The sequence below is a fragment of the Vibrio sp. YT-15 genome, assembly GCF_033337445.1.
Lineage (GTDB): Bacteria > Pseudomonadota > Gammaproteobacteria > Enterobacterales > Vibrionaceae > Vibrio > Vibrio alginolyticus.
Genome location: NZ_JAWOQR010000004.1, coordinates 288358 through 345748, shown reverse-complemented (window position 1 = coordinate 345748; position 57391 = coordinate 288358). Strand labels below are relative to the sequence as shown.

Annotated in this window: 57 protein-coding genes (2 of these 57 running past the window's edge); 34 read left to right on the top strand and 23 right to left on the bottom strand. The window is 45.8% G+C overall.

Annotated elements, in window-relative coordinates:
* From R7D93_RS10735 to R7D93_RS10725, 3 genes are all read right to left on the bottom strand, one after another.
* On the bottom strand, positions 1-657 hold the 5' portion of the coding sequence (locus tag R7D93_RS10735) for a helix-turn-helix transcriptional regulator (RefSeq protein WP_005497912.1). Its footprint begins 30 nt before the window's first position; only the first 657 of its 687 coding nucleotides appear in the window; it begins with the start codon at positions 655-657; its stop codon lies off the left edge, out of view.
* Positions 658-704: 47 nt separating this feature from the next.
* Positions 705-1019, bottom strand: coding sequence for a hypothetical protein (locus R7D93_RS10730; RefSeq protein ID WP_005497913.1), 315 nt, complete (start codon positions 1017-1019; stop codon positions 705-707).
* 115 nt (positions 1020-1134) lie between these two features.
* Entirely contained in the window at positions 1135-2058 is a 924-nt protein-coding gene (locus R7D93_RS10725) for a LysR family transcriptional regulator (RefSeq protein WP_140269193.1), read from the bottom strand.
* 138 nt (positions 2059-2196) lie between these two features.
* Here R7D93_RS10725 and yjjG point away from each other — a divergent pair, with 138 nt between their 5' ends.
* Together yjjG and R7D93_RS10715 are read left to right on the top strand one after the other, a co-directional pair.
* Positions 2197-2871 carry a pyrimidine 5'-nucleotidase gene (gene yjjG, locus R7D93_RS10720; RefSeq protein WP_005374109.1) on the top strand — a complete coding sequence of 225 codons (675 nt, stop codon included), beginning with the start codon at positions 2197-2199 and terminating at the stop codon, positions 2869-2871.
* Positions 2872-2922: 51 nt separating this feature from the next.
* Positions 2923-3462 carry an NUDIX domain-containing protein gene (locus tag R7D93_RS10715; protein ID WP_172563700.1) on the top strand — a complete coding sequence of 180 codons (540 nt, stop codon included), beginning with the start codon at positions 2923-2925 and terminating at the stop codon, positions 3460-3462.
* A gap of 79 nt (positions 3463-3541) precedes the next feature.
* Here the strand turns inward: R7D93_RS10715 and R7D93_RS10710 are convergent, their stop codons facing one another.
* The 4 genes from R7D93_RS10710 to R7D93_RS10695 all read right to left on the bottom strand — a co-directional run bounded on the left by R7D93_RS10710 (position 3542) and on the right by R7D93_RS10695 (position 6769).
* Complete coding sequence (locus R7D93_RS10710) at positions 3542-3976, bottom strand: hypothetical protein (RefSeq protein WP_005480927.1); 435 nt, start codon at positions 3974-3976, stop codon at positions 3542-3544.
* A 20-nt stretch (positions 3977-3996) separates the two neighbouring features.
* Complete coding sequence (locus R7D93_RS10705; RefSeq protein ID WP_225496519.1) at positions 3997-4548, bottom strand: YtfJ family protein; 552 nt, start codon at positions 4546-4548, stop codon at positions 3997-3999.
* Positions 4549-4627: 79 nt separating this feature from the next.
* Positions 4628-5347, bottom strand: coding sequence for a carbonic anhydrase (locus R7D93_RS10700; RefSeq protein ID WP_132936966.1), 720 nt, complete (start codon positions 5345-5347; stop codon positions 4628-4630).
* A 78-nt stretch (positions 5348-5425) separates the two neighbouring features.
* Entirely contained in the window at positions 5426-6769 is a 1344-nt protein-coding gene (locus tag R7D93_RS10695; RefSeq protein WP_168936791.1) for an OmpP1/FadL family transporter, read from the bottom strand.
* A gap of 771 nt (positions 6770-7540) precedes the next feature.
* On the opposite strand from R7D93_RS10695, the gene R7D93_RS10690 reads away from it, so the two are divergent.
* Genes R7D93_RS10690 through R7D93_RS10680 form a run of 3 tightly spaced genes read left to right on the top strand, consistent with a single transcriptional unit; the run spans position 7541 to position 12073 of the window.
* Positions 7541-8716, top strand: a complete 1176-nt coding sequence (locus tag R7D93_RS10690; RefSeq protein WP_172563701.1) for an efflux RND transporter periplasmic adaptor subunit — start codon at positions 7541-7543, stop codon at positions 8714-8716.
* Position 8717: 1 nt separating this feature from the next.
* Positions 8718-10682 (top strand): MacB family efflux pump subunit, encoded by a 1965-nt coding sequence (locus tag R7D93_RS10685; protein ID WP_225496517.1) that lies wholly within the window; start codon positions 8718-8720, stop codon positions 10680-10682.
* A 14-nt stretch (positions 10683-10696) separates the two neighbouring features.
* Positions 10697-12073 carry an efflux transporter outer membrane subunit gene (locus R7D93_RS10680; protein ID WP_172563703.1) on the top strand — a complete coding sequence of 459 codons (1377 nt, stop codon included), beginning with the start codon at positions 10697-10699 and terminating at the stop codon, positions 12071-12073.
* A gap of 96 nt (positions 12074-12169) precedes the next feature.
* Here the strand turns inward: R7D93_RS10680 and R7D93_RS10675 are convergent, their stop codons facing one another.
* Positions 12170-12712, bottom strand: coding sequence for a carboxymuconolactone decarboxylase family protein (locus tag R7D93_RS10675; RefSeq protein WP_005374097.1), 543 nt, complete (start codon positions 12710-12712; stop codon positions 12170-12172).
* A gap of 111 nt (positions 12713-12823) precedes the next feature.
* Between R7D93_RS10675 and R7D93_RS10670 the strand changes: the two genes are divergently transcribed.
* Positions 12824-13423 carry a TetR/AcrR family transcriptional regulator gene (locus R7D93_RS10670; protein ID WP_172563704.1) on the top strand — a complete coding sequence of 200 codons (600 nt, stop codon included), beginning with the start codon at positions 12824-12826 and terminating at the stop codon, positions 13421-13423.
* A gap of 155 nt (positions 13424-13578) precedes the next feature.
* Here R7D93_RS10670 and R7D93_RS10665 read toward each other — a convergent pair whose 3' ends face one another.
* Entirely contained in the window at positions 13579-14835 is a 1257-nt protein-coding gene (locus R7D93_RS10665) for a type 2 secretion system lipase (RefSeq protein ID WP_017819748.1), read from the bottom strand.
* 466 nt (positions 14836-15301) lie between these two features.
* On the opposite strand from R7D93_RS10665, the gene R7D93_RS10660 reads away from it, so the two are divergent.
* Positions 15302-17332 (top strand): S8 family serine peptidase, encoded by a 2031-nt coding sequence (locus R7D93_RS10660; RefSeq protein WP_053307150.1) that lies wholly within the window; start codon positions 15302-15304, stop codon positions 17330-17332.
* Between the two features lie 9 nt (positions 17333-17341).
* Complete coding sequence (locus tag R7D93_RS10655; protein ID WP_172563705.1) at positions 17342-17704, top strand: ATPase; 363 nt, start codon at positions 17342-17344, stop codon at positions 17702-17704.
* Positions 17705-17789: 85 nt separating this feature from the next.
* On the opposite strand, the gene phnX is transcribed toward R7D93_RS10655, so the two are convergent.
* From phnX to phnW, 3 genes are all read right to left on the bottom strand, one after another.
* Positions 17790-18605: a phosphonoacetaldehyde hydrolase gene (gene phnX / locus R7D93_RS10650; protein ID WP_213867544.1), complete on the bottom strand. Its 816-nt coding sequence runs from the start codon at positions 18603-18605 to the stop codon at positions 17790-17792.
* Positions 18606-18695: 90 nt separating this feature from the next.
* Complete coding sequence (locus R7D93_RS10645) at positions 18696-20075, bottom strand: aspartate aminotransferase family protein (protein ID WP_213867545.1); 1380 nt, start codon at positions 20073-20075, stop codon at positions 18696-18698.
* 26 nt (positions 20076-20101) lie between these two features.
* On the bottom strand, positions 20102-21205 hold the full coding sequence (gene phnW, locus R7D93_RS10640) for a 2-aminoethylphosphonate--pyruvate transaminase (RefSeq protein ID WP_213866862.1): 1104 nt from the start codon (positions 21203-21205) through the stop codon (positions 20102-20104).
* Between the two features lie 266 nt (positions 21206-21471).
* Here phnW and R7D93_RS10635 point away from each other — a divergent pair, with 266 nt between their 5' ends.
* From R7D93_RS10635 to R7D93_RS10615, 5 genes are all read left to right on the top strand, one after another.
* Positions 21472-22482 (top strand): putative 2-aminoethylphosphonate ABC transporter substrate-binding protein, encoded by a 1011-nt coding sequence (locus R7D93_RS10635; RefSeq protein ID WP_172560930.1) that lies wholly within the window; start codon positions 21472-21474, stop codon positions 22480-22482.
* 324 nt (positions 22483-22806) lie between these two features.
* Positions 22807-23913: a putative 2-aminoethylphosphonate ABC transporter ATP-binding protein gene (locus R7D93_RS10630; RefSeq protein WP_054728638.1), complete on the top strand. Its 1107-nt coding sequence runs from the start codon at positions 22807-22809 to the stop codon at positions 23911-23913.
* Positions 23914-23921: 8 nt separating this feature from the next.
* A complete protein-coding gene (locus tag R7D93_RS10625; protein WP_213867546.1) occupies positions 23922-25646 on the top strand; it encodes a putative 2-aminoethylphosphonate ABC transporter permease subunit in 1725 nt (574 codons plus the stop codon).
* A gap of 9 nt (positions 25647-25655) precedes the next feature.
* Complete coding sequence (phnR, locus tag R7D93_RS10620; RefSeq protein ID WP_005442366.1) at positions 25656-26360, top strand: phosphonate utilization transcriptional regulator PhnR; 705 nt, start codon at positions 25656-25658, stop codon at positions 26358-26360.
* A gap of 66 nt (positions 26361-26426) precedes the next feature.
* Positions 26427-27332, top strand: coding sequence for an EamA family transporter (locus R7D93_RS10615; protein WP_225496515.1), 906 nt, complete (start codon positions 26427-26429; stop codon positions 27330-27332).
* A 68-nt stretch (positions 27333-27400) separates the two neighbouring features.
* Here the strand turns inward: R7D93_RS10615 and R7D93_RS10610 are convergent, their stop codons facing one another.
* A complete protein-coding gene (locus tag R7D93_RS10610) occupies positions 27401-27952 on the bottom strand; it encodes an outer membrane beta-barrel protein (RefSeq protein WP_005374044.1) in 552 nt (183 codons plus the stop codon).
* 12 nt (positions 27953-27964) lie between these two features.
* Entirely contained in the window at positions 27965-28891 is a 927-nt protein-coding gene (locus tag R7D93_RS10605) for a VirK/YbjX family protein (protein ID WP_005384371.1), read from the bottom strand.
* Between the two features lie 412 nt (positions 28892-29303).
* On the opposite strand from R7D93_RS10605, the gene R7D93_RS10600 reads away from it, so the two are divergent.
* From R7D93_RS10600 to R7D93_RS10580, 5 genes are all read left to right on the top strand, one after another.
* The gene (locus R7D93_RS10600; protein WP_064369428.1) at positions 29304-29663 is read left to right on the top strand and encodes a DUF3316 domain-containing protein; all 360 of its coding nucleotides are present in this window, start codon (positions 29304-29306) and stop codon (positions 29661-29663) included.
* A gap of 219 nt (positions 29664-29882) precedes the next feature.
* Entirely contained in the window at positions 29883-31283 is a 1401-nt protein-coding gene (locus R7D93_RS10595) for an FAD-dependent oxidoreductase (RefSeq protein ID WP_065275124.1), read from the top strand.
* A 113-nt stretch (positions 31284-31396) separates the two neighbouring features.
* Positions 31397-32521, top strand: coding sequence for a M14-type cytosolic carboxypeptidase (locus tag R7D93_RS10590; protein ID WP_017819760.1), 1125 nt, complete (start codon positions 31397-31399; stop codon positions 32519-32521).
* 455 nt (positions 32522-32976) lie between these two features.
* Positions 32977-33957: an OmpA family protein gene (locus tag R7D93_RS10585; RefSeq protein ID WP_005374035.1), complete on the top strand. Its 981-nt coding sequence runs from the start codon at positions 32977-32979 to the stop codon at positions 33955-33957.
* A gap of 200 nt (positions 33958-34157) precedes the next feature.
* Positions 34158-35027 (top strand): LysR substrate-binding domain-containing protein, encoded by an 870-nt coding sequence (locus R7D93_RS10580; protein WP_137282837.1) that lies wholly within the window; start codon positions 34158-34160, stop codon positions 35025-35027.
* A 68-nt stretch (positions 35028-35095) separates the two neighbouring features.
* On the opposite strand, the gene R7D93_RS10575 is transcribed toward R7D93_RS10580, so the two are convergent.
* Positions 35096-35971, bottom strand: a complete 876-nt coding sequence (locus R7D93_RS10575; RefSeq protein WP_005384388.1) for a LysR family transcriptional regulator — start codon at positions 35969-35971, stop codon at positions 35096-35098.
* Between the two features lie 248 nt (positions 35972-36219).
* Here R7D93_RS10575 and R7D93_RS10570 point away from each other — a divergent pair, with 248 nt between their 5' ends.
* The gene (locus R7D93_RS10570) at positions 36220-36456 is read left to right on the top strand and encodes a hypothetical protein (protein ID WP_005374030.1); all 237 of its coding nucleotides are present in this window, start codon (positions 36220-36222) and stop codon (positions 36454-36456) included.
* Positions 36457-36577: 121 nt separating this feature from the next.
* Here the strand turns inward: R7D93_RS10570 and R7D93_RS10565 are convergent, their stop codons facing one another.
* Positions 36578-37948: an L-serine ammonia-lyase gene (locus tag R7D93_RS10565; RefSeq protein ID WP_005374028.1), complete on the bottom strand. Its 1371-nt coding sequence runs from the start codon at positions 37946-37948 to the stop codon at positions 36578-36580.
* A gap of 131 nt (positions 37949-38079) precedes the next feature.
* On the opposite strand from R7D93_RS10565, the gene R7D93_RS10560 reads away from it, so the two are divergent.
* Positions 38080-38922, top strand: coding sequence for a YdcF family protein (locus R7D93_RS10560; protein WP_171345919.1), 843 nt, complete (start codon positions 38080-38082; stop codon positions 38920-38922).
* On the opposite strand, the gene R7D93_RS10555 is transcribed toward R7D93_RS10560, so the two are convergent.
* Complete coding sequence (locus R7D93_RS10555; protein ID WP_005374025.1) at positions 38912-39568, bottom strand: hypothetical protein; 657 nt, start codon at positions 39566-39568, stop codon at positions 38912-38914. The two genes, R7D93_RS10560 and R7D93_RS10555, sit on opposite strands and share 11 nt — an antisense overlap.
* A gap of 249 nt (positions 39569-39817) precedes the next feature.
* Positions 39818-40084: a DUF333 domain-containing protein gene (locus R7D93_RS10550; RefSeq protein WP_225473820.1), complete on the bottom strand. Its 267-nt coding sequence runs from the start codon at positions 40082-40084 to the stop codon at positions 39818-39820.
* Between the two features lie 277 nt (positions 40085-40361).
* Here R7D93_RS10550 and R7D93_RS10545 point away from each other — a divergent pair, with 277 nt between their 5' ends.
* Positions 40362-40880 carry an NUDIX hydrolase gene (locus R7D93_RS10545; RefSeq protein WP_005374021.1) on the top strand — a complete coding sequence of 173 codons (519 nt, stop codon included), beginning with the start codon at positions 40362-40364 and terminating at the stop codon, positions 40878-40880.
* Between the two features lie 435 nt (positions 40881-41315).
* On the opposite strand, the gene R7D93_RS10540 is transcribed toward R7D93_RS10545, so the two are convergent.
* The 4 genes from R7D93_RS10540 to flgA form a co-directional block, all read right to left on the bottom strand.
* Positions 41316-42062: a lytic transglycosylase domain-containing protein gene (locus R7D93_RS10540; RefSeq protein ID WP_042523341.1), complete on the bottom strand. Its 747-nt coding sequence runs from the start codon at positions 42060-42062 to the stop codon at positions 41316-41318.
* Entirely contained in the window at positions 42043-42480 is a 438-nt protein-coding gene (gene flgN / locus R7D93_RS10535) for a flagellar export chaperone FlgN (protein ID WP_005374018.1), read from the bottom strand. The genes R7D93_RS10540 and flgN overlap by 20 nt, the downstream gene beginning before the upstream one ends.
* 20 nt (positions 42481-42500) lie before the next feature.
* The gene (gene flgM / locus R7D93_RS10530) at positions 42501-42782 is read right to left on the bottom strand and encodes a flagellar biosynthesis anti-sigma factor FlgM (RefSeq protein ID WP_005374016.1); all 282 of its coding nucleotides are present in this window, start codon (positions 42780-42782) and stop codon (positions 42501-42503) included.
* A 136-nt stretch (positions 42783-42918) separates the two neighbouring features.
* The gene (gene flgA, locus R7D93_RS10525; RefSeq protein ID WP_005384406.1) at positions 42919-43716 is read right to left on the bottom strand and encodes a flagellar basal body P-ring formation chaperone FlgA; all 798 of its coding nucleotides are present in this window, start codon (positions 43714-43716) and stop codon (positions 42919-42921) included.
* A gap of 77 nt (positions 43717-43793) precedes the next feature.
* Here flgA and flgB point away from each other — a divergent pair, with 77 nt between their 5' ends.
* The 12 genes from flgB to R7D93_RS10465 are packed head-to-tail and all read left to right on the top strand — an operon-like array spanning position 43794 to position 53784.
* A complete protein-coding gene (gene flgB / locus R7D93_RS10520; RefSeq protein ID WP_225496513.1) occupies positions 43794-44156 on the top strand; it encodes a flagellar basal body rod protein FlgB in 363 nt (120 codons plus the stop codon).
* Between the two features lie 2 nt (positions 44157-44158).
* Positions 44159-44593 (top strand): flagellar basal body rod protein FlgC, encoded by a 435-nt coding sequence (gene flgC / locus R7D93_RS10515; protein WP_005374012.1) that lies wholly within the window; start codon positions 44159-44161, stop codon positions 44591-44593.
* Complete coding sequence (gene flgD / locus R7D93_RS10510) at positions 44593-45276, top strand: flagellar hook assembly protein FlgD (protein ID WP_005384410.1); 684 nt, start codon at positions 44593-44595, stop codon at positions 45274-45276. The genes flgC and flgD overlap by 1 nt, the downstream gene beginning before the upstream one ends.
* 27 nt (positions 45277-45303) lie before the next feature.
* Positions 45304-46500 (top strand): flagellar hook protein FlgE, encoded by a 1197-nt coding sequence (gene flgE, locus R7D93_RS10505; protein ID WP_017635110.1) that lies wholly within the window; start codon positions 45304-45306, stop codon positions 46498-46500.
* A 12-nt stretch (positions 46501-46512) separates the two neighbouring features.
* Positions 46513-47244 (top strand): flagellar basal-body rod protein FlgF, encoded by a 732-nt coding sequence (flgF, locus tag R7D93_RS10500; RefSeq protein ID WP_005374009.1) that lies wholly within the window; start codon positions 46513-46515, stop codon positions 47242-47244.
* Between the two features lie 24 nt (positions 47245-47268).
* The gene (gene flgG, locus R7D93_RS10495; protein ID WP_005374008.1) at positions 47269-48054 is read left to right on the top strand and encodes a flagellar basal-body rod protein FlgG; all 786 of its coding nucleotides are present in this window, start codon (positions 47269-47271) and stop codon (positions 48052-48054) included.
* Between the two features lie 32 nt (positions 48055-48086).
* On the top strand, positions 48087-48758 hold the full coding sequence (gene flgH / locus R7D93_RS10490; RefSeq protein ID WP_017635111.1) for a flagellar basal body L-ring protein FlgH: 672 nt from the start codon (positions 48087-48089) through the stop codon (positions 48756-48758).
* On the top strand, positions 48743-49879 hold the full coding sequence (locus R7D93_RS10485; protein WP_086026720.1) for a flagellar basal body P-ring protein FlgI: 1137 nt from the start codon (positions 48743-48745) through the stop codon (positions 49877-49879). Before flgH ends, R7D93_RS10485 begins: the two co-directional genes overlap by 16 nt.
* Before the next feature lie 10 nt (positions 49880-49889).
* Positions 49890-50438, top strand: coding sequence for a rod-binding protein (locus R7D93_RS10480; RefSeq protein WP_005384422.1), 549 nt, complete (start codon positions 49890-49892; stop codon positions 50436-50438).
* Positions 50439-51812 (top strand): flagellar hook-associated protein FlgK, encoded by a 1374-nt coding sequence (gene flgK, locus R7D93_RS10475; protein ID WP_005374000.1) that lies wholly within the window; start codon positions 50439-50441, stop codon positions 51810-51812. It abuts the gene before it with no gap.
* 13 nt (positions 51813-51825) lie between these two features.
* Positions 51826-52725 (top strand): flagellar hook-associated protein FlgL, encoded by a 900-nt coding sequence (flgL, locus tag R7D93_RS10470; RefSeq protein ID WP_005373998.1) that lies wholly within the window; start codon positions 51826-51828, stop codon positions 52723-52725.
* 18 nt (positions 52726-52743) lie between these two features.
* Positions 52744-53784, top strand: a complete 1041-nt coding sequence (locus R7D93_RS10465) for a flagellin (protein WP_005373996.1) — start codon at positions 52744-52746, stop codon at positions 53782-53784.
* 88 nt (positions 53785-53872) lie between these two features.
* Here R7D93_RS10465 and R7D93_RS10460 read toward each other — a convergent pair whose 3' ends face one another.
* Positions 53873-56536: a DUF2339 domain-containing protein gene (locus R7D93_RS10460; RefSeq protein ID WP_395233742.1), complete on the bottom strand. Its 2664-nt coding sequence runs from the start codon at positions 56534-56536 to the stop codon at positions 53873-53875.
* Positions 56537-56937: 401 nt separating this feature from the next.
* On the opposite strand from R7D93_RS10460, the gene R7D93_RS10455 reads away from it, so the two are divergent.
* A protein-coding gene (locus R7D93_RS10455) for a cation:proton antiporter (protein ID WP_130546454.1) crosses the window boundary here: on the top strand, positions 56938-57391 show its beginning. 1346 nt of this gene lie beyond the right edge of the window; 454 of the gene's 1800 nt are visible here — the first part of the coding sequence; the start codon lies at positions 56938-56940; its stop codon lies beyond the right edge, outside the window.

Sequence of the window (57391 nt, the reverse complement as noted above, 5' to 3'; positions counted from 1 at the left end):
ATGTTTGAGAGATTTGGTTTCCGCACTCTGAAACTCTTCATCATGCATACGCAGTGCTTGGATACGGTCGAGGCGGAACTGGCGGTAGTCATCGCGCAATTCGCACCAGGCGACCAGCGTCCAGACTTTGCCCCAAAAGAACTGGCCTAATGGTTGGATTTTTCTTTCGGTCACTTGTCCGCTTTCATCTTGGTAATCCAAACTGACCTTAAACTGATGATCAATCGCGTGGCGCAGAAGCTGCCCTCGTTTGGCAGTCTCGGATTGGGTGTGATAATCGGGCACAATCAGCGGACAATCTTCCACTTGTTGTTTGAGCTTATCGGGCAATACCGAAAGTATTTTGGTGGACGCAGAGTGAGACGCTTCGGCAAGTTCGGCATCCGACCAGGCTCGAACCATCCGCATACCCAGTTCAAGCGCCATCATCTCTTTTTCTGAGAACATCAAAGGCGGCAGATGAGAGCCAGCTTGCAACAGGTAGCCGACACCTGCTTCACCTTGAATCGGAACACCAGAACTGAGCAACGACTGAATATCGCGATAAATCGTACGTTCGCTAACTTCCATTCTTTCTGCGAGCTCTTTCGCTGTCACGGCGTAACGCTTTGCGCGCAGAAGCGTCAGTAGCTCAAACAGTCGTTCTGATTTGCTCATGATGTTCCTTATCTAGACCTACTGGTTGTTAGTGGTAGTGTGGCTGATTACTTCTCTAGCTCACTGCACATTTTTAAGTTGTGATGTTTAAGCTCGAAGCTTTCGCAGTCAATCATTGATAACAGAGGCTGAAATTCAACGGCTTGCTTAATCTGTTTTCCCGCCTGTTTCGCATCGTCCATTGAACGCCAGTAAATGATGTCTGTCCACACATCGTCCGTCGCTTCGTGACTGAGTGAGCGATACAAAAAGCCCGGCAGATTCTTCACAAACGTTTGTGACTGTTTGGCAGCAGCGATCACGTCTTGCTCTGTTGTGCCTGCGGTTAGACGAAATTGCACAGTTTCGATAACGGTTTCCATATTGTGATTCCTTATTGGTTTTGGCGGATTGCCTGTTGAGTTCCAAATAAGGTTACGCGGATGGAATGTCAGAACATGTCAGTAGTGAAATCTCACTCACTTATCATCAATATTGTTATTTTTCTGGGCTGTTGTAACGATCCCAGTAAGGTAAATCTGTGCCGAGTTTTTCGCTGATAAAATCGATAAAGGCTCTTACTTTCAACGGCATGTGCTTGCGCTCAGGAAAAACCGCATAAATGGCGTGTTCTGGTAGAGAATACTCTTCCATCACCGGTTTTAGATTTCCTGCAGCAAAGTCTCTTCCTGCAATAAACGTCGGCAGTTGAGCAATGCCCGAACCTCTTAACAGCAACTGGCGAATGGCTTCGCTGTTATTGACGATAAAGTTTCCTTTTGGAAGCACTTTGTATTCGCTGTCATTGTTGATGAACATCCATTCGACGCCGCCACGGAAATAGGAGTAGCGCAGGCAGTTGTGACTGACTAAATCACTTGGTTTTTGTGGTGTTCCAAACTCCGCTAAGTAATCTGGCGAGGCACAAAGCACACTTTTACAAGGGGCGAGACGTTTTGCGATTAGATTGGAAGAGGTGAGTTCACCAATACGGATCCCCAAATCAAAACCGTCTTTAACCAAATCGACCATTTTGTCTTCGAGGTTTAAATTCACTTCAATTTTCGGGTAACGAGCGAGAAACTCGCTGATCAAAGGCGCGATATGCAGCACACCGAAAGACATCGGCACGGTAATTTTGAGCCGACCTTGTGGAGAGCCTTGCAGTTCCGATACCGCGTCCACGCCTTGCTGGGCCAGATTGAGCGCTTGAGAAGCGTACTCAAAATAGCGTTCTCCCGCTTCGGTCAGGCTCAGCTTACGCGTGGTTCGGTTAAGGAGACGAATGCCCAAATCGTCTTCTAGTTGGTTGATGCGTTTGCTGATCGCCGATTTCGTCAGATTCAGCTGTTTGGCCGCAAGGGAAAAGCTGCCGCATTCGACAACAGCAACAAAAACGGGCAGGGAGGCAATCGCGTTCACATCAATCTCCTATTATCGTGAAGCATTTATTGTTGAGCACAAGGATACAATTAATTTCCAATTATAGAGATTATCTTCAAGAAGAAAACAATCTAGACTATGCACCAGTATTACGACCTTGATTTTGGGAAGAAGAAAATGAAGTACGATTGGATCCTGTTTGACGCTGACGAAACCTTATTCCACTTTGATGCTTTCAAAGGTTTGCAGCTTATGTTTTCTCGCAAAGGCGTAGATTTTACTGAACAAGATTTTGCTCATTACCAAACCGTAAACAAACCGCTTTGGGTGGATTACCAAGACGGCAAAGTAACGGCAGATGAGCTAAAACATAAGCGTTTTACCGAGTGGGCTGAGAAGTTGAATACTACAACAGCAGATCTCAACAGCGCATTTTTAGAAGCGATGGCCGATATTTGCAGCTTGTTGCCAGGTGCAAAAGAGCTGATGGAAGCGCTGCAAGGCAAAGCTAAAATGGGCATCATCACCAACGGTTTTACAGAGTTGCAAGCAATTCGCCTTGAGCGCACAGGGATGACTGAGTACTTCGATAAAGTGGTGATCTCTGAACAAGTGGGCGTAGCAAAACCGGACTTAGGTATTTTTGAATACGCGATGCAGCAAATGGGCAACCCATGCAAAACGCGCGTACTGATGGTGGGTGACAACCTGCATTCCGATATTCTGGGTGGTAATAATTTTGGTATTGAAACTTGCTGGTTAAATACCACAGGCGCAAGCGTCGATGAGCGTATCGCACCAAATTACACCGTTGAGTCTTTGAGTGAACTAAAGAACATTTTGGTGGCGTAACCGAATCGGGTATTATTCCGCAGTAACCCTCAGAAAAATCAAGGAATAACCATGTCAGACATCAAACAGTTAGACAGCAAAGTCGTTTACCAGAATAAGTGGATGACGGTGCGTGAGGACAAAATTTTACGTCCGAGCGGCGCAGAGGGCATCTATGGTGTGGTCGACAAACCTGATTGTGCTGCGATTCTGGCTATCGATAACGGGATGATTCACTTGGTTCAGCAGTACCGTTACACCGTAGGTCAACGTTGTTGGGAGATCCCACAAGGGGCGTGGGAATCAAACCCAAATGCGGATCATCTTGAGCTTGCCAAAGGCGAGCTGCGTGAAGAAACGGGCATGCAGGCGAGCGCCATGGCGTATGTCGGCGCGCAGTTTATCGCATACGGCTTTTTGAATCAGACATGTCACGTCTATTTCGCCACTGATTTAACGGACGTGGGCAATCAACTCGACAGTGAAGAAGAGGATTTGATCGCTCGTGCTTTTTCGGTTGAGGAGTTCGAACAGATGATGATCGACGGTACGATCAAAGATTGTGTCACCATCGCTGCTTATGGTTTGGCGAAGCTGAAGAAATTCATTTAGTTATTCATTACGATTTTTTAATGAAAACAGCGGCCTAGTGCCGCTGTTTTTAGTTTGGGTGAGCTCGTTGAGCCATCGCTTACTCGTCGATTTTCTTACCTAAGATTTCCACTTGCGCTTTTTTTGTCACCCCCGCGACTTGCAGCGCAGTGCTGCCAACCGATTCATAGTTCAACTCGATTTTGTCTAACTTCGCGTTATCTTTTGTTGGTAGGCTTAAGCTTCTTGATGACATGCCTTTAGTCAGAACCCCTAAACTGTCGAACGTCTTTTCCTGACCATCTTTCATGATTACTTTAACGCTTTTCAGATCGACCGTACCTTGCGTACATTTGATTTTTATGTGGCTGAAACGAGCGTTAGCAAATGGTGACAGTGGATTGACTGTGTCGGTTTCCGATTTAAAACTGACGGTCTTATCTGCAATCTTATCCCAATCGTTGTCTCCTGCAACCGATTGGAAAGAGGCTACAGCCGCTAAAAGACAGAGTGCGATGGTGTTGAACAGTTTCATAGCTTTTCCTTATCTTAGGTTTAGATATTCTGTTTAATCAGTTCGATGACGTGTGTGACTTCGTCTTGAGTTAAAGCCCCTTCTTTCACGAATAAAATTTCGCCTTGTTTATTTTGTACGATAATCGCAGAACTTTCTTGCTGTAGATCCCAAGTTGTTGCTAATACGCCATTTTTGTCTAACACCATGGAAGACCAAGAGAATGTCTTTTTGCTGTCCTCTGCCGACGATTTTACAAATTTACCGGTCCCCCAAATGGCGTCTTCTTGGTTGATCACGGTTGTGGTCTGATATTGACCTTCAGGAAAGTGAGCGGCAGTGATTGCTGACATCAGCGGCGCGTTCATCTCTTTGGCTTTACTACGACCTGCAATGGCTTGTATCACACGGACTTTGCCTAACATCTGCTGAGTTGCCCAAGGTTGATAAGCCACATCGTCTCCTTGCAGCGTCATTTCGCCATAGGTATCAATGCTGACGGAAGGGGTGGTTTGACCGACAGAAAGGTTATGAGAGAAGGCGAATGTCGGGGCGAGTGCGAGTAAGAGTGACAGAACAGATGGAGTTTTCATTGGGGGTTCCTGTAACGAAGTGAGGTTAGAGCGAATCAAAATAAGGGGCAAATACGATGCCCCTTATCGGATGTGGCGTTTAGTTAGAAAGTACAACGCGCGCATTTAGCGGTTGCAGCGGACGATTGTTTTGTCCCATGACTTCCATCAGTTTCTCGGCTTGATCTTTGGATAAGGTTTGAGTGTCTTTAAGCACAAACCAGCGCACACCTTCTGAACATGGTGGTGTGGTTAAAGAGCCGTTAAATCGATAGTAGTTTGCAGTTTTTGGCAGTAAGTCGTTAATCTCAAACGTATCTTTAAAGAACGTGGTTTGATTCTCTTGTGGGATTGCGTTGATCAGTTTAGACAGCCCTGCGTTTTGATCGCCAGCATCAAACATCACCGAAATTACCGCCAACTCGCCGTCTGCGTTGGCGTGTACAAAGTGCGCTTCAAGTGGATATTGGCGGCCTTTGATTTGGTTTTCTGAAGGTGTGTGGAAATGGAACTGTTGCAGCTCGAACGTCTCGCCATCGATGGTGAAGCTATTACGTCCATTCACTTGCGCTTGCAGCGTATGACCATTGTTGGTTAAACCAATGACCTGACCAGTGTACGAAAGGTTCAGTGCTTCCAGTTTTGCATCGGCTGGGTTGTCGATGTTGATTGGGCTTTGGTTTTTCGTGGTTGCGCAGTCTTTGGCGATTTCTCCCCAGTGTTCTGGCCCGTGTTTGTCATTGCCATAGCCCCATTCCGAAGCCTGAGCCGCGCTTAGAGTGAGAAGTGAGAGTGAAAAAGCAAGTAGTGTTTTGTTCATAATAATGTCTCTGTTCGGTCGCTTTGATAAGCGTTGTTACAAGGCAATGACCTAGAGGTTTGATCACTGCCTGACAAATTAGAAACGGTGGCTGAGTTGGGCACCAATTAGGAACGCATTTGAATGGGTCACGCCCGTTACCATCGGTGCAGGAACACCTTCATACGCGTACTCTTCTACGTTGACATCTTCACCAATCAAGTACGTCATGCCGATGTCAACCGTGGTATCTGATGACCATTGGTAAGAGGCACCCGCAGATAACCAGTGACGGTTCGAATCTGGGATAGAAAGCGAAGTCAGCTCATCGACAGGTGTTTTGTCGAACATGTAACCCGTGCGAAGTGTCCAACGTTCATTGGCGTACCAAGTCGCACCGATGGAGTAGTGCGCGGAGTCTTGCCACTGAAAATCTTTTAGCAACTGATCATCAGCTTTCAAGCTGTCAAATGCTGACCAACCAATCCACTGCACAGAATAGTGCAGGGCAAATTTAGGTAAGACGCGGTGATAACCGGAAAACTCCGCAATATCCGGTAGCGGCATAGCAAGTGAGTCGTACGATTCGCCAGCAAAGTGGATGTCACCCTTGGCATCGATATTAGGGCTGTGCTTGTAGCTCAAACCCAAGCGATGACGTTCGTTAAACTCGTACATCATGCCAATGTTCGCGCCAAGCCCAATGCCGCCAGCTTCCACATCAAGTGCGTTGCCTTTTAAGGCTCCGCAACGTTGTTCTAGTTCGTTTCCCAGTATGTTCCCACCAACGCAAACACCCACGTCCATATCGCGGTACAGTTCACCAGAGCCGTAAATCACATCAATACCACCACCGATACTAAAACGGTCGTTCACCTTGTATGCCAAGCTTGCGCCAAGGTTGACACTCGCTACGCTGGTGACACCGCCAAAAACAGGTGCGCCATAGTTTGGTTTAAACTCCATGTCGGTTCCGAAGTTGGAGTATGCCGATAAGCCAAGATACCAGTCGTCGTTGATAGGGTGAATAAAGTAAAAATTGGGTACAACGGCTGGTTGACCAACGCCATCGACGTCATCAATGTCGGTCACGGTTTGAGAGAAGGACGGGGTAATTTCAACTTGAGGGGACGGAGGAAAACCGCCCATACCAACATTGACATCCGCATTAATGTTAGCTCGATGATATTGCGCATTTTTAACGGTAACGTCAGGTTTGACGTAAGTGACACCGAACGATAAGGCATTTTGTTTAAACAGCGTCATCGCTGCGGCGTTACGGCTGACTACAGACGCATTATCACCAATGACGGCATCACCAGCAAAAGCACGACCAAGACCCGTCGCCGAATGTTCGTTAATTTGAAAACCACCGGCATACGCCGTCGATGAGGCTAACCCGATTAATAAATAAATCGGTGAAAGAGTTAATTGTCGCTGCATGTTTTTTCTCATGAATTAATTAGAGGTTGTATTGCAACGAAAAGCAGTAAAATAAACAAATCTGACCAGTATATTTAGGAGTGAAACTAACAGTATGTTGACAATAAATAAATTTAACTTAATAAATATTTATTGATGAATTTATTAATGGTTCATGTCGTGAATGTGGTGATTATTTTACGTGTAAATTAAACTCAGAGCCTCTATTTTTATTTTTGCGGTATTACTTCTCTATTTTTATTGTGCTGACTGTTCCCTAACAAACAGAGGCAAATCCAGCGATAAAGTGTTCGTGATGGAAACTCTGAGTCATTTGTATTTCCATTGCATCCCAACGTTGGTAGTTCGAATCAGCAAGAGAACTATCGTTTTAAACCCACATGACACACTCCTCTCGGTCTTACCTGTGTTATGTGGGTATTTTTTATTTAACTTGCCACTTAACTCCTCTTTAAATTCAATCATCAAAATGACCATAATGAAATTTAAATGGGTGGCATGTTGAATAATTTTGGATTTTACTGGTTTGTTGGTATTTAAAAGTTTTGTTTATAATACTTATAACTTGAATTTCTATATTAAAAATGATCTTTGTTATATTTATTGAATGATAAAGTTTTGAAGTGACTATAATATCTCGGATTTTTCACGTTAGTGAAGTTATTCCTTCAGTATCTTGACGTTAATTTACCTATCTTTACGTCTCGTACCCTGTACGGCTAAGACAAATAGCAGTATAAAATCAAAACGATTATTTACTTCACTCCTGCTATGAAACTCAATAAAAAATGGCTCGTTTTGTGTGGCCTACTCGCTATTGGTGCTGGTGGTTATCATTATCTGCAACGTCCAGAACCCATTTCTCCTTACGCGACAGAAGTCGTTCGCAAAGGCAATATCGAAAAGGCGGTATTAGCCAACGGCATGTTGCAAGCGTCCAAATTGGTGAATGTAGGTGCGCAAGTATCTGGGCAAATTCAACGCCTCGCTGTGAACTTAGGGGATGAGATCAAACAGGGGGACTTGATTGCACAGATTGACAGCCTGACTCAGCAAAACAGCCTCAAAGAAGCCCAAGCGTCTCTTAATAGTCTCAACGCTCAGTACCAGGCTAAGCAAGCGCAGATTAAACAAGCAAACTATGAATACGTGCGCCAAAAAGGCATGTTGGCAGCGAAAGCGAGCTCACGAGCTGATTACGAGAATGCCGAAGCGACGCTCGCCATCTACAAAGCCGAGTTAGCGCAACTGGATGCCGAAATCGAGAAAGCCAAAATCAACGTCGACAATGCGCAGTTAGATCTCGGTTACACCACCATCAACGCACCGATGGATGGCACGGTGGTTTACACCGCGGTGGAAGAAGGACAAACCGTAAACGCCAATCAAACCACGCCAACTATTATCGAGTTAGCCAAGTTAGATACGATGACGGTGAAAGCCGAAATTTCGGAAGCCGATGTGATTTTTGTTCACCCAGGCCAAACGGCGCTGTTCACCATTTTAGGCAAACCGAATCAGCAGTTTAAAGGCACATTGCGCGCCATTGAGCCGGGGCCAACCATCATGGATGGCGATGACAGCGATTTGAGCATTTCAGATAGCGACGCCATTTACTACAACGCTGTATTTGATGTGAAGAACCCGCAAGGTATTTTGCGTATCGGCATGACTGCGCAAGTTTCGATTGTCCTTGAGCAATCGGAAAATACCTTGATTGTCCCTTCACAAGTGCTGCAAAAATCTGGCGGCAAAGGCAATTATACCGTTCCAGTGCTTGAACAGGGCCAAGTGGTGGAAAAGCCCGTGACAGTGGGTATTAACAACAAAGTGAACGCAGAAATTCTCTCAGGTTTGAAGGAGGGCGACCAAGTTGTTCTTGGCAATGCTATGGACGGAGAATCATCAAGCCGAGGTGATCGTCGTCGATCTCTAATGAGGTTCTAAGATGAGTGACGTGCTTTTAAAAGTTGAGGATTTAACTCGACGTTTTGTCTCTGGCGACGAGTCGCTTACCGTGTTGAACCACATTAATTTAGAGATAAAACGCGGTGAAATGGTCGCGATCGTGGGTGCATCGGGCTCAGGTAAATCGACGCTGATGAATGTGCTCGGCTGCTTGGATAAACCGTCCAGCGGTCGATACTTCATTAATGGGCAAGATGTCTCGACGTTGGAATCCGACCAACTGGCGGAACTGCGCCGTGAGTATTTTGGCTTTATATTCCAGCGTTACCATCTGCTGGGGGATTTAACCGCGGTGGCAAACGTGGAAGTACCGGCGGTTTACGCGGGAGTTCCTCATCGTCAAAGAACGGAGCGAGCGCAGTCGTTATTGGCTCGCTTAGGGTTGGAAGATCGTTTGACTCACAAGCCCAGCCAACTGAGTGGTGGCCAGCAACAGCGCGTGAGTGTTGCTCGTGCACTGATGAACGGCGGTGAGGTGATTCTCGCTGATGAGCCCACTGGCGCATTAGACAGTCACAGTGGGCAAGAGATGATGGCACTGCTTAAAGAGTTGCATCAACTTGGGCATACGGTCATCTTAGTGACTCATGATATGAATGTGGCGAACTTTGCGGATCGCATCATTGAAATCAAAGATGGTGAAATCATTGCAGATACGTCAAATGCACAAGTTGTAATCAATGAGCAAGCAGCAAAGACACCGAGCGCATCTTTTCATCGCCCAGCGCAAGCCGCCAGTAAGTGGTGGAAGTGGGACAGTTTTATTGACGCGCTAAAAATGGCGCTGCTGGCGATGTCTAGCCACAGAATGCGCACGTTTTTGACCATGCTCGGCATCATTATTGGTATAGCCTCGGTGGTTTCCGTGGTGGCCCTAGGTAATGGTTCACAACAGCAAATTTTGTCGAATATTTCATCCATGGGAACAAACACCATTGATGTCAGGCCGGGCAAAGGGTTTGGTGACCGCCGCTCCGGACGAGTGAAAACGCTAACCGCCGACGATGCTAAATCGTTGGAGAGTCTACCTTTTGTCGACAGTGTCACGCCGTCTTTATCCAACAGCTTAACCGTGCGTTACGCCAATCAGGATGCAACCGCGTCTGTGGAAGGGGTTGGGGAAGATTATTTCCGTGTGCGCGGTTATGAGATCGCCAAAGGTCAGTTTTGGGATGAAGAGAGCGTGAACTCACTCGCACAAGAAGCAGTGATTGATGACAACACTAGAAAGGAAATGTTTGCGGATAGAAATCCGATTGGTGAAGTGATTTTTCTAGGTTCATTGCCAGTGCGTATTGTGGGTGTCACGCAGAAAAAAGAAGACGCGTTTGGCAACAGCGACGCGCTGAAAATTTGGGTGCCATACACCACCATGTCGGGACGCATGATGGGACAACGCTACCTCAACGGCATTACTGTACGGATTGATGAGAACGCCCCAAGTGCGGCGGTAGAGCAGAGCATCATCAACTTGTTAAAAATGCGCCACGGTACAGAAGATTTCTTCACGATTAACACTGACACCATTCGTCAGAGCATCGAGAAAACCACCGCCACCATGACGTTACTGATCTCAGCGATTGCGGTGATCTCCCTAATTGTCGGGGGAATTGGCGTAATGAACATCATGTTGGTGTCGGTGACAGAGCGCACGAAAGAGATCGGTGTGCGAATGGCTGTGGGTGCGCGGCAAGCGGATATTTTGCGTCAGTTTTTGATTGAAGCGGTACTAGTGTGTTTGTGTGGTGGCATTGCTGGTATTGGCTTGGCGTTTTTGATTGGTTTTGCATTCAGTACATCTGGTAGCGGCTTCCAAATGGTTTACTCAATGAACTCGATCATCTGGGCGTTTATTTGCTCAACGTTGATTGGCATCGCTTTCGGCTTTTTACCCGCTCGCAATGCCGCCAAACTCGATCCGATAGAAGCGCTAGCGAGAGACTAAAAATGAGTAACACAATGAAATTCAAGACTCGATTGGTCGCGGCTGCCTTAAGCGCAGTGTGGTTGTCAGGTTGTGGGTCGCTTATGCGTAGCGACTATCAAGCTCCTGAGGTGCAAGTGCCTGCAAATTGGCAACAGATGCATGTTGCGGGTGATGTCAGTATGGATCCTTGGTGGTTGGCGTTTAACGACCCAACTCTTAATCAATACATTACTCAGGTGTTGGCTCAAAATAACGATTTGACGCTGGCAACGCTAACGCTAAAGAAAGCGCGTTTACAGCTGGGTTTAGCGCAAGATGACCTTTTCCCTACGTTGAGTTCTTCCACATCAGGACAAGTTCAAAAATCTCTTGATAGCGGGGAATCGGCAGATAGTTACAGCACTAACTTATCCGTCAATTACGAGTTGGATTTATGGGGAAAAATCTCGGCAGACGTTGACCAAGCCAAGTGGTCGGCGATGGCAAGTCAACAAGATCGCGAGGCGACCGCACAAAGTTTGGTAGCAACGACGGCATCGCTATATTGGCAAATCGGCTATCTGCAACAGCGCTTAAACCTCAGCCAGCGTAATGTGGTAGACGCAGCTCAAACGCTACAATTGATTGAAAAACAGTACCAACTTGGCGCTGTGGATCAGTTAGATGTGCTTGAAGCCAAACGTACGTTGGCAAGCTTACAAGCGCAGCAAAGTGAGTTTGAACAGAGTTTACTTGAGGCAAACAACGCCTTTGCGATTTTGTTCAATCAACCGCCGAAGAGCATCAGTGCAAACATCCAAATGCTGCCTGAAGGCGATATGCCATCGTTGAGTGTTGGTGCTCCGTCTGATTTATTGATCCGCAGACCCGACATTAAAGCCGCGATTTATGACGTCAAAGCCGCGCTAGCAAATAAAGACGCAGCAGATTTGGACTACTTGCCTAAGCTGACGCTCACTGGGGCTTTGGGGGGATCGTCACAAGCGCTCAAAGACCTGCTTTCCAACCCGATCGGCAGTTTAGGTGCGGATATGACGCTACCGTTTTTGCAGTGGAATGAGATGAAAAACAGCCAAGCCATTGCCGATTTAGACTATCAATCGGCCATTGTGAGCTATCGCCAAGTGTTGTACGCCGCATTCCAAGATGTCGAAAATGCCTTGTCAGCACGCGAAAAATTGAAGTATCAGGCGGCGCGTTTACAAGAGCAATATGATGCCGCAAGTGCCGCTGAGTCCATTTATGCTGCGCGGTATCAGTATGGCTCGACGTCGATCATGGACTATTTGAATGCACAAGAAGACACCAGAAACGCGCAAGCTTCTTTGTTGGAAAACCGCTACAACCAGTTTCTCACTCAGGTTACGCTTTACCAGTCTTTAGGGGGAACCGACGTTGCGCCGTTGTAATTAGGGGTCAGCACACACTAGCGAAGCGCCATGCAACAAAGCTTTTTTTGAAGGTATTACTGGTCCCATGAATGGGACCAGTAATAAAAGCTTAAGTTACTTGGCGAACTTCTTGAAAGGTGCATCAACCGGGGTGTCAGCTAGGTGATTGGTGTAGTTACTCATCACTTTTTGCGCTAGACCAAGAACAATTTCAAGCAGTTGCTGCTGTCCGTAACCCGCCGCAAAGAATTTCTCTATCTGAGACTCTTCAACTACACCACGTTGGCGCACCATTTGAAGCGTTGTCTCTCGTAGTGTTTCAAGTTTTTCGTCTGCCAATGGTGTTTGGTTGACGAGAGCATCGACAATCTCCTGATCCACTTTCATTGACGCCGCGATCGCACTATGAGCAGGAACGCAGTAGTGACAACCATGTTCAACGTTGATGGTTTGCCATACGACGGTCAATTCTTCTGCGTTAAATGATGTTTGTTGAAAGAGCTCATGCACAACTTGATAACCCTCAAGCAAGGTTGGCGCTTCAGCCATAACAGCATGAAGATTTGGTAGCATGCCAAACGCTTTGACTGAATTTTCAATCAGGTGCTTTGATCCTTCGGGTGCGTTTTCTGCGGTATACAGTTTAAATTCTGCCATGTTTAAATCTCCTGTAATTGGATATGAGCGGATTAGGCAAGAACAGGATAGTTGATTTTGAGCGGTCGCTCAATATAAAATTGAGCATATGTTCAAAATTGATAATTGCTCATGGCGAATACAAAGAAATTCCAACGTGATGAAGTGGTGAAAGCCGCCTCGGATCTATTCTGGAAGAAAGGTTTTCATGCAACATCTACACGTGATTTACAAGATAGCGTTAATCTGCGTCCTGGAAGTATTTATGCGACGTTTGGGTCAAAAGAGGGGCTATATTGTGAAGCGCTAAAAATGTACGTTGCGAACTTACAAGCCCTGTTTGAGTTGCATTTAGCTCAGAACACAAAGGTTCTAGATGCAATAGAAGCTTTCGCGATTGATGTGGTTATCAATCAGCGAGACTCCAATCCCAGTGAAGTGTGCATGTTAGTCAAATCAGCAAGTGAATTTGCTGAGGATTTTAATGCGCTGCGCAATCAAACAAACAGCTTAGCAAGCCAATTTGAATCTTTTCTTGCAAAGCTGTTTGAGCGAGCAATCGAGAATGGCGAAATTGAAGCTCAGGATACATTGCTTCTTGCTCAGTTGTTCCAGGTTCAGTTTACGGGTATACGAGCCTACTCATACCGCAGTGATTATGTGACCTTAAAGACGTTGATCTCTATTATGGTGGACAGCTTCCGCGGTAACGTACCAAAAACAGAAAGCTGAATGAGGCTGCTCAAAGTCAACGTCTCTAAATCAACGGCTTGAACTAAGCGAGCTCAAATAAAACCGTTATCGGGGTTCGATATCGATAAAAAATGACCACGAAGCATCGTGGTCATTTTTATGCAGATTAATTTGCAATGAACAACAACGGCTTATTAAAAGCGAAACTCTTCTAAGTTATTGCTGCTTTCTAACATCTTTTCAGCCACATAACGATGCGTTGCTGTGGTTGGGTGAGTCACATCCCAGAACACGAACTTATCTGCGCCAGATGCTGCACATTCAGAACGTAATGAGTGAGTGTACATGTAGTCAACAGAGGATGAACGGTTGATGTCTAAGCAAGGGTCGCTTGCATTTACGAAACCGTGTTCTTCTGGTGCCGAGGTTAACTTCTCAAACAGTGCGTGTGTATCAAACAATGCGATGTTGTAGCCTTGGGCTTTGTAGTACATCGCTTGTGCTTTGATGAACTCGTTCATCTTCAATACTTTCGCACGAATCGTTTCAATTTCTTCCTGTGTTGAGTATTTGAACTGTGGTGCTTTGGTTGCATCTGGCAGTGTCATCAACATGAAGTTCTTCGCGCCAGCGTCTGTTAAACGAATCAGAGCTTCAGCGTAATCCGCTTTTACTTCCGGCACGCTACGGTTGTAGTTCATGAAATCATTTAAACCAAACTCTAACGTAAACAATGTGTTAGCAGGGTTGTAGTTCTTCGCCAGCTTTGTGTAGGTTAAGTAAGAAGAAACTTGTTCGCCGACACCAGTTAGCGCGATGTATTGGTTTTCACCTGCTGCGCCACCAACTGCCCAGTTGTATAGCGGTAAGTTTTTGGCTTTAGCAACGTATTCCGTCCAAACAAAACCGTTTGAGAAGTGACCCAAGAACCAGCTATTCGGGTTAGGGAAGCGCCATTGGGACGCGTTAAAGATGTTGCCTGTATCAGACAAGCTATCGCCCAAAGCCACTACCTTGTTGATTTGATCTGGTTGCATTGCAGCATCATTGCTCCAGATCGTGTGGTTATAAGAATAACGATTGTCGGCAGCAAAAAATGTAATGTCTGCGTTCTCGTTCGCTAGATCTAGTGTTTCTTCACAACGCTGGCGAATTACGTTTTGTGAGGTATTGGTGTAGAACATGTTTTTAAATGAAACAGAGCTCCACCAATAACCATCGATAGTGAAGTCACTACCATCTTGGTTTTTTGCCCATTTCCAATCGGTAGCCGCATCGTCCTTAGAGTGGCTCGTACGATACCAGCATCGAACGTACGTATAAGTTTGATTTTCTTGCGCGCTAACCACTTCAGCCGCAGAAACCATTGCTGGTGATAAAGTTGGCTCCTCTGCAATGGCGGAGGCAAGCGGAAGTAATGCAGTTAATAGTGTGATTGTTTTTTTCATCATTCACTCTTCTTGTAATGGTTATTGTTCCGAATGCGTGAATACGCTCGGCTATAACAGTATTTAGATGAGAATTTTTCTCACTAAACCTTCTAATTCTGAGTAAATGCTCAAGACAGTCAACAACTAAATATTCAATATTTCAGTTTTGGCACCACGGTCAAAAAATCCATTCAGCATAGCAATCGATTAAATGGGTGATATTTAGAATAATTACTCACTAACATTAATTTAACATTCACTTTTTGTTAATTAAGTAATTGCTTTATAAGGTTTTGTTGATGATTTTTAATGTTAACTTAAAGTGTTTATTGAATGATCTTTTGTACAAATTTGTATATTCATGAAACAAATTGTTTGGCATTTTTGCTCTGTAAACTATAGCTGAAGCTCTCATGCAAACATCATGATGATGACTTTTCATGAGAATATAGTGAATAAAAATTAGCTCAAATAAGGAATAGGGCAAATGCACTACACAACAAGTAAAAAACAAGGCTTATTTTCGTTGTCTGCCGTAGCAATAGCACTGACCACTTCGATGTCAGCGTTTGCGGCTCCACCAATGGGATTTGATGAATCTAAGTTACCGACGAAGTACATCGTCAAATTCAAAGAAGATGCAGTCAGCCGTTCTTCAATGGGTGGTAACTCATTCTGGGGGCCACGAATCGCGCAGGAGTCTGTTCTAGAACAGGTGAAGGCACGTAAGGTGGAAAAACTGGGTAATCGCGCCATTTACAGCGTTGAATTGGATGGCGATGACTTAGAGCCGCTTCGCAACCGTAGTGATGTGGAATACGTGGAAGTCGATCCACCTCGCTATTTGCTCAGCGAAACGACCCCATGGGGATATGAAGCGGTTAATGCTCAACTGCTAGCTGACTTCAATGCGGGTAATCGCACTGTATGTATTATCGATTCAGGGTACGACATTTCGCACAACGACCTAAGCGGTAACCGCGTTGCTGGTACTAACGATAGTGGTACGGGATCATGGAGTGATCCGGGTAACAACAATGCCCACGGTACTCACGTCGCGGGTACGATTGCTGCGATTGCCAACACCGAAGGTGTAAAGGGTGTGATGCCAAACCAGAATGTTAATTTGCACATCGTGAAAGTATTTAATGAATCGGGTTGGGGTTACTCATCTGGGCTTGTTAAAGCAATCCAGACCTGTGCCGATAATGGTGCTAACGTTGTGAACATGAGCCTTGGTGGTAGTCAATCAAGCCGAACTGAGCAAAATGCACTGCAAAATATTTACGATCAAGGCGTTCTATTGATCGCCGCTGCGGGTAATGATGGCAATACAGCGCACAGCTATCCAGCTTCTTATGACTCAGTGATGTCTGTTGCGGCTGTTGATAATCAAAATGATCATGCGGCGTTCTCACAATCTACTAATCAAGTTGAGATCTCAGGCCCGGGTGTGGCGATCTTATCAACGGTTACGGTAGGTGAAGGTAAACTTTCTGATATTACCTTGAATGGTGTAAGCCAGTTTGATCGTGGGATTGTTCCTCACAATCGTTTGATCAATAACGGTTCTTCGTATGTTCCGGATCCAATCGCGGGTTCAGTAACGGCAACGCTAGATAGCTGTGATGTATCTGGCGGTAACGTTAACTGTGGTGATATGTCGGGCAAAATTTGTTTGACTGAGCGTATTGGCAACCAGTCTTCAGGTAACTACCCAGAGGTGGATGCGGTTCAGGCTTGTTACAATGCGGGTGCGCGAGCTGCAATCGTATACAGCAACTCTGAACTACCTGGTTTACAAAACCCATTCTTGGTAGACACAAACAACGCTTATCGTATGGTTTCGGTAACGGTTGATCGTGCATTTGGTCAAGAGCTATTGGGGTATGTTGGTCAGGAAATTACTGTTGCAACAACCTCTGGTGAAGATTACGAGTACTACAATGGTACATCAATGGCGACACCGCACGTAACGGGCGTAGCTGGCTTGGTGTGGAGTTACCACCCAACCTGTACAGCAGCGCAAGTACGTAATGCCCTAGTGAAAACTGCAACAGATATTGATGTTGCTGGTCGAGACAACCGTACTGGCCACGGCCTAGTTAATGCTGAAGCGGCGAAGCTGTTCTTGGACGCTGGCTGTAATGGACCTGATGGTGGTAGCTCTTCGGATTCTAGCTTCTCAAATACCAGCCCTGTCGCGATTCCAGATAATAAATCTTCTGGCGCAATCAGTGCAGTAGAAGTCGATCGCTCTGGTGATTCAGGCACAGTAAGTATTGACGTTGATATTAGCCACACTTACATCGGTGATCTACGAGTGACTTTAACGTCACCGACTGGTGGAGAAGTTGTACTTCACAATAATACCGGCGGCAGCGCTAACGATATAAAAAATACGTTCCAAGCGGATTTTTCTGGTTTTGAATCGCAAGGTACATGGGAACTAAAAGCGGTGGACAGTGCCAGAAGAGACACAGGCACCATCAACAGTTGGACTCTGACCTTTCAATAAGGAGTGGCTATGAAGAAGTTGACCTTACTTTCTTTGTCTGCGGTAGGCGCTACCGCACTATTGGCAATCGGACTGAGCTCAAGCAGCTTGGCAAACAATCAAGGATTTCCTCTCGTGGATGAACGCCAAGATCAAGCCGAGCAGCAACCTGCACGTTACTTTGTTAAGTATCATGAAGGGAAAGAGAGCGAAGTGAGAGCGCTTCTTCGTCAGCACAACATTGAAGTGGTCGACGCTCTGGTGAAACAACACGTCTTGGTTGTCGTGGGTGGACAGGCGGAAGTCGATAAACTCGCGGAACATGATGCGGTCGAATACACCGAGCAAGAGCCGACAAGAAAGCTGCTATCTAACGGAACTACGTTTCAATAAACCAAACCTCCTTAAGATAGTGCCAAAAAGAAAAACGCCCCTCACGTAAGGGGCGTTTGTTTCATTTATTTGTGGAAGATGAAGACTAAGGACGCTCACCTGCTGCTAGGCGACGTTCGATATCAGCAACCACTTCTGGGAAGTCAGCGATCGTATCGATAAGGTAGTGCGGCGAGCTCTTGAGCAATTTTACACGCGCTTTTTCACGAGCGGCATTAAGTGTTGCTTCGTCCGCAGCTTGGTATTCTTCAAACGTTAGACCTGCTTCGTTACCAGAAAGTAATAGACCAACGGTCCACATACCAGCGTTATGACCTTCATCGATGCCCGGTGCGGCGTCATCCACTTTGATGCACGCATTAACGTCGGTAACATTCAGCTCAATCACGTTCTTCAGTGCCATAAATGGTGCAGGGCGACCACCTTGTGGCAGGTCATCCGTTGCTACTACGTAATCTGGTTTGTAGCCGTAATCCGCTGCAACAGGAATCAGTACATCCATCACTTCGCGAGGGTAACCAGAACAAGAACCGATCTTGATGCCTTTGTCTTTCAGACCGTTCACAACTTCAATCGCATTTAAGATAGGCTCTGCATGGTCAGCCACTTTTGCTTTTTGCAGAGGCATAAATGCTGCATAGATAGAGTCGATGTCTTCGCTGGTCATTGAGCGACCGAACTTCTCATTCCAACGTTTATCAACTGCAGGGATACGACCCACAGCTTGGATGTGATCCCACTTACCGAGCCCCATTGGTTCGCGCGCTTCCTCAAGATCGATATCGAAATCAAAGCCTTGTTTGAATGCTTCCACAAAGATGCTGGTTGGCGCAAAAGAGCCGAAATCGACGATAGTGCCAGCCCAGTCAAAGATCACTGCTTGAATTGGTGAGTTGCTCATGTTCAATCCTTTTTCTTGCTTGCCAGAGCGCTTGCCTACACGTTGGTACCGCGCTCTGAATCAATTGGTTTTTGTTGAGGTCTATTGACCCTAAAAGTAGTTAAAGTCTTTGCACACTTTGGCGATCGCTTCTTCGAAGATCGCCAACGCTTCTGTCAGTTGTTCGCGAGTGATGATCAGCGGTGGGCTGAGTTGAATCACGTTACCTTGCGATACCTTGAAACTCACTCCGTTGTTGAGGCATTGGTACAACACAGCTTCCGCTTCGTCATACGCGCGTGCTTTGCTTTCGTGGTCAGTGACCAGTTCAATGCCCCACAACATGCCGATGCCACGCACATCACCAATCAATGGGTGCTTGGCTTTCATCTCTAGCAGTTTTTCACGCATGAACTGGCTGTCAGCTTTGGCTTTATCTAGCAAGCCCTCTTGCTCAATGGCTTCCATGGTTGCCAGCGCGGCAGCACAACCGATAGGGCTTTTCTCATGAGTGTAATGACCCATTGAGATTTGCTCGGCGGTGTTGTATTTGTCTTTGGTTACCATGGCTGCGATAGGCACTAACCCTCCGCCCAAACCTTTACCGATGCAGAGCATATCTGGCTCGATGTCGTAGGCTTGGTAGGTAAACCATTCACCGCTGCGACCCATGCCATTCGGGATGTCGTCGATGATCAACATGACATTGTGTTTGTCACAGATTTCGCGAATGCGTTTCCAGTAGGCTTTGCTCGGTACTTGTACGTCGGTATTACGAACTGCTTCTGCGATAAACGCGCCCACGCCGCCTTCTTTCTCAATCACGTATTCGAGGTAATCGGCGTAATGCACATCGCTGCCGTCCGCGACTGGGAAAGCACCACGGTAAGATACGGCTGGTGGGATGCGCTCAACACCTGCCATTAATGGCCCCATGCCTTGTCGGAAACACGCTTCGCCACCTACTGAGATGGCATCCAATGATGCGCCGTGGAAGGAATCCCACAGAGACACCACCTTGTAGTTGCCCGTGATGTGGCGCGCTAGTTTAAGTGCCATGCCAACCGCAGATGTGCCACCCGGAGCAAACAACACGCGGTTCAATTCGCCGCCACAGATTTGGGTGAGTTTTTCGGCACATTCAATCGCGGTCTCGTTGGTAAAACGACGTGGTGAAAACGGCAGTTTGGCAATTTGCTCTTGCACACGTTTAATCACATGCGGATGACCATAGCCTAGCTGGTGGACGTTATTGCCATGAAAGTCCATGTACTTTTTGCCGGTAGTATCTTGGATATAGATGCCTTCCGCTGCTTCCAAGGTATCTAAGCAAGGTGTCGACATGGCTTGATGAAGAAAGACTTCCGAATCACGCTTCAATAATGTTTGCGTGCGTTCGTCATCCATCGATGCATTCCAAGCTTGGCGCGCTGGTGTCGTGTTGATATCGCCTTCACTACGGAAATGGGTCGGTTTGATATTCTGAGTCATAACGCTCTCTCAATCAGAAGGTCGCTTTACGCAACTTGCCAGTACATTGCTTTTTCAATTGCACCGATTAAGCGCTCGATATCTGCTGGGTAAACTTCGCCAATGTTGCCGATACGGAAGCAATCTGCGTTCGACACCTTACCCGGATAAATCACGAAGCCCTGCTCTTTCAAACGTGTGTAGAACGCTTTGAATTGGTAATCACTGTGCGTCGGAGAGTAGAAAGAAGTGATGATTGGCGAGTGAAGGTCATCACTCAGTAGTGGCTCAAAACCCAGAGAGCGCATACCTGCAACCAGTGTTTTCTGGTTAGTTTGGTAACGGTTATGACGAGCCTCAATGCCGCCTTCTTGTTCCAGTTCTAACAATGCTTGGTAGAAAGCGCGAACCGTGTGCGTTGGAGACGTGAAACGCCATTTGCCGTGGTTCACTTCCATGCACTGCCACTGATCGTAAAGATCAAGGCTTAAAGAACGTGCCTGACCTTGGCACTTTTCGAGCTCAGTTTGTTTTGCAATCACAAAGCCAAAACCCGGTACGCCTTGAATACATTTGTTTGCAGAGCTGATCATAAAATCGATGCCTAGCTCAGCGATATCGATAGGAATGCCACCAAAGCTCGACATGGCATCGAGAATCACCACTTTACCGTGTGCTTTCGCTGCAGAAGCAAATGCCTCAATTGGGTTAAGCATGCCAGTGGTTGTCTCACAGTGAACAATTGCCACGTGTGTGATAGCAGGATCCGATGCCAATGCAGTTTCCACCTCGTTCAAGTGTGGCTGTGATGTTTCGCCTGGGGAAACTACATGGCATGGAATATTCAGGTAATCAGCGATCTGAGCGATACGCGCACCGTAAGCACCGTTGTCGACAACCAACAATTTTCCATCTTTGCCAATGGCACTGCCAATCGTTGCTTCTACTGATGCGGTGCCGCTACCTTGCATTAGTACGCTGGTGTAGCCGTCTTGTTGAGTCGCCAGTTTTACAAGCTTAGTGCGGATCACTTCTACAATGTCTTTATTGTATTCATCATCCCAAGTACACCAGTCTTTAAGCATGGCTTCACGTACCGTTTCAGAAGTAGATAGAGGACCTGGAGTCAGTAGTAGGTATTCGTTTTTCATCTCGATTTCCATTAGAATAGGCTAATTGGTCTACACCAAATTTCAAGTTCACTCTAACTAGGAAGAAAAGGACAGTAAATAGGCGAATCTTCAATTTCATAAAACTTTAATATCCAGAAAATGGCGGATCGATTGAACGATTATTCATCGCAAATTTTCGTAAAACTGCCATTTAATGGTCATGAATCCGTCACAAAGGCTCAGTAGGGTGTATATCGTCAACTGGTACAGACCAAATGAAAACTTAGCCAAATTAACTGGAGAAAATGATGAAAAACCGTTTGATGAAAGGATCGCTGGCTGCACTTGTCTCTCTGCTAGCTACGAATGCAATGGCAGCACAGGAAGTCACGGTTTACACCGCTTTCGAAACTGACATTCTTGCGAAATACAAGTCTGCGTTTGAGAAAGATAACCCAGATATCAAGATTAAGTGGGTTCGCGATTCCACCGGTATCATGACGGCGAAATTGCTGGCAGAAAAGAACAACCCTCAAGCGGAAGTGGTTTGGGGTCTTGCTGGCTCGTCAATGGCATTGCTTAAAGGTGAAGGTCTTCTTAAGCCTTACACACCAAAAGGTTTGGAAGAGCTGCACGCGAACCTAAACGACCCTCAATCAAACCAAGCTTGGTTTGGTAACGATGCGTTCTTTAACGCAGTTTGTTTCAACGAAGCGGTAGCGAAACAACTTAACCTACCGAAACCAACGTCATGGGAAGACCTAACGAAGCCGGTTTACAAAGGTCACATTGCAATGCCGAACCCAGCGTCTTCAGGCACTGGCTACATGCAGGTTTCTGCTTGGCTACAAAACATGGGTGAAGATCAGGCATGGAACTACATGCGTGACCTAGATAAGAACATTGCACACTACACGCACTCTGGCTCTAAACCATGTGTTCAAGCGGGTATGGGTGAAGTGGCTATCGGTATTTCGATGGCAAGCCGCGGCGCGAAGCTGAAAACACAAGGCGCACCACTAGCGGTTATCACACCAAAAGGCATCGGCTGGGAATCAGAAGCCGTTGGTCTAGTAAAAGAGTCTGATGCAGCGAAACGTGTTGTCGACTGGTCAATCTCTAAAGCAGCAAACGAGCTTTACGTAGAAATGTATCCAGTGGTTGCACATAAAGACGTGAAAGCGACCGTTTCTAACTTCCCTAACGTTCAAGAGAACATGGCGAAGATGGACTTCGCGCAAATGGGCAGCAAGCGTGCAGAGATCTTAGCGGCTTGGTCTGAGAAGTTTGACGCGAAATCAGAGCCAAAGTCTTAATTGAATTTGCTTTGATTTGAATGTTGAAATCCACCTCGGTTGAGGTGGGTTTTTTGTTTTCTCTGTTATTTCAGAGTTTGCTGAAAGTAGATTCCTAGTCTCACCTAGGTTCGCTGGAATGACGGACTTAAGAAAGTAGGAGCTTCTATCTACACTCACAACGTCATTCTCGAGAGCGACGAAGGAGTGAGTCGGGAATCTCGAATTACCACTTGAACAAACCTCATCGCCCTTCATCTATTTGTCATCTTCTGGCTATATATTTGTCATTGGAACGTAACACTCCAAAACTAAAATTGGTATATACCATTTGGAGCATGTGTTATGTCAACTAACCAACATTACCTAAATATCGAAAATGTAGTGAAGCAATTCGGACAGTTCACTGCGTTAAAGAAAATCTCGCTAGCGATTGAAAAGGGCGAGTTCGTTTGTTTTCTTGGTCCTTCTGGCTGCGGTAAAACCACTCTGCTACGTGCCATTGCAGGTTTAGACTTGCCAACGTCTGGTGCGATTTTTCAAAACGGTCAAGAGACCACATTTCTACCACCAGAAAAGCGTGATTTCGGCATTGTGTTTCAGTCTTACGCGCTGTTTCCGAACCTAACTGTGCAAGAGAACATTGCGGTGGGTTTGAAGAACCAAGGTATGTCGACCAAAGAAGCGTTAGAGAAGGTGGATTACTGGTTAGAAACCATTGGTCTTCCAACCTCTAGCGAGAAATTCCCTAACCAACTTTCTGGTGGTCAGCAGCAGCGTGTTGCTTTGGCTCGTGCATTGGCGTTGTCACCGGGTCTACTGTTACTTGATGAGCCGCTGTCAGCGCTAGATGCAAAAGTACGTGTTCACTTACGTGACGAGATTTGTAAGCTGCAACGTAAGCTGGGCATCACCACCATCATGGTTACGCACGATCAGGACGAAGCATTGTCGATGGCGGATCGCATTGTGGTGATGAACCATGGCGTGATTGAGCAAGTCGGTACACCTCAAGAGATCTACCAACAACCAGCAACGCGCTTTGTTGCTGAGTTTGTCGGCAGCATGAACTTTATTGAAACCTCAGCCGCAACAGACTCCCAAGTGCGCATTGCTGAAACCTTGATGCCAGCGCCAAGCTTGACTAATCGTAAGATCCAACGTGGTGACCGCTTCGACCTTGCGGTGCGTCCTGAAAGCATCAAGTTCGTTGAAAACTACAATAACTCTTTACCTGTGCGAGTTACGGCAACCGAGTTTCTGGGGGCGTTTTTCCGCATTGATTGCGTATTGCAAAACGACAGCTCAACGAAAACCATCGTAGTGGATGTGCCTGTGGAAACGGTTCAAAAACTCAATATCAAGGCGGGCGATGTACGTTACATCCAGTTTGCTGAAGAAGGGCTGCATGGTTACGCCGTGCCCTCGGTTGATAAAGCGCTAGCAGCGTAGGTGTAAACATGGATGCGAAGACAATGACGATGAATAGCCTGACCACACAAGACAAAGCAAAATCCTTACTCGGACGTGTCAGCCGCGATAACCTTGTGTTGTTCGGTTTGCTCGCAGGCTTGTCGACCATGATGGTGCTGTTCATCTTAATGCCGCTTTGGGCAATGTTGACCAAGAGTGTGCAAAATGCCAATGGCGAATTTGTCGGATTGGCAAACTTTGCGACGTACTTTTCTTCTTCAAGCTTGTGGGTGTCGGTGGGAAACACCTTCACTTTGGGCGTGATTGTGACCTCGGTAGTGGGTGTGCTTGCGTTTGGTTATGCCTACGCGCTGACTCGTTCATGTATGCCGTTTAAAGGTTTGTTTCAAATCCTAGGTACTGCGCCAATTCTTGCGCCTTCGTTGTTGCCGGCGATCAGTTTGATCTTCCTTTTCGGTAATCAAGGTATTGCCAAAGAGATGCTGTTAGGAAACTCGATTTATGGCGTGATTGGTATCTCGATGGGTTTGATTTTCTGGACATTCCCTCATGCATTGATGATTTTGACCACTTCGCTGCGTACTTCAGATGCCCGTTTGTATGAAGCAGCTCGTGCACTTAAAACCTCTCCCATCAAAACTTTCTTTATGGTGACGTTACCTGCGGCGAAATACGGTTTGATCAGCACGCTCATTGTCGTCTTTACGCTAGTTATCACGGACTTTGGTGTGCCGAAAGTGATTGGTGGTAGCTACAACGTTCTGGCGACTGACATCTTCAAGCAAGTCGTGGGACAGCAAAACTTTGCCATGGGTGCGGTGACTAGCATTATGTTGTTATTCCCTGCGGTAATGGCGTTTGGCGCAGACCGCTGGGTACAGAAAAAACAAAAGAGCTTATTCGACACTCGCTCGGTGCCTTATCAGCCAGAACCTAATAAAGCGCGCGACAGCATCTGTTTGGTTTACTGCAGCATCATTTCTATCGCAGTGCTGGCTGTGCTTGGCATGGCGGTGTATGGCTCGTTAGTTACGTTCTGGCCTTGGAACAAAGCGCTGACGCTAAACAACTACAATTTTGCTGAAATGAGCACCTACGGTTGGAGCCCATTCTTCAACTCGCTAACACTTGCAGGTTGGACGGCGGTTATTGGTACAGCCATTATCTTTGTCGGTGCTTACTGCATTGAGAAAGGGCGTGCGTTTGGTCCAATTCGTCAGGTGATGCAAATGCTTAGCGTGGTGCCAATGGCGGTTCCGGGTATGGTGCTTGGCTTGGGTTACATCTTTTACTTCAATGATGCGAATAATCCTCTGAATGTGCTTTATGGCACCATGGCGTTCTTGGTGATTAACACGGTAGTGCATTACTACACAGTGGGTCACATGACCGCCCTGACAGCGCTAAAGCAGTTGCCATCGGAGATTGAAGCCACGGCAGCATCGGTGAAGCTTCCTCAATACAAGTTGTTCTTTAAAGTGACATTACCTGTGTGTTTACCTGCGATTTTGGACATTGCGACTTACTTGTTTGTTAATGCATTGACCACCACTTCTGCGGTAGTATTCCTTTACTCAACCGATACGATTCCGGCTTCGGTCTCGATTCTGAATATGGACGATGCAGGTCAAACTGGCGCTGCAGCAGCGATGGCTGTGATGATCATGATGGCTGCCGCAATTGCGAAGATTGTTCAGATGACTTTGGGTAAAATGTTAGAGAATCGCACACAAGCTTGGCGCAAAAGATAAGGACACTTCGTGCAATACGTAAAAATTAAAGATTCGATTGTTGAACAGATTGAAGCGGGCATGCTATCGCCGCGTCAAAAACTGCCAGCAGAGCGTAAGTTGGCGGAGTCGTTCGATACTACACGCGTTACTTTGCGTGAAGCTTTATCACTGCTAGAAGCGGAAGGTCGAATCTATCGCGAAGATCGCCGAGGTTGGTTTATCTCACCTGAGCCATTGCGTTACGATCCAACCCAAACGCTGAACTTCCCGAACATGGCGAAAGCGCAAAATCGCGTGCCAAAAACGGAGTTGGTCGCAGCAAAAGGGACGTTGGCGAACAAACAAGCCGCGCGCTTGCTGGACTTGCAACCTTTCTCGGATGTGTATCGAGTCGACCGTGTGCGATACCTTGAAGACAGACCTGTGGTATTCGTAACAAACTACATTCGTCCAGAGCTGTTTCCGAACCTGCTGGATTACGATTTATCAAACTCACTGACGGACATTTACCGCGATCATTATGGCGTGACGTATCAAAAGATTCGCTACCGCATTTCAACCAGCACTTTGTTGGGGGAAATGGCTCAAGCATTGCGCGCGACAGCCGGTACGCCAGCGATGGTAGTGGAGCGCATCAACTACAATCAGCACGGTGAATTGATTGATTGCGATATCGAGTATTGGCGACACGATGCCATCAGCATTGAATCTCTGGCGGAACTCAATCGTTAAGTGGATTTTCTCATCATCTAAGGCTCCATCTCGGGGCCTTTATTTTATTCAGACAGGAACATTGAAATGGATTTGTTGGCGATTGGTCTCGTCGTTTTTTCTGCTGTTCTCCATGCGGGTTGGAATATCCTTGGTAAAAGCAACTCAGGCTCTGGACTCGCGTTTACTATGGCGGCCAGCTTCTCTGCCTGTGCCATTCTTACCCCTTATTTGATTTGGTATGTGGCGACCATTGGCTGGACATCATTACCGAGCGAGTTTTGGGGATTGCTGTTCATTAGCGGCATTTCACAAATGGTCTATCTAGTCGGTTTGATTGTCGCTTATAAGCACGCAGACGTGGGGGTGGTTTATCCAATTGCTCGGGCGTTGCCTGTGATGATGGTCGGCGCAATCAGTGTGGCATTGGGGCATGAATTATCCAGTCAGCAGTGGCTTGGATTCTTACTAATTACTCTTGGTTGTATGCTGGTACCACTGACGAACTTTCGTCAAATGACGTTGAGTTCTTATTTGAATGTCGGTGTGTTCTGGGCATTAATTGCCGCAATAGGCACAACGGGTTACTCCGTGGTTGATAAAGAAGCGCTGAGTTTACTCACAGGACAAGCATCAGAGATCTTGAATGATCAGTACAGTGCAATCTTCTATTTGGGCGTGCAGTTTTGGGCAATTGGTATTCCTGCCCTTGTGTGGTGCTTGGTTACAGGCAAACCAGATGAGATTAAGACTGCGTGGCAGATCCGCAAAACAGCCAGCATGGCAGGGGTAATGATGGCATCCACCTACAGCTTGGTGCTGTTTGCGATGACCATGACCGACAACGTGAGTTTGGTGGTGGCACTAAGGCAAATCAGCAATGTGTTTGGATTGTTTATGGGGATTTGGTTTCTGTCTGAGAAATGGTATCTCACCCGAGGGCTTGGCGTTACTTCTATCGTGGCGGGGATCATTCTCGCGCTTGCGTATTGACCTATATTCACGAAAAAAGGCAGCGAATGAGCCTCTCGCTGCCTTTTGTATTAACTTGTAAGCCTTGTTTAAAAACGCAGTTGCGCACCAAACATCACGCCGCTAGAGTCAAAATCGCTGTTTTTTGAGTACACATATTCTGCATTCAAACCAAAGTGTTTATAGCTCCAGCCGATACCGCCAGCCGCTTCACCTCCGACACTTGAGTGTTCGATGTTCTTGCTCTGACCGTTCACTTTATAAGTGTATTCGAGAGTGTAGAGAGTGACACCTGCCTTGCCGTACAGTTCGAAACCTGAACCCAGAGGATAGCTAGCATAGCCACTCAAGCGAGGTCCGGAGAAGCTCGTATCGGTGACTTCTGAAATCGGACTCACGAGTATCGAGCCGATGCCGTCAAACGCGCCTTTATAACCTGCTTCGATACCAAAGTTATGTGTTGGCATGTAGCGGTAATATATTTCACCTAAGAACATGTCGCCTGATTCTTTGCTTGTCGGAGCATCGTAGTTCACATCGCCATAGCCAATGTTTGTACCTATGATGTGCTCACTGGTTTCTGCATTGGCTGACAAAGAAAAAGCCGACAGCACTAAAGCAGTAATGAATGAATAACGCATGAACGTTTCTCCTTAGCTTTTAGCTTGCTCGCCTTTTAATATTTGTTCGAAAGTGATCTTGGTGTTGTCTAGCCATTCATAACGGCGACGATACATCGAACGCTTAGAGCGCGACATGCCTTCGATATCTCGACGGGGTGCATTTACATCAATTGAGTAAAAATGACGATTGTATTCGGTGCCGCCCAATTCTTGCCAGAGTGCATCGTAATCCGTTTTGATTCGCCCTTTGCTGTAGCGCTTAGCTGCGTAAGTATGGGACTGCGTTTTCACTGCTAGAATCGTATTTACTTCCCAAATTTGTGCGAGCAAAGTGAGCAAGCTCACCATCAAGCTTTTTGGTCTCTGCCCGTAAAGCTTACGAGTTAGCTTTTTAATTTTCGCGTTGTTTTCTTCACTGCTTCGCGGTCCTTGTAAGCCGCCAATCATAATGCTGCGTCCAGATTCGATGTGACCTAGCGTAAAAGAGAGCGTGTAGAAGTTGCCATCTTCAGCGCTGTGCAGCACTAGGCTCATGTCTCCTTCTTTTTGATAACGTGCTTCGTATACTAATCTCACCGAGTACAGTATTTCGTCAATTTCAAAAGAGGCTAATGTTAGGCCTTTCGAGTCTGTGTAGATTTCTTCGATTGTTTGTTTAGAAAACAGTTCTGAAATCGTTTTATAGTGATCAACCACCAAGTTGGAGCGATCAAAGGCGGAGTTATTCTTGATGATGTACGGGCGAAACGGTTTTTCTAGGAATCGGTGTGTACGCGTACAAAGCAACTCTAACAATGACGATTCAATATTGTCTGAAAGGTGCTTAAATGCACGTTTGTAATAAAGCGCACGTAAGATGAACTTAGCTCTGTAGGTCCAAATTGGCTTGTAGACATCAGCATAATCATCTGAGTAAATCGATTTGCTATGGTAAAAAATGGATTTGTTCGCGGTCATTTTCACTCCAGATTAACTTGTGCTCAATAGCGACAATTAAGAACCGACGGACGAGCAGCGAAGAACCCGAAAAGGAGGAATGCAAAGCACGACTGAAAAGAGGTGGTTTTTGCTGTGTCCGACGTTTTTGTAAGGTTTTGAACACTGTTCTTTTGCTGGAATTCTAAGAGAAAATTGACCTTAGGTATTGTATGGTTTGGTAAGGAAATGTCAGGTTGAAACCCATTGTTCAAAAGGAAGAAAATGCGAATGTCGGCTGAATATGACGTTGAGTTGCTAAGTTAATGTGAAATAAGTTGAACGAAAATTGAACATTATTTGAAATTGTTTTGACGTGTTTTAGGTCTTTATACGTACCTTATAAGTATCGAGCCAATTTTGGCCCGATGTAAAGGTAAGTAAGGAGAGGTTTATGAAACGCTTAACAACTTTAGCAAGTACGATTGCTCTGATTGCTGCACCTTCTATGGCTCTTGCTGGTGGTTATCATTGGACAAACGATACCGAAACTATCCATGGCGACGTAATGGATAGCAAACAAGCGGCTTATGAAATGGGCCGAGACATGATCCAAAGCTACCAAAATAAATCATCTGGACAACTCCGTGATGAGTTTACGAGCCTTACAACGTATGTTGATCGCCAATCGTTTTCTATCACTGACTCAAAAGTCATGGTAAATGAGTTCTTGCAAAGTGACGGGCAAGTTGTTTACCAGCCTATTCTCAATGTTCAATACGAGTACCGCATGCGTGATACCGGTAAATACTAACCAGTAAGACGGACTTGAATTGTTTACCACTAATATTTTTTGCTGTTTGTTTTGGGGAGCCACGAGCTCCCCATTTTGTTTTTGTCGAAAGCGAAAATTTTCACACTCTCAGTGCAACATTTTCTATCGCTCAGCGTTAGATTTTCTTGCTCGTTGATTGTCATCATCGTTTGTAAAGTGTTTGCGGAAATGGATGTAACGCACTAACGAGGATACCCGATGACACATCATTCATATTGGTTCAAGCAGGCAATTGAAGCTGAGCAACCAGAAACGCCACAACCGTTACAGCAGAACATTAATAGTGACGTTGCGATTGTTGGTGGCGGATACACCGGACTTTGGACCGCGATTATGATTAAGCAGCAATCTCCGGAAAAAAAGGTAGTCGTGATTGAAAAAGGCCTTTGTGGCAGTGGTGCATCGGGCGCAAACGGCGGTTGTATGTTGACTTGGTCTACCAAGTTCCCGACATTGAAACGGTTATTCGGTGAAGAACATGCTGCTTGGTTAGTAAAAGAGTCGGAACAAGCAGTGCTCGAGATTGACGACTTTTGTCAGCAGCACAACATCGATGCGCAATTATCGTTAAAAGGGGTTTATTACACTGCAACCAATCAGGCTCAAACTGGGGGAATGCAGCCAGTTGTGGACGAGTTAAAGCGATTAGAAGTGAACAGTTGGCGTCGTTGCTCGGTGGAGGAACTGCGTGCCAATGCGGGTTCACCTCGACATATAGAAGGCTTTCACTCTCCAGTTGCAGCCAGCGTTCAACCTGCATTATTAGTGAGGGGGTTACGCCGTGTTGCTATTGATCTGGGTGTAGAAGTTTATGAGAACACGCCGATGACGCGTCTAGATTATGGAAAACCTGCCATTGTCTGTACACCTAAAGGAAACATTCAAGCGCAGCAGGTGGTATTGGCATTAAATGCATGGATGGTGGAGCAGTTTAAACAGTTCAAAAACAGTATCGTGGTGGTTTCTTCCGACATGGTGATCACCAAGCCGCTTGGTGATTCACTACCTCTATCTGGTTGGCAGGCAGGTTTTAGCGTGTTGGATTCACGTATCTTCGTCCACTATTACCGAGATACGCCAGATGGCCGTTTGATGTTGGGGAAAGGCGGCAATCAGTTTTCTTTCAATAACCAAGTTGACGCAATGTTTAACAAGCCAACACGCTACCAAGGTCTACTGCGCAAGTCGTTCGATAAGTTGTTTCCTCATTTGAGAGGAGAGGAGTTTGCTTATTCATGGACGGGGGGCTCTGATCGTTCTGCTACTGGTTTCCCTTTTTTCGGCGAGCTAGATAAACAGAGCAATATCTTTTACGGATTTGGTTATTCAGGCAATGGTGTAGCGCAGACTCGAATGGGCGGAAAAATCTTATCTTCGTTGGCATTGGGAATCGATAATGAATGGACGAAAAGCGGTTTAGCCAAAGGGCCGTTGGGGCATTTCCCACCAGAACCGCTTCGCTGGACCGGGGCTATGATAGTGCGCAACGCGGTACGTCGAAAAGAGGAAGCAGAAGATAACGAGAAAACGCCGTTTATCTGGGATAAGTGGCTAGCAAAACTTGCAGGACCAGCAGGCAAAGCGGATAAGCTTGACTAAACTGAAGACTTTAGCCACAAACGAGACAGTTTGCAGTGAAAGTCATTGGGGCGCGATGAAGCCTTGTGTTAGCCTCTGTCTTTCAAGCTCAGATTTAAAAGGTGAGTCATAAAATGAAAGTATTCAGCAACTTCGATAGCGGCAGCATTCACGTAGTGAAAGCGGACGACAAAAACGACATCCAACTCAAAATTCCTAACGACAATATGTCGGAATTCTACCAGTGGTTCCACTTCCGTCTTGAGACAGAAGCTGAGCAATCGCACACCATCAAATTGCTTGATTTGGCTAAATCGGCTTATCCAGAAGGATGGCAAGGTTACGATGTGGTTGCGTCTTACGATCGTGAAGAATGGTTCCGAGTACCGGCAGAGTTCGATGGCGACACGCTGACTTTCACTGTAATCCCTGAGCGCAGCTCAATTTACTTCGCGTACTTTGCGCCATACACGTACGATCGTCATTTAGACTTGTTACACATGGCACAAAGCGCGCACCACTGCCAACTTGAAACACTAGGCCACACATTAGACGGCAACGACATGAGCTTGCTTACTTTCGGTGAGCCAGAAGAAGGCAAAAAGAAAATCTGGATGATTGCACGTCAGCACCCAGGTGAGACAATGGCGGAATGGTTCATGGAAGGTATGATCCAACGTCTGTTAGATGAAAACGACACGGTTGCGCGTGCATTGCTTGAAAAAGCGGTGCTTTACGTCGTACCAAACATGAACCCAGACGGTGGTATTCGCGGTCACTTGCGTACCAACGCAGTAGGCGTAAACCTAAATCGTGAATGGCAAACGCCATCAATGGAAAAGAGCCCAGAAGTCTACCTTGTGCGTCAGCGCATGCTGGAAACGGGTGTTGACATGTTTTTAGATATTCATGGCGATGAAGCGATTCCGTATAACTTCGTCGCTGGCTCAGAAGGTATTCCTTCTTACGATGAAAATCTTGCCGCTTTAGAGACATCATTTAAGCAAGCGTTACTGACTATTACGCCAGAGTTCCAAGATGAGATTGGTTACGATAAAGATGAGCCTGGTAAAGCGAATTTGACGGTCGGTTCAAATTGGGTTGCAGAGCAGTTCAAATGCTTGTCTTACACAATCGAAATGCCATTTAAAGATAACAACAATCACCCAGATCCACTTTACGGTTGGTCTCCTGAGCGTAGTGTCTTGTTTGGACAAGATGTATTAGCTGCAACGTTAACCGTAGCGGATAAAATTTAGCGCGGCGAGTTAACGCTTTTTCATTATTTCGAAAACAGCTCATTTTAAATGAGCTGTTTTTTTGCGCTCTCCATATCCACGCTCCCCTGTAAAAATTTGTTGCCATTCACAAGCTTAAATGATGATTCTTAAATTTGAGAAAGTGGCTTTTTATGGTGATTTGCGTCACAGAAAGTTGGCTTCTTTGTGATATTCTCCGCAACGAATTGACTATGGCTAAACCAACGCAACGAACTTTATTTTTCGGTTGGGTATGCGGATGAAGCTCATGAATAGATGGTCTTGAGGTTACCTTTTTCCGTTTTACGTCATTGGCGTTTGAATATCATTTTTGATTCTTTCCTACGCTATTTAGCTATTTCTATTCGAAGAAAAGAGAAAGTTACGGCTTCATATTTTACGGCAGTATGCTGCCGCGGTGTGTTGCTTTGTGTACAAGAAAAAGGAAAAGAATAATGAAAAAAATCGCTATAGCAGTGGCTACTGTACTTGCTGGTGGTGTGATCTCAAACGTTGCACTTGCTGACACTTACATGGGCGGTAAAGTAGGTTACAACTCTCTAAACGATGCGTGTTACCTAAACGAACCTTGTGACGACGACAGTTTTGCAGCATCTATGCACTTAGGCTACAGCTTCAACAAGTACGTTGCAGCAGAGTATGGTGTTGATTACCTTGGTGACTTCACTGCAAACTTCAAAAAGCCTGGCCTAAACACCGTTGATGGTGATCTTTGGGCGTTGACGCTTGCTCCTAAATTTAACCTACCGCTAACGGATTCTTGGAATCTATTCGCGAAAGTTGGTGCTGCATACATGATGGCTGGTGACGAGAAAGATTTCGTACCAACTGGCTCTCTGGGTGCTGAATACCAAATCAACTACAACTGGAGCCTACGTGCTGAATACCAACGCTACCAAGATATGTCTGATGATGTAATTGAAGACATGGATTCAGATTTCTTCGGTATCGGTTTCAACTACAAGTTTGGTTCTGAGCCAGTCGTTCAAGAAAAAGCCGTTGAAGAGGTGGTAGAAGCACGTCCTGCAACACGCATTGTAGATCACGTTTACCCTGCTCAAACAACAGCGACAGTACAATTCGACTTAGAAAGTGCAGAAGTGAAAGACGCGTCGAACCTTTCTGGTACCGTTGATTTGATGAATACTTACCCACAAGCTCAAGTTGAGATCACGGGTTACAGCGATACGACAGGTTCTGCTGCTTACAACAAGCAACTCACAGAAAAACGTGCGAAAGCCGTTGCTGACGAGTTCCAAGCAAAAGGTATTGCGGCTGAGCGTATGACAGTGAAAGGCATGGGTGAAGCTAACCCAGTAGCAAGCAACGAGACACGTCAAGGTCGTCAAATGAACCGTCGTGTTGAAGTGGTTGTTCCTGCGTTTGAATACCAAACAACTGAAAAAGCAGAATAATTCCTGCTTAAGATAAAGTTCCAAAAGCCAGCGTGTATCACGCTGGCTTTTTTGATCCCGCTTAACTAACTAAGTAGTTGTGTAGAAACATAGTTATATCGGGACGCTTTGACATGTGCTCAACATACGTAAACTCAGCACCTTCATCAATTTGTCATCACCAGTTCATAGCATGACAGCCAAGTGTTTGGGAGAATGATATGCAAAGTTTACCGCCGCTCAATTTGCTCCGAGCTTTTGAAGCCACGGCTCGACTACAGAGTTTTACAAAAGCTGCAGAGGAGCTAAATGTGACTCGTGCGGCCGTAAGCCAACAGGTGAAATCGCTAGAGTCACAGCTCAATGCGACGTTATTCGAGCGCAAGGGCACTCACCTTACGCTGACCTGCTCCGCACAAGAATACTGGCCTGTGGTTAATCATGTGCTTCAAACATTATCGACCACGACGCAGCATTTATTTGCTCGTCCCAAGAATACGCAAGTTAACTTACATGTCGCTCACAGCTTTTGCTCTCAGTGGTTAATGCCAAGATTGGCTGATTTTCAGCGACAATTCCCAGACATTTCCTTTAAAGTCTCGACAACTGCTAATACGGTTCCAAACGCCAGTGCGATTGCGGATATCGAAATTATTAACGGAGATGGAGATTGGCAAGAGCAAGAAGCCATACGATTAACCCAAGAAAACTGGATTGTTGTCGCAAGCCCCGGCTTTATGCATTTAAACCCGATAAATGACCTCTCGCAGTTAGCTAAAGCGCCTAAAATTTGTACTAGCGGTTATCATGAATCTTGGCAAGAGTGGTTTTCACACCAAGGTTACCAAGGGAAGTTGAGCAAAGTCGTCGCCGAGTTTGAACACTCATTGCTTGCTATTCATGCTGCGATTAATCAACTTGGCGTGTTGCTGGTAAGAGACTTTCTTGTTGAGGATGAGCTGCAACAGGGCGTATTAGTCCAGGCTGGAAATTGGCATATGCCAAGTTCTGGTGCACATTATATGATGGTTCGAGCATCCGAAAAATCACACGTAAACACCTTTGCTCAATGGTTAATACAGAGTCTTTAATGTTCGTTCAGCGAGTGAGTAGAGCGCATGTGTGGTTTAGCTATTATTAGCAGTAGCAAGTCATCAGTCTAGGACTGAGCGACATGCTTAATGACATCTAATAACCACTGATTTACCGGAGCTTGCTGTTGAGAGCGACGACAGCTCATCACGTAGCGAACATCAAGCTCTAGCCCAGCAGGAAGCGCGATACTCCGGCAACCCTTAGGAACATGTCCACTCATCGTTATGCCAAAATGATTCGTTTGCAGAAGCACTTTTTGAATCATCGCTGGATGCTCAATTTCCACTTTAGGTGTGGTTCTAAAACCCATATGTTTGAGCCTTTCCAACACTGGGTATCGGTAGTCGTTCCATCCCGGCGTTTTAAAAAGTATAAAAGGGTATTCTTCTAGTTCTTGGGAGTTTTGAGCGGGATGATCTTGTCGAACAAAAAATACCGCTTTTCCTCGCCCTAGTTCGGTCTGAACAATTGACTGTGGCAGATCTTCATCAAAGTAATGAATCGCAATGGCGTTTTCACCGTCAATTAATCGTTTTTTTGCTTCGCTACCCCAGCGCAAACATGAGAATTTTGCGTTTGGGGCGTGCTTTAGTAACTCCAAGTAAAACTTGTCACCAAAGTACTCCCAAAACAATGTGTTGGCATAAATAGTGATTGAACCGTCAAAATGAGCTGGTGAAAAATGCTGTGGTTTGATGGAATCAATACTGTTGATTATTTGCTCAAAATGCGCAATGTTCGCTTCCACAAAAGCTGTTGGTTCAAAGCCATTTTTGGTCTGAACGAATAGCGGATCATTGAGCTGAGTTTTCATCTTTGTCAGATTTTTGCTGATTGCTCCTGACGTTTTACCGAGTGATTCTGCGACTAACCGGACGTTACGTAACTCATACATCCGTTTTAATACCAAAATATTTTGAATATCCAGATTAACGCTCATACATTGTCTCGCTTGGCTTTTGTCGACAAATCATATCGCTGAATTTCTTAAGAAAAGACAACGCTCGGTCAATTTACGTTGCTGCCTTATCCCTGATTTATTGAAGGTAACGATAAGTTATTCTTGGTTACATCAGTTTATTAGCATGGATTTCCATTTGGTAAATAATGGCTTTCCTCGTATGAGCGCGTTTCTGTTGTTACAGTTTTTCCACCGACAGAAAGTAAGAACGATAATAGAGGTGATGTATGAAAAAACTAATCGCACTTGTTTTGATGGTTTGCTCAACAAACGTAGCATTTGCTGGCGATGGGTCATACACGGGCACGATTGATATGACGATGGCAACGAAAAATCAGGTTGACGTAGAGCGTGCAGATTCTCAATTGACGCTGAAGGGTCGCAATGAAATGGCCTATGGCGGTGTAACAATCCATTCGGATGCTGCAACTCAAAAAATTGAACTTCGTGGTCGACGTGATTAATCGAATAGTTTCTTGTTAAGAAAATGCCGCGAAGAACGCGGCATTTCTATATGTAATATCATCAGATCATAATTACCAGATAAGCGTATGGTGAGAAGCTAAGCGCAATGACCACCTGCCATTATTCGCATGGCGGTGCCATATGAATGACAGCTAAGCCCCCCAAAGAGGTTTCACGGTATTTTTTATTCATATCTTTACCAGTCTGATACATGGTTTCGATAACTTTATCTAACGAAATTAAACATTTACTTGTGCGCTTTAATGCCATACGCGATGCATTAATCGCTTTCATTGCTCCCATGGCATTTCTTTCAATACAAGGTACTTGAACCAAGCCGCCAATCGGGTCACAAGTCATACCCAATGAATGCTCCATCGCAATTTCCGCAGCAATACAAATCTGCTCGTTACTGCCCCCTCTTAGCGCTGTTAAGCCAGCGGCAGCCATGGATGAAGAAACCCCAACTTCTCCCTGACACCCCACTTCTGCACCAGAAATTGACGCGTTAGTTTTATATAAGATGCCGATAGCGCCGGCGACTGCGAGAAAGTCTTTTAGCTGTTTAACATCGAGCTCTTTGATGAAGCGATGGTAATACATCAATACCGCCGGAATCACCCCTGCTGCACCATTCGTTGGAGAAGTAACGACTTGCCCTCCTGCTGCATTTTCTTCACTAACCGCAAAGGCGAAGAGATTGATCCAATCCATGATCTCCATCGGATCGTTTTCAACTGCAGCGTTGGCTTCGAGCTTTTTCAAAAGGTTTGGTGCTCGACGAGTGACATTTAGACCACCTTCCAAAATCCCTTCCGTATCGAAGCCACGTTGCATGCAGAGCGACATCACTTTCCAAATTTGCTCTGCTCTTTGGTTAATTTCTTCGTCTGAGCGAAATGCGAGTTCGTTTTGGAGGATCATGCCTCCCAAGCTGAAACCGTTCGTCTCGGCTTTTTCCAGCATCTCATCTGCGGATGTAAACGGAAATGGTACTGCGACCTCATTTTGTTGCGTGCCGTTCTCTAGTTCGTCGGCGGTGGCGATGAATCCGCCCCCAATGGAGTAATAAATTTCAAACGCTACTTGATCTCCAGCTGCGTCTAATGCCGTAATCGTCATACCATTTTCATGCAGGGGAAGGTTGTCGCTATGAAAGACGATGTCATGGTCGTAGCTAAACTCAATCTGGTGTGTACCGGCGAGCATGAGCGTATTATTGTCTATGGTATTTTGTAGCGCACTTTTGGCACTGCTCATTTTGATGGTATCAGGTTTATTTCCCATCAAACCAAGGACCGTGGCTCGGTCTGTATGGTGCCCTCGACCTGTCAGTGACAATGAGCCATAAAGGTCCACTTGCACCCGATGCACTTTCGCCATAGAGTCGCTAACTAGCTGAGTGAAATGGAATCCGGCAAGCATAGGACCATTAGTGTGGGAGCTGGATGGCCCGACACCAATTTTAAATATATCGAAAATCGACAGCATAATTGACTTCCTTTAGCAGTGAACCTTTATAAAGGTCTCTAGAACAGTGTTGTTAACTAGATGTTAAAGCTTGTGGGTCGGGAGTGAAAGAAGATTTTTGTAACACTGCCAACTAAGCGCGAGATTTTAAAATGAAGTTAGACAACATCGTCATCGTTTTAGGTAAACGCCTCGTCAATAACAGGTTGACCTCTGAGGGCATAACCAGAGTCGAAGCTTTGTCTTGTAGGACTGTATCACTACCGACAGAGCGAACGGCGATTATTTTTTGTGGCGGAGTAACGCAAGGACAAAGTGTTTCTGAAGCAGAGGCGATGTACGCGTATTTTAGAACCCTAAACGCAGACTCTGTGAATCCGTTCCCTGAACGTCATATACTCTTAGAAACGGAGTCGTTGAACACGTTTCAAAACATGCGTTATGTTTCCCAAGTTTTGTGCAAAAGTGGGTTGTTCGAGTTATGGTCGGGGCATCTGGTTGAGGTTATCTTGCTATCTAATGACTACCACCTCGAACGAATCATTGATATCCAGAATTTGATGGATGAGCAAGGCTTATTACGAGTACTTAAATCCGATTGCGAATCCATGGGGGTGACTCTCAATATTCCACTGGATATCAGCAAACATATTAGCGTGCCATACCCACATAAAGGGCTTATGGCGGAGACATTCTTGCTACTCGATGAACTCACAACCTACCGAGTTTATTTAGAAGGGGTCAAGCATGGCGCATTTTTCCGAGATTTATCAATTGTCCGAAAAAAGCCACTTTTGATCGCAAGAGATGCTATTCACAAATTGCTCTCTTTACCGCTCGATAAAGAGGCTTTGCAACATATTGAAGAAATGAAAAAGGCCGTCGAAATGACGGCCTTGGATGAATCTGTAGGTGCTGCGGAAAAGGCATTAAGTATCTTCCATCCGATACTGACTGCATTGAACCGTCGCTTTGACCCAGAGTCTATTCATTAAGCTCGCGTTTTGTGCGGACGGCGCTTAATGCTATCAAACAGTAGCAAAGCAGTTCTATACCTTCTTCTGAGATATTTTTAACATCACGGATGTAATTTTCGTCCATCACTTGTTGCCAAAAACTACCCATACCATACAAACGAGAGAAGACTAATAATAGCATTACAGCACCAACTAATAGCTTCATATGTGGCACCGTTAAAATGGTCGCCATTTCGTTCATGGTACCTTTACCACCTTGGTAAGCTTTGGCGCAAGCCAGTGCGGTGACAGCAAGTGCTGGGAAAACCCAAGAGCCATGATGAATCATGTCTGTCCAATAGTCCGTTTCGCGAATAATCAGTACTGCAAAAAATCCTGCAATCAAAATAGCCGCATGCTTTAGCTGAGGCTGTTGTTTCGATAAGCTGAAAAACGACCATGATGCAATAGCAAGCATCACAAGCTGGAGCGTTTCTGTAACGGAAAGCTCGCCAAGGCTTGATCCCAACACGACATAATCAAGACGAAGACTAAGGTTAACGAGAATACTTATAGCGACAATCATCAAGGCGTTTAAACTCGATTTATAAATAATGCGCTTTGATTTTTCAGTAACAACGTTGCTTGGGGCTGACTCGGCTTCTTTTACTATTTGTGTTTTCATCTTGCTCACCTGTCCCAGAAAATGTGGAAGAAATGTGAATTAGTGTGATCTGTGTTTGGAATTTTATTGTCCAAGTGGAAAGTTATGTCAGGGGAATGTCAAGAATAGAACACTGTTCGATATAGGGTTGATGTGCGGTAAAGTCAGAGATATGTAAAAACAACGTAAGAACACTTTGATAAATCAAATAAAAAAGGAGCCCAAAAGCTCCTAAGTGATAGAGGGAAGGTGACGTATCGATAAAAATAATTAGTAGTTGTCACCCTCATTTTCTTTGTGATTCTCGCGATAGTATTCCCATTGCTCAACGCGTTCATTGTCCGACAGCATACAGTAAGTGACACGTTCGCCGTTTTCCGACACGGTATCCAGCTCACCACCTTGCTGAACACAGTATACGGCTGCGGGATTTGCAACGGAGGTATACTCAGTTGATCGGGTCGCTCCCTCGTAAGTTGAACAACCAGCCAGTACCAATGTTGCAGCCATAGCCATCATTAAATTTGTCTTTTTCATTCTTTATCTCCGCATGGGGTGGGCGAGTATTGTATTGATTATAGGCAACTTTAAGAGATTATTGTCTTATCGATGTTAAAAGTAAGAGGGACGTATAAGAATTTAGATATTCTCATTTATTGCTGATTAGCACGTCACACTTCTGTTCTTGGCGTATTGTTGTGAAGGTCATATCAATCACTTCCTGACAAGCGCTCGAACGTACCTGGCCTACAACAATGATTTAAAGTGTGAAATTCGGTAATATGCGCACAAAACATTGACCGTGGTATTTTCGATGAGACATTTAAAATCGACCGTTCATCCAGACATAGAGCATTTGGATGACAAAATTGTTTTTCAGCGCAATGCAGCGCGAGCCATTGTACTTGATGGTGAAGATGTGCTGTTGCTCTATACAGAACGTTACCATGACTACACGCTACCAGGCGGTGGTATTGATGATGGTGAAGATGTCATTGCTGGATTAGTCCGTGAATTAGAGGAAGAAACGGGCGCCCAAAATATACATGGTATTAAGCCTTTCGGAATCTTTGAGGAGTTTCGTCCGTGGTACAAGGATGACGCTGACGTGATGCACATGGTGTCGTATTGTTATACATGTAAAATCGAACGTGAGCTAGGCGAAACGGCGTATGAAGATTACGAAGTTAAAAATGGAATGCGCCCGGTATGGATGAACATACACGAAGCAATTGCACACAATGAAAAAACGATGGCAGAAAGCCCGAAAAAAGGCATGAGCATTGAGCGCGAAACGTTTTTACTTCAGTTGATTTCTAAAGAATTACTATAAACAGCTAGTTTGCATCATTACGACTTAGCTTCTGTTGGCGCTATTGTGGGCAAAGATTTTAGAGCAATAAAAAAGTCCGGACTCCCCCCCGGAACCCGGACTTATTCCAGACGCGCAAGCGAAGCGTCATCTTGATATGTTAGATTTGTTTCGAACTATGAAAACAATAGCTGTTTTACATTTAGTGTGTAAATAATTATTAGGTCTGACCATTGGTTTTCATGTTTTTTTGCAAACGCAATGTGACGCATATCTACCCAATTGCCAAGCGCAATTGGGGTGCTTTTTAGTAAACCACTACTCTTTCTTATCTTTGAGATACCTTACCTCAACTTTTTTGCACACGTTTGCATAGAGATCACGAGTTTTCAAATTCGCCGAACAGGATCTTGTGATTTTACGTTTCTCTGACATTGAGCTCTGTCGTAGCTTTTATCACAAATTAACTAGCGGAGGCAGTCGGCTAAAGTCGACCAGCGGTTGTGAAATCATAGGAGCGTCTGGAGCAAATAAGAGTAAAGGTTGAAATGATGAGGATTGTAACTGACCGATATCTATCAACTTTTCCAATGCATAGAAGCGGCTGACATATTGGCGAGTCTCGTTAGGCAGCGTGAGTTGTTGGAAATCTCGACTTCCTGCTCGCTGAATAGCACGTGCAACACGTCCTTCTCCGGCATTGTATGCAGCTAAAGTGAGAGCCATATTTTGATCGAATTTGTTGTATAAAAACGCCAGGTACTTGAGCGCGGCCGTTGTGCTAGCTTCTGTGTCAAAGCGATCGTCTTGTTTTGTATTTATCGTTAATCCGAAACGTTTCGCTGTGGCTGGTATCAGTTGCCAAAGTCCGGCGGCGTTAGCGTGAGAAACGGCTTTGGGGTTGTAAGAAGATTCTAACATTGGCACTAAGGCTAGGCTATTTGGTAATGAGTGGTTTTGAAGCTGTTTGAAAATGTGGTTAATTACCGGTTTGGATGAATCGAGACGCTTGGCAATTTGTGGCTTGTATGGGGCTAATACTTGATACTGCGTTTGAATATCGACAGCATTTGGTTTTGCCTGGCATGTGAATGGAAGGTAGGACAGAAAGGCAATAAAAATAAAAAGGCCTACAGTACTCAGCCGAGATGGCGACTGAATCTGTAGGCAAGACGAACATCGTTTAGAACGATTTATCTTCATAAGTGTGTTGCACAGGTTGTTTGAGTTGACTGACCAACTCATGGAACGCCGCAGAGCTGTGGCCATTGCTCTGATTGTATTGTTGGCACTGACTTACCAACGTTTCCAATAGCGCCCATTGTTTTCTAGCTTGCATACCTATTTGGGCAGGCAAAGCGTTGAAAATTCGTTTTACGCTGGCGTCATTACACGCTAACCCCAGCGCTCGCATACACTGGCTTCTGTCATTGGCGGAGCGGCTGAGTTTATTGAGTATCGGCATTTGTTTCTGAACATTGTCGTTCAGTGCCTCTCCATCAAACTTTAAGTACAATACCTTTTGCTGCTGAAGCAAAGGAAGCAGTTGTTGATAAAGCTTAATATCCTCAGATATAGAGCGAACAAATTGTTGAATTCGCTGCGATACTGCGCTTGCCATGATGTCTTCCTAGCGTTTTATTACTCGTGACCTGTATGGAACTGCATGATTGCCTTGGATAGCACTTTTGTATCTAGGCTAAGTTCACCACGCGCTAATGCGTTGCGTACTTGTTCTACTTTTTCCATATCAACATCAGGTAGTGATGCCATTTCAGCTTGAGCGCGATCTATCGCTACGGTATTCGCTTGAAATGCAGGCTCGTGTACTTTGCTCTGTTCGACGACGTCGACAGGCTGTTTGCTTGCTTGCTGTAATTTTGTTTGTGGGACATGACCGCCCGCGACTTTGTCGATTTTCATGCTGTGGTCCTCATCATCATGTTCTAAATTAAGTAGGCGGTTAGAATGTGATAAACATTAAATATTTTTTTTGTACTCGAAGTTCAGTGTTACTGACGAGAGCCAAAATTAAAAAATGTTACCCCGAGTCAAAAAGTCAAAATTGAGTATGAACCTGGTTTAATCCAGTTACGACTGCTCTTATGACCTTGCCCGAACTTGGGTTTTCCACGTCAATTTGTTGCCCTTTCGCTCCATCTTCTAAGGCGACTCCTTTTGTGCTGGCACTAAATCCATTTTTGCTCGCAATGACTATGACTTCATTGCCTTTCTCGATTAGAGGTGGGGCCGACAAATTGGATGGATTAACCACTTGTCCAGCCCGCAAACGACGAGAGGTTTCTAAGCCTACTGCTTGCTCGGGGCGAGTATAAAAATCGTCTTGGCGAGAGATGGTTCGGGTTTCAAGCTTTATGTGTTTAGCCGTTACGACTTCATTTCGGCCAACCGTGGTTGTCGCGACCAAAACAGGCAGAGTCAGCGAAGACTTTATCGTAACGTTAATTCGCCATGGTGATGCGATATTGTCGCAGCTGACTGAGCGCTTGAGGTTACCGACTGGCAACGTGTTGTTGTCACGACCTGTGATAACTAAAGGAGATTCACATTCTGGCAAGTGATTGGCTGAACCGGGTACCCACATGTCGAAGTCCAGTTTGTACTTCCCCCACTGATTGGAGAGCGCTACGCGATCCACCTCTTGTTCGAAATCCGTTGCTACAACGGACCTTATCTCTTCAACGCTTAGGGTTTTGTCATTGGTGTTGGCGAATGCTTGTTCTGATGTCAAAGCGAGTAACGTCAGCATTATTGTTGAGGAAGTGGACACTTTCCTCTTGTTTTTAATGCTTTCCGAGAACCGGAAGTTTGGCTTCCATCCTTGTTTGTAAATCATTGATATATATGGCTATTTTTTATGGCACGTATCTTGTTTGTATGTTGGCGTATTCGAGCCAACTGTAAGGAAGATGCATGGCGATCACATTTGAAAATGCTTTAGGAGTACATCCAGAGGCACTTAATTTTCGCGTTCAGCGTACCAAAGTCCTCGCCAGTAACCTAGCAAATGTTGACACCCCTGGGTATTTGGCGAAAGACCTAAGTTTCACCACCATAATGAACCAAGTAACGGCAGGTGGTGTGAACAAACCGGTGCCAAAGTTCCAGGTTCAGGCCCAATACTCGGTGCCTTACCAGAATAGCAAAAATGGCAACACCGTAGAGCTTGGTGTTGAACAAGCAAAATTCACGCAAAACAACATGGACTTTCAAACTAGCCTGACGTTTCTCAACATGAAATTTAATGGCTTAGCGAAAGCGATTGAGGGACGTTAATTATGTCATTCACTGATATTTACTCGATCACTGGTTCCGCGATGACAGCACAAACTGTGCGTCTGAATACGGTAGCCAGTAACTTAGCAAACGCAGATGCAGTATCTGCAAATCCAGAAGATGCTTATAAAGCGCTTAAGCCAGTATTTGCGACTGTGTACCAAAAAACGCAAATGACAACAGAAAATGGAGCTTATCCCAATGCAGAAGTTCGCATTGTTGACGTTGTTAAAAATGCTGGAGATGCAGAGAAGCGTTTTGAGCCGAACAACCCACTGGCTAATGATGAAGGCTATGTGTTTTACCCAGATATTGATGTAGTTGCTGAAATGGCAGACATGATGTCCGCAACACGCAGCTTCGAAACGAATGTTGAAGTATTAGCCAATGTAAAAAGTATGCAGCAAGGTCTGCTTAGATTAGGGCAGGGTAGCTAATGAGTATTGCACAATACACCCCTTTATCGTCTGACGCTCCAGTAAATACAAAAGCAAAAGACAGCAACGGTATCTCACCAAACCCTAAAGACATGAACAGTGCTTCTTCATTGGAGAATGAGTTTATTTCTTTGATGGTGGCTCAAATTCAAAACCAAGACCCACTTAATCCCCTTGATGGTACGGAATACGTTGGTCAATTGGCTCAGTTCTCGCAGGTACAAAGTACCGAGAATATGTCTAAGACAATGCAACAGAGCATGGTGTTACTGGACAACATGCAAGTGCTGTCAACAGCGGGCCTTGTTGGGCAAACGGTTTACGTCAACGCGGATGAATTTCAGCTTGGTGAAGACGTACAAAACGGAAAAATCGAACTCGCTCATAGCTCAAACCAAGTCACGTTAGTTGTTAAAGATGAATTTGGTCAATCAACTAAAGTGCCACTAGGTGCTCACGGCAAAGGTGACGTCGACTTTTCAATTAATCCTGAAGAACTTGGTCTTAAACCAGGCAAATACTCAGTGGCCGTAGAAGTGCAAGAAGGGCAAGCAAGTCCAAATGTGCTGATGGCAGGCACTGTTGAGCAAGTGCGCATTCCTAATACCGGTGGCGCAGCATTAGTCAATGTCCATGGCGTTGGCAACGTTCCTTTCTATCAAATCACTCAGTTTGGTGCTTAACCAAATACGGAAATCAGAGGTCTATTTATGAGTTTTAACATCGCACTAAGTGGTCTGGACGCGACCAACACAGAGCTAAACACAATCAGTCACAACATTGCTAACGCATCAACGTATGGTTTTAAAGGTGGCCGTACAGAATTCTCCGCTGTATATAACGGCATGCAACCTGGTGGTGTGGAAGTCGCGTCAATTTCACAGAACTTCGACAAAGACGGCAGTATCACAGGAACTGGCCGTGCGATGGACCTAGCTATTAATGGCGGTGGCTTTTTTGTTACTAAAGATAATATGGGCCAAATGTTGTACACACGTTCAGGTGTGTTCTCAACGGATAAGAACAACTTTGTTACGGCTAACAGCGGTGCAAAGCTTCAAGGTTACAGTGTCGATAGCAACAACAACCTGATGACAGGTTCTGTGGGTAATATTCAGGTATCGACTTCCTCACTGAATGCTAAAGCAACAGACAGCTTAGATTTTGTTGCGAACTTCGACGCAAGCGCGTCTGTTATTGATAAAGCCGTAACGCCATTCAATCCAAAAGATCCAAGCTCATTTAACTCGTCTTACACAACAAAAGTCTACGACTCATTGGGTAACTCGCACACGGTAACTCAGTACTTTACTAAGACTGCTTCTAACTCGTGGGAAGTGAACGTTCAAGTAGATGGCGGTACGACGCCAGTAGCAACTGTGCCTGTAACGTTTGGTAAAGATGGCTCGCTTTCAACACCGACTGCACCGTTTAATGTTTCATTCCCTGCTGCAGGCGCGAACGCGATGAGTGTAGACATTAACCTGAAAGGCAGCACGCAATTTGGTGCAGCTTTTGGCGTAAGTACTAATAGTCCTAACGGTTACACATCAGGTGAGCTTGCAGGTGTACGCGTTGAAGGTAACGGCATGGTTTACGCGACTTACACTAACGGCCAATCACAGCTACAAGGTCAGGTTGTTCTTGCTGATTTTGCAAACACACAAGGCTTAGCGAAAGTGAGTGGAACATCATGGACTCAAAGCTTTAGCTCAGGTGCTCCAATTATGGGTGTTCCGGGGTCAGGTACGATGGGTGACCTAACTCCGGGTGCATTAGAAGGTTCTAACGTTGACTTAACCAGCGAGCTTGTTGCTCTAATGACTGCACAACGCAACTACCAAGCAAACGCAAAGACAATTTCTACCAGCGACAAGCTTACTCAAGCTTTGTTTAACGCGGTGTAATGGGAGTTTTGCATGGATAGTTTGTTATTTACGGCAACGTCGGGTGCCAGCCGAGTTCTTAAAGCGCAGCACGTTCGTTCAAACAACTTATCAAATGCTGATACTGCAGGTTTTCGAGCGGATATGGAGCGTGTGCGTAGTGTAGAGATGCAAGGCCCAGGTTTTGATGGTCGCACTATGGTTGTGACCAACTCTGCCTCAACACGTTTCGACGCTGGCGATATTGTGAAAACAGGACGTCCGTTGGACGTTGCGGTTATGGGGGAGGGGTATCTCTCTGTAGAAACCCCAGCGGGTAACGAAGCTTACACCCGTGCAGGCAATATTCAGGTCGATACTTTTGGCGCTCTAACAATCAATGGGTTCCCTGTCCTCGGTGACAATGGTCCTTTGGTTGTGCCGGATTATCAAAAGATTGAAATCAGCGAGCGTGGTCAAGTCTCAGTGATCCCACCAGGTGGCGGTGCAGAAATTGTGGCAGGCACTTTGAAGTTGGTTAAACCGGAAATTAATCAACTGCAAAAAGAGAGCGATAGCTTGCTGCACAGCGTAGATGGCGTGCCATTCGCGGCAGATGAAACCGTGCAACTCTCTCCTGAGCACATTGAGGGCAGTAACGTATCTGCTATTGATGAATTGGTTAGTGTGATGTCGCTGACGCGCAACTTTGAAATGCAAGTTCGCATGATGAAAACGGCGGAAACTTTAGCAAAAGCTGGTAACAAATTAATGGCGGCGAGCTAAGTCTCGCCCCGCAAGGAGTAAAAAATGCATTCAGCATTATGGGTAAGTAAAACAGGCATGGCAGCGCAAGACACGAAGATGACTGCCATTTCTAACAACCTAGCAAACGTAAACACGGTTGGCTTTAAGCGTGACCGAGTTGTATTTGAAGATCTTTTCTACAGCATTCAGCGTCAACCAGGCGCTCAAGTAGACCAAGTTAACGAACTACCAAGTGGTATTCAGCTAGGTAGCGGTGTTCGCGTTGTTGGCACACAAAAAGTATTCACTCAAGGTAATACCCAAAACACAACGCAAGAGTTGGATCTTGCTGTAATGGGTCAGGGTTTCTTTCAAATAGAAAACTCGGACGGACAGATCATGTATACACGTAATGGTCAGTTTCATAGAAACTCAGAAGGCTTAATGGTGAACAGTCAGGGCCTGCCTTTAGAGCCTCAAATCCAGATCCCAGACAATGCGGTCTCTTTCTCTGTAGGTGTTGATGGCACCGTGACTACAACAACAGCAGACGATCCAACACCTCAGCAGCTTGGTCAAATTACACTTGCAAAATTCATCAATCCAGCAGGCTTAGAGGCCATGGGTGGCAACTTATTCCGTGAAACGGAAGCCAGTGGTCCAGCTGATGAGCTGATTGCAGGAGCTGATGGTGCCGGCATTATCAAGCAAGGTGCACTGGAAGGGTCAAACGTACAAGTAGTAGAAGAGATGGTCGACATGATCACCACTCAACGTGCGTATGAGATGAATGCGAAAGTGGTCTCTGCTGCAGATGACATGCTGAAGTTTGTTTCGCAATCAATGTAAGTATGAAATTGGTGATGATGAAGGAAAAAGCAATGAAATGGCTTTCTAAGAGTTGGGCAGTAGCCGCCGTGTTGCTGGTGGGATGTGCTGGCCGTCAGGAATTTATTCCGCCTGAGCCGAATGCTGAGGAATATGCACCACCAACGCTCGATTACACGCTGCCGGAAACCCAATCTGGTAGCCTTTATCGTCACCAATACACGATGACCCTGTTTCAGGATCGTCGTGCTTACCGAGTTGGCGATGTATTAACGGTTCAACTATCAGAAGAAACCTCATCGAGTAAAAATGCGGGTACTAAGTTCGGTAAAAGTTCAGCAATTAACTTTGTGGCGCCGACCATAGGCACGAAAACTATCGATGAGTTAGGGGTTAGCGTGGATGGCAAACGTAACTTCGATGGCAGTGCATCAAGTTCACAAGGCAACAAGCTTCAAGGTGCCATTACGGTAACGGTACACGAAGTATTACCTAATGGCGTATTGCGTATCAGCGGTGAAAAATGGCTTCGTCTTAATCAAGGCGACGAGTTTATTCGCCTAACCGGTATCGTCCGTGTGGATGATATTAACCGCAGTAACCAAGTTTCTTCTCAACGAATTGCTGATGCAAGAATTACCTACGCAGGTCGCGGAGCCCTAGCTGACAGCAACGCAGCCGGGTGGCTAACTCAGTTCTTCAACAGCCCATGGGTACCTTTCTAATGAAGACAATGCAATCTTTCTTTATGTCTCTCCTATTGGTGTTGACCTTGGGACTACCAGGCACTTCACGTGCTGAAGCGGAAATTCCGATCATGGACTTGGTCGATGTTCGCGGCATTCGAGAAAACCAACTGGTTGGTTATGGTTTGGTGGTTGGCTTAGCCGGCCAAGGTGACCGAAACCAAGTGAAATTTACCTCTCAATCTATTACCAACATGCTACGTCAGTTTGGGGTTCAAATTGATGACAGTATGAACCCTAAGTTACGAAATGTGGCTTCTGTGAGTGTGACAGCGTCCGTTGATCCAATGGCAGGCCCAGGACAAACGTTGGATGTGGTTGTGTCTTCAATCGGTGATGCAAAGAGCCTTCGCGGTGGTACGTTATTGCTAACGCCTTTACGTGGTATTGATGGCGAAGTGTACGCGATTGCGCAAGGCAACGTGGTTGTGGGGGGCTTATCTGCAGAGGGGCGAAGTGGCTCCAAAGTAGAAGTGAACACACCAACGGCGGGTCGCGTTCCGAATGGTGCGACTTTAGAGAGAGAAATCAAAACCGATTTCAACCAACGTGATGAAATCACCCTAAACCTGCGCAAGCCTAGCTTCACTACAGCAAAAAATATTGCGCGTGAAATTAACAACACTTTTGGACCTAACGTTGCAGTTGCGATCAATAAAGCGCGCATTGATATGCGTGCACCAAAAGATACACAGCAGCGTGTCGTCATGATGTCGATGCTTGAAGAAATGAGCGTTGTTGAAGGCCGTAAACCTGCTCGTATTGTCTTTAACTCTCGCACTGGCACCGTGGTGATCGGTAAGAGTGTCAAAGTGAGTGAAGCAGCAGTAAGTCACGGTAACTTAACCGTGCGAATTTCTGAATCACAACAAGTTAGTCAGCCTAATGCGTTTGCAAATGGCGATACGAAAGTCGTTAACCAAACGGATCTTGATGTGAATGAAGATCTCGCTCAGATGGTGATTTGGCCTCCAGGCACGGAACTTAACACCATAGTTAATGCGGTAAATAGTTTAGGTGCCACGCCTACAGACTTGATGTCTATCCTGCAAGCTTTGAGTGAAGCGGGTGCATTGAACGCTGAATTGGTCGTGATATAAGGAGTTAAGGATGAAGCTAGACAGTACCAATGAACAAACTCAGTTAAATTCGATGCTTTATCACGACAACAGTGCATTGGCTAACATCAAGCATAGTCGTGATCAAGAAGGCGCACTTGAAGTCGTCGCAGGTCAATTTGAGGCAATGTTCCTACAAATGGTGTTACGCCAAATGCGTAGCAGTAGTGACGCTCTTGCTGATAAAGACAGCCCGTTTGCCAGTCAGCAACAAGGGGTGTTCCGTGATATGTATGACGGTCAGCTGGCGATGGAACTAGCAAAGAAACAGAGCTCAGGCATTGCCAATATGCTCATCCAGCAGCTGAGCCCGTCTATGCGTGAGGTTGCTTTCGATGCTGCGCGCAACATCTCATCCGCTAACGATGGTAAAGGTTCGAATTCTGAATCTATCTCACAAGTAGATTCTAAAGAGGTGGAGAAGAATTCAAGCCTATTTAATACCGCTTCTCAAGCCGTCGCCTCTGTTAAACAGGTATTCGGTGAGGCCGGTATGACTACCGCGTTTTCTCAGCCGTTGATCAGAAAAATGGAGCTGTAAATGAACCTAGTTAATATTGCCCTTTCAGGTTTAGGCGCGAACCGTGTGGCCCTAGACGTAACCGCGCAAAACGTGGCAAACGTGAATACCGTGGGTTACAGTCGTCAACAAGCGTTGATGGCGTCTGTCGATGATGGTAAAGCCAATCGCTTAAGTCCAGGTTTAGGGGTAGAAGTCACTAGCATTCGCCGCGTTACTGATCAATTTCTGATTAAGCAAACGTGGTCGACTAACAGTATGGCGGCATACGCATCTGGATACACCAGTAACATGAGTCAGCTGGAGAATACGCTTGGTGCCGATGGTTTCAGTATATCGGCTGGCTTGGACTCGCTAAACGCTGCGCTTAACGATGCGACCGTTAAGCCGGAATCCATACCTTACCGCCAGCAGATCATTAACGAATCTGAAGCTTTGGCCCGCCGCTTTAATACGCTTACCGAGTCTTTATACAATCAACATAAAGACATGAGCGACCAACGTAATGCAGCGCTTAACCACGCGAATAGCCTTATGGAAAATATCGCGAAGGTGAACAAGCAACTGGTAGAGATGCAAGGTACAGGTGGTAATCCATCACAGTTAATGGATGAACGAGATAGGTTAATCGGTGAGTTATCTCAAACCATTGAAATCAAAACAACACAGCAGCATGACGGCAGTGTTCAGGTCACACTAACCTCTGGTCAACCGCTTGTGATGGGTACGGACCATGGCAAACTGGAAGCCATTCCTGACCCGAGTGATCCTTACTTAGCGGACTTACACGTCACGTTCTCGAATCAAAGCTTTGCGATTGGTGACTCGCTTGGTGGCAAATTAGGTGCGATTAATGACTATCAAACCGAAGTGTTGAAACCAAACCAACTGGCTCTGAATGACATGGCGAAAGCTCTCGCGGATGAATACAACGCCGTGCTTGCAACTGGCAAAGACTTAAATGGCAACCCAGGTAAACCTTTGTTCAGCTATGACCCAGCAAACCCTGCAGCCAGTTTGGATATTACCAAGCTAACTCCAGATGAGCTTGCGTTCTCAAGTGATGGAACACCTGGTAACGCAGATGCGTTGCAATCATTGATCGAGTTAAGCAACAAGCCAGTGGCGGTATCAGGTTACGGCTCAGTAAGCTTGAACGATGCCTTTAGTTCAATGGTGGGTCAAACCGCAATTAAAGCACGCCAAGCTAATGCTGATTATCAAGCGAAGTTAGCCATGAACAAGCAAGCGCACGCAGCTCGCGATAATGTTAGTTCCGTAAACAGCGATGAAGAAGCGGCTAACCTAATGATGTTTGCTAATGCGCACAATGCCAACATGAAAGTGATCAGCACAGCAAATCAACTGCTCGATTCTATTCTGCAGTTATTCTAAGAGGAAAGTTTAGATGCGAATTAGTGACAATCAATTTAGTCAAATGATGTTGCACAGCTTGCAGAGCAATAGCGCGGGATTAGGCGAAGCTCTGCAACAGATGTCTACTGGCAAGCGCTTAACCAAGCTGTCTGACGATCCAATGGCTTCGATCAAGTTGCTTAACTTAGACCGAGAAACCAGTGCGATTGCTCAGTACAAAAACAACATTGAAAACGTAAAAACGACGCTATCGAGTCAAGAAACCCATTTAGATTCGATCAAAGAAAGCTTAAAAAGCATGCGAGACATCGCGCTTTGGGGTGCGAACGGCTCTCTTACTGACGAAAGTCGTGGCGGTATGATTACAGAGCTTAAGAGTTACCGTGATTCTATTGAGTCGTCTTTTAACGCGCAGGATGAAGAAGGGCACTACCTTTTCTCTGGTACTAAAACGGATACTGCGGCTGTAAGTAAAGCGAGCGGCAGCTACGTAATTGAAGGTAATAGTGACAAGCGCGTAGTAACAATTGCTAAAGGCGTCACGATGGATTCCAATATGACTGCAAAAGAAATATTGGACCTTGGGGGAGGCCATAACGTGCTTAACCAAATTGATGCGCTGATCAAAGAGTTTGAGAGCCCTACCGCCAACTTCAGAGCTGAAGTTGAGGCGAGTATCAGCGCTATCGACGATACTTTTTCAAACGTACTAGGGACCATGACTGAGATTGGTGGTCGACACAACAACTTAGATCTTGTTGGTGGCGCGCACAGTGAAAACAAGCTGTTCGTTGACAAAGTATCTGGAGACCTCTCTGCTCTGGACTATGGTGAAGCGTCGGTACGATTGAGTAATTACATGGCCGCTTTGCAAGCAACGCAAGCAAGCTATGTGAAGATCGATGGTTTGTCGCTGTTTGACCGTTTATAAGGTTAGGAAGTTCTTTTTATGGTAATGAGTACAGTAGAGGTTAGACCCCATAGCATACGCTTAGGTGGACAAGAACAAGCCTCTATCATGCCGACCCGTTCTGCAGACTCAAGTACGGCAATTAAACCGCGCCCGGCGCAAATTCAGGCTGACACTGCGTCAGCCTACTCTGTATCTGGTATTCAGCTTACGCAGGGTCAGCAGCAAGCCACGGCGGTTCAGATCGCGTCCAAATCGCTGCAGGTGATTGGCAAAGAGCTCACGCAAATTAAACGTGGTTTGACGCAAGCTATTAATCAAGGCGTACAAAATGTTCCTGGTTTGCAGGATACATTGGTTCGTTCTAAAGCCACCATCCAAAAAGTCGTTGAGCAAGCACGTTTCGATGGCCAGAAAGTCCTAAATAACGAACTGCACTTAAAACTGGATAAAGCGGATATTCGTCGCTTTTCTATTCCAGGTTTGAATGTTCATCGCTTAAGCGACAAGGCCGAGCAAATCCGTTTGGATTTTCCTCAAGGTCAAGCGGTGATGATTCAGTTTGATGGACAATCAGACGGTGAGCGAACGGTCAAAATGCTGGATCGCAGCTTGATTGCGTTAGGAATGCGAGCCTCATTAGCCGATGATGGCAGCATTTTATTTGAAGCCAGAGACAACGCTTATCAACAAATGCAGCAAAAGGTGATGGTAACGGGGGAAGGGCACCGATTCCCTGCGGGGCAGCCTAACGTTTTGAACTTAAAGTCTGAGCCAGATGGTATTGCGGAGCTCGGGTTTGATTTAGGCTCACGCGACGGCATCAAGCAGACGATTGCCAAAGTAAATCAGCATCTGAAACAAGTTCAAACGAGCTTGCAGGAGGCGAAAGCTTTTCATGGTGAACTGAATACTCAAATGCGTTCTATCCAAACCAAAACCGCACAGCTTTCAGTCAATGAGGTGAATGCAAAACTGGATGGATTCATGCAAAAGTCTGGCGAGTTTACTTCGACTTTTCAGGCATTGAATGCGCAAGCAAACGTGCGTCGTCATACCGTGGTCGCTTTACTGAAGTAACGAACACTCCAATGATTCCCGGCTTTACACTGTTATCGTCCCCCAATAACGAAAACAGCGCACTGTCGGGAATCTCTCTTTGACTCGTCTAGGGCTCGAGTGCTTTTGCCACCGAACGATTCAATTTCTGGAATAGCCATCCAAGTGCTATCAAAGATGCACCTAAGCCTAAGAAGCTTATTGCTCGCCAGAACCCATCCAGAGAGCTCACATCCCATAAGAATACTTTCAGTGCGACACCGGCAAGGACCACTAGACCGACACGCTGCATCATCAGCCCCTGTTGGGTCACGCCGCGCCAAGTCAGCAATCCACCTACGAGCAAGCCAGCCACTGAATAACTGAACAACTCTGCCATGCTGGTTGGCTGATACAGCATCATCGATGTGGTTTGCCAGAATTGACGGATAGACATCCCCAACCAAATGGCTGCAAGTAAAAAGCCTAGACTAGCAATCGCAAATCGATGAACTTGCAACGTATTCCAGCGTTTAAAGGTTGCGATAAGCAGGATGCAAGCTGGTAACAGCCAGCCGATACTCAGCATGTTAAAGATGGGAAGTGCTTGTGCCGAGACGTTATCAGTCACCAACGGCGATTCTGCCGTATTAAGCAAAATAATCAATATAGCGAACGCGCACCAAAGCAAGTAACTATAGATTTCGTAGATACGGCTTAAGCGTTGCGCAAATTGGCTGCGGTAGCTGTATACCAAACCCATAACTAATGCTTGATTGGCAAAGACTGCCGCACTTGTGAAGTCGATGTTCCCCAAGTAACCATATTGCCCCGTTAACCAGTAGTTAGTTTGGGTGAACAATGCCATTAAGAATACATGTAAAAACGCCCCTTCAAACCAGTTGGTCAGTTCTCGGTCCACTTGTTTTAGTGTTGAACGAGCATAAGACAAGATGAAGAGAGAAGGCAGATAACTCACCAGAACCCAAGCCCAATGCCCAGCTTCTACCGGTTGCCATTCGGGTATGAAAGGTAGCAGCGTGAGTCGGATAACCAGTATTCCCATTGCCACTTTAATCGCCCAACTCGCAGGTCGAAATAACCCGACTTGAGCCTGTAAGGCCATTATCGCAACTTGTATTGAGATTGCTGTTGTTAACCAAGTATCACTCAACCAAACAAAAGCGATACCTACGATTAAAGCATGCATAACGGCAGAGCATTCTAATGCCAACGAACGTGCACGCTGACCAAGCACAACGTAGTAAGTGGCCATCAATGCGCAGAATGCAGTCCAATACCACAGGTAGCCTTGCATAAATTCGTCAATATAAAACAACGTAATTAAGCTCATCGCGGGAGCCAGTACCAGCAGAAGCAGCCCACTGAGTTGCGAACGGTCACTAAGTGATTGGCAATATGTTCGATAGCAGATCAGCGCAATACTCACCGCCAATGCGAATAGGATGCTAGCTTCTCGCTCTAACATATACAGCGCATTAAAAGCGATGGTAAGAACAATCAGCGCGGTTGCTGAGACGAGAATGGATGGCAAAAATACACGTAATGACCAGCCTGTACGAAGTGCTGGTAGCCAGATGATCGCAACAAGCAGCGTATAACAGTACGCCATTTGTAGAGTGTTCAGATCCGGCATTCTGGTGACGGCAGAAAAGGTCAATAAAGCAGTTGCGAGAGCGGTAGCGGTCGGCGAGTTTGTCCACTTGCTTTGATAGTGACGAAAGCGAGGATTGAGCATCCAACCCATTCTCGGAACCGCGAAAATGAGATACAAAGTGATGGAGAGATAAATCGCGAGCCACGAGAACAACAGTTCTGTTGGTGTACTCTCAATCAACAGCAACATCCAAATGACATGTGGAATCGCGATACTTGGCGTAATCCATGACCTACGCACTTTTTGCATCAATAAGGTCGCCGCGAACGAAATTGCGCAGATGTATCCGGCTAACAAAAAGTAGTTGGGTTCATTACCCCCAATCCACAGTGGTGCTGTGTAGCCACCAATTAAGCCAAGCACGGCCATTAACGGCCCTTGTCGCAATGATAATGCTAAACTGAAAAATGCCGCTGAAGCCAAGATGAACAACGAGATACTCGGCGTTAGCATTTGATAAACCACAAAGGCAAAAATGACGGTGCAGTAAATGCCCGTTAATCCCGTACCGGTAACAGCAGCAGGAACATACGTAAAGCCTTGGGCTCGTGCTGCCCGTTGCGGATTCTGTTGTTCTTTACGGTGAAACCACTCGCCAACAAGCACCATAAGTAATGAGATCACAAAGGCAAAGGACACTCGCATAAATGGCGAAAACTGGATGTGACTACCAATCACCTGTACGAGATAACCTCCACCGATCAGCATGGCCAATGCGCCTACCCAAACCAACCAATTTTCTTGAATGTTGCTAAGCAGGCTCTGAACTTTACTCTGAAGGAATGACTCATTTTCTTGACTAAAAACATCCAGTTGCACTTCTCTTGTCTGGGCGTACCCTTGATTCGCAGCGCTCTGGTCCAAGTCTAGGTTGGCAGCTGGATCATGTTCCCCAGAGGATGAGACATTTTTCTGTGGTGATTCTATGTGAGGTGACGTCGCTACAGATGGTGTGTCTTTTTCGATGCTGGATTGTTGGTGCGCTTGTGGGTTTGAGCCCCCATGGACACTGGCTCGTAGTGATGTGACTTCCTCACGAAGTTTGGCTAGTTCTTTTTCTAAAAGTGCAGCTCGGTTGGCGGCTTTCACTCCGATGAGGATGGCGAGACACGCCATGAACAGTGCTAGTATTACGTACAATCCATTTCTCCTTGCGTACGTCGCGTGACCCACGATTCTTAACTTTGAGCACTTACGCTAAAGCTTAGTTCATGCTCTATGCCTTAGCCTCATATAGTGCTAGGTTCCGCGCTTTCTTTAGATTCGACAAAGTCGCACACTTGTGTGCCACTTTAAGACCTGATGAACAAAAATGAGTCGTTAAGTCATTGGGGGTCAACTATATTCATAATTCTGATGCGATCGCCAAATGACTTCAAACATGTGCGTTTCATAGCGATGTCATCGAAGGTCAGTCGTTTGATTTGCACGTTCGGTTGTTTCTATTTGACCGTAAGGCTGAATGTATTCGGGTATAGCGCATTCACGCGAAAAAAGACAAAAACAGGTAATTATTGATGCAAGTGGGTAATGAAGCGCTGGTGCTGTCAGCGGTTGGGGTTATTGGTTTAGGTTGCCAATGGTTAGCTTGGCGATTGCGTTTGCCAGCGATTTTATTTTTGTTGTTGGCAGGGCTGATCGTCGGGCCATTTATGCAGTGGTTAAATCCTGATGAGATATTAGGTAATTTGCTCTTTCCGTTGGTTTCTTTAGCGGTGGCAGTGATTTTATTTGAAGGCAGTTTGACCTTAAACTTTAAAGAAATTCGTGGCGTGAGTGGTTCGGTATGGAGCATTGTTTCCATCGGGGCGATCATTTCGTGGGCAGCGACCAGTATCGCAACACACTATTTCCTCGGCTTTACTTGGGAGCTTGCCATGTTGTTCGGCAGCTTAACCGTAGTAACAGGGCCGACGGTCATCGTGCCACTTCTACGAACCGTAAGACCTAACAGTACGCTTGCTAACATTT

Excerpts from the sequence above, each read along its gene's own strand:
- flgF (WP_005374009.1), top strand. The coding sequence starts at position 46,513 with ATGGATAGTTTGTTATTTACGGCAACGTCGGGTGCCAGCCGAGTTCTT.
- R7D93_RS10710 (WP_005480927.1), bottom strand. The coding sequence starts at position 3,976 with ATGAAACTGTTCAACACCATCGCACTCTGTCTTTTAGCGGCTGTAGCC.
- R7D93_RS10540 (WP_042523341.1), bottom strand. The coding sequence starts at position 42,062 with ATGAAGATAAATCGTTCTAAACGATGTTCGTCTTGCCTACAGATTCAG.
- R7D93_RS10705 (WP_225496519.1), bottom strand. The coding sequence starts at position 4,548 with ATGAAAACTCCATCTGTTCTGTCACTCTTACTCGCACTCGCCCCGACA.
- R7D93_RS10560 (WP_171345919.1), top strand. The coding sequence starts at position 38,080 with ATGAAGTTAGACAACATCGTCATCGTTTTAGGTAAACGCCTCGTCAAT.
- R7D93_RS10480 (WP_005384422.1), top strand. The coding sequence starts at position 49,890 with ATGAAGCTAGACAGTACCAATGAACAAACTCAGTTAAATTCGATGCTT.
- flgA (WP_005384406.1), bottom strand. The coding sequence starts at position 43,716 with ATGATTTACAAACAAGGATGGAAGCCAAACTTCCGGTTCTCGGAAAGC.
- R7D93_RS10555 (WP_005374025.1), bottom strand. The coding sequence starts at position 39,568 with ATGAAAACACAAATAGTAAAAGAAGCCGAGTCAGCCCCAAGCAACGTT.
- R7D93_RS10605 (WP_005384371.1), bottom strand. The coding sequence starts at position 28,891 with ATGACCGCGAACAAATCCATTTTTTACCATAGCAAATCGATTTACTCA.
- R7D93_RS10570 (WP_005374030.1), top strand. The coding sequence starts at position 36,220 with ATGAAAAAACTAATCGCACTTGTTTTGATGGTTTGCTCAACAAACGTA.
- R7D93_RS10580 (WP_137282837.1), top strand. The coding sequence starts at position 34,158 with ATGCAAAGTTTACCGCCGCTCAATTTGCTCCGAGCTTTTGAAGCCACG.
- R7D93_RS10715 (WP_172563700.1), top strand. The coding sequence starts at position 2,923 with ATGTCAGACATCAAACAGTTAGACAGCAAAGTCGTTTACCAGAATAAG.
- R7D93_RS10625 (WP_213867546.1), top strand. The coding sequence starts at position 23,922 with ATGGATGCGAAGACAATGACGATGAATAGCCTGACCACACAAGACAAA.
- R7D93_RS10690 (WP_172563701.1), top strand. The coding sequence starts at position 7,541 with ATGAAACTCAATAAAAAATGGCTCGTTTTGTGTGGCCTACTCGCTATT.
- R7D93_RS10670 (WP_172563704.1), top strand. The coding sequence starts at position 12,824 with ATGGCGAATACAAAGAAATTCCAACGTGATGAAGTGGTGAAAGCCGCC.
- R7D93_RS10730 (WP_005497913.1), bottom strand. The coding sequence starts at position 1,019 with ATGGAAACCGTTATCGAAACTGTGCAATTTCGTCTAACCGCAGGCACA.
- R7D93_RS10685 (WP_225496517.1), top strand. The coding sequence starts at position 8,718 with ATGAGTGACGTGCTTTTAAAAGTTGAGGATTTAACTCGACGTTTTGTC.
- R7D93_RS10655 (WP_172563705.1), top strand. The coding sequence starts at position 17,342 with ATGAAGAAGTTGACCTTACTTTCTTTGTCTGCGGTAGGCGCTACCGCA.
- R7D93_RS10660 (WP_053307150.1), top strand. The coding sequence starts at position 15,302 with ATGCACTACACAACAAGTAAAAAACAAGGCTTATTTTCGTTGTCTGCC.
- flgL (WP_005373998.1), top strand. The coding sequence starts at position 51,826 with ATGCGAATTAGTGACAATCAATTTAGTCAAATGATGTTGCACAGCTTG.
- flgK (WP_005374000.1), top strand. The coding sequence starts at position 50,439 with ATGAACCTAGTTAATATTGCCCTTTCAGGTTTAGGCGCGAACCGTGTG.
- flgN (WP_005374018.1), bottom strand. The coding sequence starts at position 42,480 with ATGGCAAGCGCAGTATCGCAGCGAATTCAACAATTTGTTCGCTCTATA.
- R7D93_RS10590 (WP_017819760.1), top strand. The coding sequence starts at position 31,397 with ATGAAAGTATTCAGCAACTTCGATAGCGGCAGCATTCACGTAGTGAAA.
- flgH (WP_017635111.1), top strand. The coding sequence starts at position 48,087 with ATGAAATGGCTTTCTAAGAGTTGGGCAGTAGCCGCCGTGTTGCTGGTG.
- R7D93_RS10665 (WP_017819748.1), bottom strand. The coding sequence starts at position 14,835 with ATGATGAAAAAAACAATCACACTATTAACTGCATTACTTCCGCTTGCC.
- flgC (WP_005374012.1), top strand. The coding sequence starts at position 44,159 with ATGTCATTCACTGATATTTACTCGATCACTGGTTCCGCGATGACAGCA.
- R7D93_RS10550 (WP_225473820.1), bottom strand. The coding sequence starts at position 40,084 with ATGAAAAAGACAAATTTAATGATGGCTATGGCTGCAACATTGGTACTG.
- R7D93_RS10465 (WP_005373996.1), top strand. The coding sequence starts at position 52,744 with ATGGTAATGAGTACAGTAGAGGTTAGACCCCATAGCATACGCTTAGGT.
- R7D93_RS10680 (WP_172563703.1), top strand. The coding sequence starts at position 10,697 with ATGAAATTCAAGACTCGATTGGTCGCGGCTGCCTTAAGCGCAGTGTGG.
- R7D93_RS10635 (WP_172560930.1), top strand. The coding sequence starts at position 21,472 with ATGATGAAAAACCGTTTGATGAAAGGATCGCTGGCTGCACTTGTCTCT.
- phnX (WP_213867544.1), bottom strand. The coding sequence starts at position 18,605 with ATGAGCAACTCACCAATTCAAGCAGTGATCTTTGACTGGGCTGGCACT.
- R7D93_RS10585 (WP_005374035.1), top strand. The coding sequence starts at position 32,977 with ATGAAAAAAATCGCTATAGCAGTGGCTACTGTACTTGCTGGTGGTGTG.
- flgB (WP_225496513.1), top strand. The coding sequence starts at position 43,794 with ATGGCGATCACATTTGAAAATGCTTTAGGAGTACATCCAGAGGCACTT.
- flgD (WP_005384410.1), top strand. The coding sequence starts at position 44,593 with ATGAGTATTGCACAATACACCCCTTTATCGTCTGACGCTCCAGTAAAT.
- R7D93_RS10545 (WP_005374021.1), top strand. The coding sequence starts at position 40,362 with ATGAGACATTTAAAATCGACCGTTCATCCAGACATAGAGCATTTGGAT.
- R7D93_RS10675 (WP_005374097.1), bottom strand. The coding sequence starts at position 12,712 with ATGGCAGAATTTAAACTGTATACCGCAGAAAACGCACCCGAAGGATCA.
- flgG (WP_005374008.1), top strand. The coding sequence starts at position 47,269 with ATGCATTCAGCATTATGGGTAAGTAAAACAGGCATGGCAGCGCAAGAC.
- phnW (WP_213866862.1), bottom strand. The coding sequence starts at position 21,205 with ATGAAAAACGAATACCTACTACTGACTCCAGGTCCTCTATCTACTTCT.
- R7D93_RS10615 (WP_225496515.1), top strand. The coding sequence starts at position 26,427 with ATGGATTTGTTGGCGATTGGTCTCGTCGTTTTTTCTGCTGTTCTCCAT.
- yjjG (WP_005374109.1), top strand. The coding sequence starts at position 2,197 with ATGAAGTACGATTGGATCCTGTTTGACGCTGACGAAACCTTATTCCAC.
- R7D93_RS10575 (WP_005384388.1), bottom strand. The coding sequence starts at position 35,971 with ATGAGCGTTAATCTGGATATTCAAAATATTTTGGTATTAAAACGGATG.
- flgM (WP_005374016.1), bottom strand. The coding sequence starts at position 42,782 with ATGAAAATCGACAAAGTCGCGGGCGGTCATGTCCCACAAACAAAATTA.
- R7D93_RS10695 (WP_168936791.1), bottom strand. The coding sequence starts at position 6,769 with ATGCAGCGACAATTAACTCTTTCACCGATTTATTTATTAATCGGGTTA.
- R7D93_RS10485 (WP_086026720.1), top strand. The coding sequence starts at position 48,743 with ATGGGTACCTTTCTAATGAAGACAATGCAATCTTTCTTTATGTCTCTC.
- R7D93_RS10600 (WP_064369428.1), top strand. The coding sequence starts at position 29,304 with ATGAAACGCTTAACAACTTTAGCAAGTACGATTGCTCTGATTGCTGCA.
- R7D93_RS10645 (WP_213867545.1), bottom strand. The coding sequence starts at position 20,075 with ATGACTCAGAATATCAAACCGACCCATTTCCGTAGTGAAGGCGATATC.
- R7D93_RS10460 (WP_395233742.1), bottom strand. The coding sequence starts at position 56,536 with ATGGCGTGTCTCGCCATCCTCATCGGAGTGAAAGCCGCCAACCGAGCT.
- R7D93_RS10610 (WP_005374044.1), bottom strand. The coding sequence starts at position 27,952 with ATGCGTTATTCATTCATTACTGCTTTAGTGCTGTCGGCTTTTTCTTTG.
- R7D93_RS10595 (WP_065275124.1), top strand. The coding sequence starts at position 29,883 with ATGACACATCATTCATATTGGTTCAAGCAGGCAATTGAAGCTGAGCAA.
- R7D93_RS10565 (WP_005374028.1), bottom strand. The coding sequence starts at position 37,948 with ATGCTGTCGATTTTCGATATATTTAAAATTGGTGTCGGGCCATCCAGC.
- R7D93_RS10630 (WP_054728638.1), top strand. The coding sequence starts at position 22,807 with ATGTCAACTAACCAACATTACCTAAATATCGAAAATGTAGTGAAGCAA.
- R7D93_RS10700 (WP_132936966.1), bottom strand. The coding sequence starts at position 5,347 with ATGAACAAAACACTACTTGCTTTTTCACTCTCACTTCTCACTCTAAGC.
- flgE (WP_017635110.1), top strand. The coding sequence starts at position 45,304 with ATGAGTTTTAACATCGCACTAAGTGGTCTGGACGCGACCAACACAGAG.